Source organism: Streptomyces sp. NPDC033177, assembly GCF_055577715.1.
Map to the genome: position 1 here is coordinate 207,613 of NZ_JBVIPS010000005.1, position 56,993 is coordinate 264,605.

Consider the following 56,993-nt stretch of genomic DNA (forward strand, 5'->3'; position numbering starts at 1 on the left):
GGCGGTCACCTCGCGGAGGGAGTCCGCGCGCACCCCGACCTCTTCGAGCTGACGGACGGTGGGCGTGGCCCGGCCTCTCAGGAGGCGTCCATCGAGGCGCATGTCCGCTGCCTCACCCGAATCCGCTCCCTCGCCGGCGAGGCGGCTCGCGGTGAGCGCGCCCCATTTCCACCGGGTGTCGGAGTCGGCGAGCACGGTGATCCGTGTCGTCCCGCTGTTGCTTACTGGCACAGCCAAGACGCTAGGAAGGCATTCCGATTGGCGGCCCAACTCAGGTGCAACAAACGGTTAACAGCACGCCGACGAATGGCGAATCGGCCCGGGGAAACGCCGGTCGGCAGGCGGGTTAACCATTCCGCCATGCGTCGTTCACCTGGCATCTCACCTTCGGCCAAGACGAATGCCGGGCCGACACCTAACGTCACCCACGTGGTTAAGCTCTCCGTCATCGTGCCGTTCTACAACGTGCAGCAATACGCGCCCGACACCTTGAGGAGTCTGCGGGCGAACGCACGCGAAGACTTCGAATTCATTCTCGTCGACGACTGTTCGAAGGACGAGACTCCAGAGATCCTGGAGCGTGCCGCGCGCGAGCTGCCCGGTGCCGTCCATCTCCGACATGAGAAGAACGGCGGTCTGGCGACCGCCCGCAACACGGGCCTTGACGCGGCGCGCGGCGAGTACCTCACCTTCCTCGACGGTGACGACTGGCTCGCCCCCGGTTATTACGCGCAACTCGTCGGCGCCATCGAGCAGTTGGGCTGCGACTTCGTGCGTACCGACCATGTGCAGTGCACCGCTCGGGCCCGCAGCATCCACCGTGTCCCGCACGGCAGACGCGGTGTCGTCATGCCGCCGCGGGACGTCATCCTGCCCGCCGACCGGTCGACGTCCGTCGACTACGCGTACGCCTGGGCGGGCATCTACCACCGGCGCCTGGCCGACCAGGGCCTGCTGCACTTCACGGACGGTCTGCGCACCGCGGAGGACCGGCCGTGGATCTGGCGGCTGCACCGCGAGGCGGAATCCTTCGCCGCGGTGGGGCTGCTCGGCGTCTTCTACCGGCGCGGGGTCGCCTCGTCACTGACACAGATCGGCGACGTACGGCAGCTCGATTTCATTCGGGCATTCGACCAGGTGGTCCGTGAAACAGCGGCGGACCGGGACGCGGACAAACTCCTGCCGAAGGCAGTCCGTACTTACTGCGCGATCATTTCCCACCATCTGGGATCCATCGAAAGGTTCGAGCCACAAGTGGCGCGGAAATTGAAGTCACTGAGTGCGGCCGCCCTGAAGCGGATGCCGCAGGGCGTTCTCGACGACGCCCTCGACTCCATGGACATACAGCGGGCGACCCGCCTTCGCCGTCTTCGTCGGCGCCCGGTGTCGGCGGAGGTGGCCGCGTAATGGCGACGACGCAGATCTTCCTGGCGTCCACGCTGTACGGCACCGCCACGCTGGCCGCCGCGATCGACGCCGACCGCTTCGGTCCCGCCGACCGGCGGCTGCTGCTGATCAGCAACAACGCGGCGACGCCGGAGACCACGGTCGCCGTGGACGAGATGCCGGGCTTTGAACGGCTGCGGGACCGGTTCGACGACGTACGGTCGTGGAACGAGGCCATCTCGCCCTTCCACCCGGGCGGTTGGGCCCCCCGGGCGGACGACATCCCGATGTGGGAGCGTTACATCCGGCTCCTGTGGGACCTCGGTGACGACGACATCGAGCTGGCCGTCGAGTCCATCCAGGTCAACCCGGCCCTGGCCCTGACGCAGATCTTCACGGGCGCCCCCGTGGACGTCTACGCGGACGGCCTGATGAGCTACGGCCCGACCCGCAACAAGATCGACCCGTTGGTCGGCACGCGCGTCCGCCGTCTGCTGCACCTGGACCTGGTGCCCGGCCTGACCCCGCTGCTCCTGACCGAGTTCGACGTCGAGCCGGAGATCGTGCCGACCGAGGCGTTCGTGAAGGTGCTCGACCGCCTCGCCGACTCCGACGCGGGTGCCGCGGATGTCCCGGACATCGCCGAGCCCGCCCTGCTCCTGGGCCAGTACCTCTCCGCCCTCGGCATCCTGACCGCCGAGGAAGAGGAGGAGCTGCACGTACGCATGGTGCGCGGCGCCGCCGAACTCGGCCACTCACGCGTGGTGTTCAAGCCGCATCCGACGGCCCCGGCCCGCTGGTCGCGCATGCTGGAGAAGGAGGCGGAGGCGATCGGCGTGGAGCTGACCGTCCTCGACTCGCCGGTCCTCGCCGAGGTCCTGTACCAGCGGATGCGTCCCGCGCTCGTCATCGGCTGCTTCTCGACCGCGCTGCTCACCGCGTCCGCGCTCTACGGCCTGCCGGTCGCCCGCACCGGCACGGAGACCCTTCTGGAGCGGCTCGCGCCCTACCAGAACAGCAACCGCGTACCGGTCACCATCGTCGACGCGCTGATCCCGGACCTCACCGACAAGGGCGCGGTCACCGGGCGACAGCCCGGCATGCCGGTCGCCGACCTGGGCGAGCTGCTCGTGGCCGTCGGCTTCGCCATGCAGCCGCAGATCTACCCGCGACGGCGCGAGGAAGCCGAGCGGTACCTCTCGACGCACCTGACCCCGCACACCTGGCGCTACTTCAAGCGGCGCCGCCTCACGGCCCTCGCCCTGCCCGGAGCGCTGCCCACGCAGCTCTCGTTCATCCCGCGCAACGCGGCCGTACGCCGGGTCGCGCGCCGCGCCCGCTCGGTCCAGCGCTCCATCAAGCGGACCGCACTCGGATGACCTCTCCCGCAACGACGCTCCCGAAGGAATCCTCGGGGGCGGACGCTCTCGCGCTCAGGATCACGACCCCCGCCGTCCGGCGCGCCCGTCCCCGCCTCCGCGCCCTGGACGGGCTGCGGCTCATCGCGGCCCTGATGGTCGCCGCCTACCACTACGGCGGACGTGACGGCGAGATCAGCGAGGCCTGGGGAAGCTCACCGCAGCTCCAGTTCCCCACGGCGCACAGCTGGTTCGCGTACGGCTGCCTCGGCGTGCAGATCTTCTTCGTGATCAGCGGCTTCGTGATCTGCATGAGCGGCTGGGGGCGTCCGCTGCGCGCGTTCTTCGCCTCCCGCGCCTCGCGGCTGCTGCCCTCGTACTGGGCCGCGATCATCCTGGTGACGGCGGTGTTCGCGCTGCCGGTCGTGACGTACAAGGCGGTCTCGCCGAGCGACGCCCTGGTGAACCTGACCATGCTGCAGCAACCGCTCGGCGTGGACCGGGTGCTCGGGGTCTGCTGGACCCTCTGGGCCGAGCTGCGCTTCTACGCCCTCTTCGCGCTCTTCGGCGTGATGCCGGGCGCCAACCGGGCCCGCGTGATCCTGTTCTGCGCGGTGTGGACCCTGGCCGCGGTCATCGCGGAGGGTGCGAACGAGCCGCTGCTCGACCTCGTCCTCATGCCCGAGTACGCCCCGTTCTTCATCGGCGGCATCGGCATCTACCTCGTCCACCGGGACCGCAAGGACCTGACGGCGTGGGGCATCGTGGGGGTGAGCTGGCTGATCGGCCAGCACTACGCGGTGGACCGCCTCTGGCACGCGCCGGACCCGGAGTTCTTCTCCTACCGCACCTCCTTCGGCATCATCGCCGTCGTGACGGCGGGCTTCGCCGCGGTCCTGCTCATCGCGCTCGGCGCGCTGCACCGGGCCGACTGGAAGTGGCTGACGGTGGCGGGCGCCCTGACGTACCCGTTCTACCTGGTGCACGAGCACCTGGGCTGGGTCACGGTGGGCGCACTGCACCGGGGGCTCGGACTTCCCTCGTACGCGACGCTCGGTCTGACCATCGCGGCGATGCTGCTGCTCGCATGGCTGCTGAACCGTTTCGTCGAAGAGCGGCTCACGCCGCTGATCCGGGGCGGGCTCATGGCCCGGAAGTGACTCCGTCCGCGGCGGTGTCGGCGGAGCCGTCCGCCGACACCGCGCGGGCCACGTCGATGGCCTCGTCCATGACGGCCCCGGCCTCCCCGATGGCGTCCACCAGCTCCTGGACAAGGCGGTCCAAGGTCTCACCCGGGTCTTCGTTCATGGGCCAAGCCTACGTTTCCAGCATCGTGGCCCCGATCCCGGCGACCACCGCGGCCAGGCCCTTCTCGAACCCCGCGTCGTAGTCCCGGAACATCTCGTGGCCGGCCGCCGCCGCGAGCGGATACGCGGCGAGACGCTCGGCCCGCGCCTCCAGGTCGTATCCGCCCTCCGCCTTCGCGGGGTCGGGGCCCATGGACTGCTCCTCGATCACGTGCCCGATGGTGTAGCTGTACGCGGTGAGCCAGGCGCGGGCCGCCCCGCCCGGCGTGAAGCCCCCGTCGGTGAGCATGCGCAGATGGGCCTCCATGGGGGCGGCGTACGACAGGTCCGTGAAGCGCGTACCGCTGTAGACCTTCGCTCCGTCGCGGTACATCAGCAGGTGCCGCCGCAGGCCCCGCATCGCGGCGGCGAGCGCGTCCGGCCACTCGGCGCCCGGCACCGCGCCCGCCGCGAGCTCCTCGCTCATGCGACGCAGCATCTCCGTCGCCATCTCGTCGAGCAGCGCCTGCTTGTCCTTGAAATGCCAGTACAGAGCGGGCGCCTTGACGTCCAGCTCCTTGGCGATGGCCCGCAGGGTGAGCCCTTCGAGACCCGTCTCGTTCAGAAGCTTGAGGGCGGTGCGCGCCACGCGGGTGCGGTCCAGGGGTGTCGTAGCCACCTTGACAATTTAACACCGTTAAGCGCAGGCTCTGGAGCATGGAACTTAACAGCGTTAAGGAAACGCCAGCCCTCGTGACCGACGTACTCGTCGTGGGCGCCGGACCCACCGGCCTGACCCTCGCCTGCGACCTCGCCCGGCGCGGTGTGCGCGCCCTGGTCGTCGAGCGGGCCGGCGCGCTCTTCCCCGGGTCCCGCGGCAAGGGCATCCAGCCCCGCGCCCAGGAGGTCTTCGACGACCTCGGGGTGATCGAGGCGGCCGAGGCAGCCGGCGGCACCTATCCGGTCGGCATGATCTGGCGGGACGGCGAGCGGCAGGGCGAGCACCGGATGTTCGACGAGAGGGAGCCGACGGAGGACTCCCCGTACGACCGGCCGCTGATGCTCCCACAGTGGCGCACGCAGGAGATCCTGTACGCCCGCCTGCTCGAACTCGGCGGCGGGGAGATCGAGTTCGGCGCCGCACTGACGGACCTCACGCAGGACGAGGAGGGCGTCACCGCCCGGCTCGCGAACAGCAGGACCGTTCGCGCCGCGTACGCGGTGGCGGCCGACGGCGGCCGCTCGACCGTGCGCGCGGCGCTCGGCATCGGCATGACGGGCGAGACGGTCGACCCGCACCCGGTCCTGGTGGCCGACGTCCGCATCCCCGCCCTGGACCGCGACAACTGGCACATGTTCCCGCCCGCCGAGGACGGCGGAGGCTTCCTGGCGATCTGCCCGCTGGCGGGCACACCGGACTTCCAGCTGACGGCGCAGTTCACCGACGGGACCGACCCGGACACCTCGCTCGAAGGCGTACGCAAGGTCGTCGCCGCCCGTACGCACCTCACCGCCGACGCGGTGACGGAGGTGCGCTGGGCCTCCGACTTCCGGCCGCGCGCGGCGATGGCGGACCGGTTCCGCGCGGGCCGCGTGTTCCTCGCGGGGGACGCGGCGCACGTGCACTCACCGGCGGGCGGGCAGGGCCTGAACACCAGCGTGCAGGACGCCTACAACCTGGGCTGGAAGCTGGGCGCGGTCCTGCGGGACGGCGCGCCCGCGGAACTCCTCGACACGTACGAGGCCGAGCGCCTGCCCGTCGCCGCGCAGATGCTGGGCCTCTCCACCCGCATCCACCGGGGCGAGGAGCGGCGCGGGGAGGCCACCCGCCAACTCGGCCTCGGCTACCGCGGCAGTTCGCTGGCGGTGGAGACCCGTGCGGGCCTCGCGGAGGAGGCGTTGCGGGCGGGCGACCGCGCGCCGGACGGGCCGTGCGGCGACGCGGGGCGGATCTTCGACGCGTTCAGGGGGCCGCACTTCACGCTGCTCGCGGTCGGCACGGATGCGGAACTGCCCCCACTGGGCGAGGAGTTGGTGCACGTACACCGCATCGACGCCTACGCGCCCTACGGCAAGGGACTCTTCCTGGTGCGGCCTGACGGGTACGTCGGGTGGGCGGGCGAGGACGCGACGGGCCTGAGGGAGTACTTGGAGAAAGTCGGCCGCGACAGTTGACCTCAATAAAGCTTGAGGTTCTACGTTCTGGGCATGGACACTTTCACGTACTCACACAGCGACGAAGAGCTCATCAACCAGCCCATCGGTTACTGGGCATCGGCCGCGGGCGACGCCGTCGTCCACCACATCCGCACCATGCTCGCCGAGTTCGGCCTCACCCAGCCCCAGTGGTGGATCCTGAACCAGATCGTCGCCGATGACGGCCGTGACAAGGACGCCGTGGTGGGCACCCTGCGCGGCTACCTGAACGTGGGCGACGGCTCCCTGCACCACGACATCAGCGCACTGCACGACCGCGCCCTGCTCACCGAGGGCGCCGACGGCCGCCTCCGCCTCACCGAAGAGGGCCGCAGGCTCCGGGAGAACGCCGCCGCGTACCAGCAGAAGACCCGTGCGGAGATCCACGAGGGCATCCCGGACGAGGACTACGTCCGCACTCTCAAGGTCCTCCAGCGCATGATCCACAACGTGGGCGGCACGGCCTGGCACCACTGAGGCCGGACGTCGGCCTCAGCAGTCACCCACTGGCGAGCGACAGCTTCGCCGCGAATCCGAGGAACAGCGCGCCCGCCGCCGAAGTGGCTCCAGCCGAGAGCCGCTTGCGGCGGCGGAAGGCGGCCGACAGCTTGGTGCCGCTGAATATCAGGGCCGTGAGATAGAGGAAGCTCGCCACCTGCGCGAAGGCCCCCAGCACCAGGAAGGAGAGCGCCGGGTAGGCGTAGCCCGGATCGACGAACTGAACGAAGAAGGCGATGAAGAAGAGGATGGCCTTCGGGTTCAGCAGGCTGATCACCAGGGCCCTGCGGAACGGCCGCTCGGCGGCACCTTCTTGGGCCTGCGCGCCCGCCTCGGACACCGGCTGCCGCCGCTCCCGCCACAGCGCCCAGGCCGCGCGCATCATCCCGATCGCGAGCCAGGTCAGATAGCCGGCACCGGCGTACTTCACGATCCCGAAGAGCACGGCGTTGGCCTGAAGGAGCGAGGCCACACCCGCCGCGGACAGCGTCATCAGGACGGCGTCACCGCACCAGACGCCCGCGGCGGCGGTATAGCCGGTGCGTACGCCGCGGCGCGCGGCGACGGAGAGCACGTACAGCGAGTTCGGCCCCGGCAGCAGAATGATCAGGGCGAGGCCCGCGAGATAGGTCGGAAGATTGGTGACACCCAGCATGGGGCGGAGTGTCGCATGGGCGTACGACATGAGGGATCAGGTGTCCGCACATCGGACACCGCGACCTCTCGTGACGTGGGTCGTGCGCCAGAAGACCGTCGAGCGTCAGTCGTACGTCAGAAGACGTCCGACGGCTCGTACGCCCCCCACACCTCCCGCAGCGCGTCGCACACCTCGCCCACTGTCGCCCGCGCCCGCAGCGCGTCCTTCATCGGGTGGAGGACGTTGGCCTCGCCCTTCGCCGCCTCCTGGAGCGAGGAGAGCGCCGCGTCCACCGCCGCCTGGTCCCGCTCCGCCCGCAGCTTCGCGAGGCGGGCCGCCTGCTGGGCCTCGATGGCGGGGTCGACGCGGAGTGGCTCGTAGGGCTCCTCCGCGTCCAGCTGGAAGCGGTTGACGCCGACCACGACGCGCTCGCCGGAGTCGGTCTCCTGCGCGACGCGGTAGGCGCTGCGCTCGATCTCGCCCTTCTGGAAGCCGTTCTCGATGGCGGCCACCGCGCCGCCCATGTCCTCGACGCGCTCCATGAGTTCGAGGGCCGCGGCCTCCACGTCGTCCGTCATCTTCTCGACGACGTACGACCCGGCGAACGGGTCGACCGTGGCGGTCACGTCCGTCTCGTACGCCAGGACCTGCTGGGTGCGCAGGGCCAGGCGCGCGCTCTTGTCGGTCGGAAGGGCGATCGCCTCGTCGAAGGAGTTCGTGTGCAGGGACTGGGTGCCGCCGAGGACCGCGCCAAGGCCCTGGACCGCGACCCGGACGAGGTTCACCTCGGGCTGCTGGGCGGTGAGCTGGACCCCGGCGGTCTGGGTGTGGAAGCGCAGCATCAGGGATTTCGGGTTCTTCGCACCGAATTCCTCGCGCATCACGCGGGCCCAGATGCGGCGTGCGGCGCGGAACTTGGCGACTTCCTCCAGGAGCGTCGTACGCGCCACGAAGAAGAAGGACAGGCGGGGCGCGAAGTCGTCCACGTCCATGCCCGCGGCGACCGCCGTACGGACGTACTCGATCCCGTCGGCGAGGGTGAAGGCGATCTCCTGCGCGGGCGTCGCGCCCGCCTCGGCCATGTGATAGCCGGAGATGGAGATGGTGTTCCAGCGCGGGATCTCGGCCCGGCAGTACTTGAAGATGTCCGCGACCAGGCGCAGCGACGGCTTGGGCGGGAAGATGTACGTGCCGCGGGCGATGTACTCCTTCAGGATGTCGTTCTGGATCGTGCCCGTCAGAGCACCCGGGTCAACTCCCTGCTCCTCGGCGATAAGTTGGTACATCAGGAGCAGCAGCGCGGCCGGGGCGTTGATCGTCATCGATGTCGACACCTTGTCCAGCGGGATGCCGCCGAACAGGATCCGCATGTCGTCGATCGAGTCGATCGCGACCCCCACCTTGCCGACCTCGCCCGAGGCGATCGCGGCGTCCGAGTCGTGGCCCATCTGCGTCGGCAGGTCGAAGGCGACCGACAGGCCCGTCGTGCCGTTCTCGATGAGCTGCTTGTAGCGGGCGTTCGACTCGACGGCCGTACCGAAGCCGGCGTACTGGCGCATCGTCCAGGGGCGGCCGGTGTACATCGACGGGTAGACGCCGCGCGTGTACGGATACGCGCCGGGGGCGCCCAGCTGCGTCGCGGGATCCCAGCCGTCGAGGGCCTCGGGGCCGTACACGGGCTCGAACGGCAGTCCGGACTCCGACTCACGCGCCATCGCTGTGTGCCTCCTGCCAGAGATCCTTCGTTACTTCTCCGGTATAGCGGTCATCCACCAGCATGCGGCAACGTTCAGGAGTGGTCACTCGCTGGGAACACTCTCGGTGAGTCTGTCGATCGGTAGAGCGATGACGGGGGTCATTGTGCGCAAAGGTGCGATAGCCGTGGGGGCCGTGGTGACGGTCGCTCTGGTGACCGGCTGCAAGGCGCAGGCCGTCGACTCGGACGGCAAGGCGCAGCCGGTCCGGATCTCTCCCACGAAGACGGACGCGGGCGGCGGCCAGAACGGGCCGTCCGAGAAACCGGGACCGGAGCGGGCCTCGACCCCGAAACCGCCCCCGAAGGCCCCGCCGAAGACCCTGATGGCCCCGGGACAGCGCGGTGACCAGGTGCGGGAGCTGCAGGCCAGACTCCGCGCGGTCGAGTGGCTCTACGAGGACCCGACGGGCACGTACGGCTCCGCCACGACCACCGCGATCAGGGGATTCCAGGAGAAGCGCGGGCTGCCCGTCACGGGCACGACCGACACGGTCACCTGGCAGAGGCTGCTCGCCATGACGCACAAGCCCACGAAGTACGAGCTCTACTCCGGCGGCGGCATCCCGGCGTCGAAGCCCGTCAAGGCCTGTCTGACCGGTCGCGTCCTGTGCATCAGCAAGGAGAGCCGCACGCTGACCTGGATGATCGACGGCAGGACCGTCTCGACGATGGACGTCCGCTTCGGCTCGCAGGGCACGCCCACCCGCGAGGGGACGTTCACCGTCTACTGGAAGTCCCGCCACCACGTCTCGACGCTGTACGACTCGTCCATGCCGTACGCGTTGTTCTTCAGCGGCGGCCAGGCCGTGCACTACTCGACGGACTTCGCGGCGACCGGCTACAACGGCGCTTCGCACGGCTGTGTGAACGTACGGGACGAACGGAAGATCGCGAGCCTGTACGCGCAGGTGAGGAAGGGCGACAAGGTCGTCGTCTACAAGTGATTGATCAGCCTCTTCAGGCGATTGATCAGGAGGTGATTAATCAGCGTGGGCGGGATCGGGGGAACGTCTCCCGCCCACGCTGGTGGCACTGAGCCAAAGGTACGGGGGGAACCCCTGGCTCGTGCGCGGGCCGATGACCAGTCGGCTCACTTCTTACTGCGTCACTGCCTCAAAAAACGTCACACCCGCGCTGACCGGGGTCTTTGAGAGGTCAGAAGCAGGTAAGAGGCAGGTGCGCGCGAGGCAGGTCAGTGGCCGGGCAGTACGGGCTGTGCGCTGTAGGAGGCGGTGGGGGTCGGCGTCGGCCGCGGGAACGGGGGCGCGGCGACCGGCGGGACGGGCTTGCTGCCGCCGTTGCCCCAGTGATAGTTGCCGCCGCCGGATGATCCGGCGCCGTCGCTGTTGTCGCCGTCGCCGCCCTTGTCGCCGTCCCCGCCCTTTTCACCGTCGTCGTCACCGCCGCCGCTGCCCCCGTTGCCACCGCCGTTGTGCTCGCGGTCGCTGCCCGATCCGTCCAGGACACGGCCGCAGAACTCGGTCACCCGCTGGGAGCCCTTGGCCGCCTCCTCAAGGCGGCGCCTCTTCTCGCCCTGGAGTTCTCCGCTGCGGTAGTCGCGGCAGGCGGAGACCACCTTGCGGTACCAGCCCTTCGCCTCGTCCTTGCGCTGGGGATCACCGGAGCCGGGCTGCGTGGTGTCCGCGGGGCCCTCGGACGCGCCCGCGGAGTCCTCGGTCTCCCGCGGCGGGGCGCTGCTGCCGGGCTGGCGCGTCGGGTCCTCGGGGGTGGTGGTCACGTCGTCGGGCTCGATGTCCGGGGTGTTGCTCGCCCCTTCGGACGGGGACGCGAGCGGCTCGGGCGAGGTGACGGAGGACGCGGAGGCCGCGGGGCCCGGCTGGTCCCGGTCGCCGAACGGCGAGGGCAGCACGCCCGAACCGGCCGCGACGGCGACCCCGCCGATCATGCAGCCGGCGAGCACGGCGGCCAGGCCGTAGCGCAGCGGGCGGGCCCAGCGTGCGGGGGGCGGCGTGGCCGAGCGCCCGATACGTACGGTTTCGCCCGCTCCCACGCGCGTAGAAGCCGCCCGGGGGCCGCGGGCCTCCCGGAACGCGGCGAGCGCGGCGGCCTCACCGGGGAGTTCGGCGGAGATGTCGGCGGGTACGACGGATCCCGCGCGATCGTCCGCCGCGAGGGCGGCCAGGGCCTTGGCCAGCCGTGCGGCCTGTTCCTGGGTGTGAGGGTCGGTGCCGTCGATGGACTCACCGCTCAGCAAACGCTCCGCCGCGTCGCGGTCCAGCCACCTGTAGTCCTCGTCGGCCATCACATGTCCTTCTGCGCCCGCGAACGCGAATGCGTCACACCGGCGGGTGTCACCGCGTGCCCGCGCCGCTCCCTCTGCGGCGGTACGGCATCCAGCGCGCCCTCGCTCGGCGGGCCCTCCGCGCCGAGCAGTTCGGCGAGCCGCTTCAGGCCGCGGTGGGCGGCGGTGCGGACCGCCCCGGGGCGCTTGCCGAGGGTCTGGGCGGCGCTCTTGGCGTCGAGGCCGACGACGACCCGGAGCACGACCGCTTCCGCCTGGTCCTGCGGGAGCTGGGCTATCAGGGCGAGGGCGTCGCCGGTGGCGAGGGACTCCATCGCCTCGCCTGCGGTGTCCGCCTCGCCGGGCTTTCCGGTCAGCTCGGTCTCGTCGCCGCCTATCGCCGGGCGGCGGCCCCGCATGCGTATGTGGTCGAGGGCACGGTTGCGCGCTATGCGTGCGGCCCAGCCGCGGAACCGGTCCGCGTCGCCGCTGAACCGGTCGATGTCACGGGCTATCTGCAGCCAGGCCTCGGACGCGACGTCCTCGGCGTCCGGATCTCCGACCAGCGTCCGTACGTAGCCGAGCAGCCGCGGGTGCACGGCGCGGTACACAGTCCGGAACGCGGTCTCGTCCCCGTCCTGCGCCGCAAGCACCGCGGCGGTCAGTTCCGCGTCGTCCCCCAGCACAACTTCTCCCTATGCGCCTACACCGGTTGCGGTCCTGCCCCCGCAGCCTGGCGCGAAGCAGCACGCTACGGGCTGAAGTGGGCTCACGTCCATGTTTGGTACAACGTGCAACTAGCGCGTGACAGTACGCGGTGTGACAGAAAACGCACGCGCGGCGCTGAAGGGAGTACGGGCCGCGTGCGGTCCGTCCGCGTGACGGCCGGGGTCTCTCCTGTGGGGGGTGGCGACCCCGGCCGCTCACCTTGGCCGGGGCCTACCGGTGTCTCACTCCGCGGCTCCGCCACTCCTGGCCTTGATCCCGGCCCCCATCAAGCTGAACGTCGCGCAGTTCCCCGCGCCCCCCAAAGGGGCGCGCCCCGTCAGGGGCGCGGGGAACTGCGCGCTCAGCCACGAGGCACGTGCAGACAAAAGGCGACGGGCACGTGCCCCGTCTAGGGGCGCGGGGAACTGCGCGACAAGCCCCCCACGCACGTGCAGACAAACACGGCGGGCGCGCGGGCACTTCAGGGGCGCGGGGAACTGCGCGACAAGCCCCCACGCACGTGCAGGCGAAAAGACCACGCGAGCCCCCCCCCTCCCCCGCCCCCCTCAACCGCGCCAATCATCGCCGGGCCGCGTAGGCGGGGGAGACCCGGCAGCCTCGCGGGCCAAGCGAAACGCGGCGAGCGCCCGGCGCTGAGCGTCCACGTCAACACGCTCCGCACGAATGGCCTCCGCCAGGAGCATGGCGAGGCGGGGACCCCCCGCGGCCACCCCAGGCCGCCGGATCACCGAGAGCCCCCCAACTGACGGGCAAGCCGCCGAAGCCCCCGATACGCGGCAGTCCGTACCGCCCCGGGCCGCTTCCCAAGCACCCGCGCCGCCGCCCCCGCGTCAAGCCCGACCACGACCCGCAGCAGCACCGCCTCCGCCTGGTCCCGCGGCAGCCCGGCGATCAGCGCGAGCGCCTCCCCCGTGGAGATCGACTCCAGCGCCTGCTCCGAGGTGCTGAGCGGTCCGGGGAGATCGAGCATGTCCTGGTCGAGGGCGGACGGACGCGGCCTGACCTTCTGGCGCCGCAGAAAATCAAGGGCCCGGTGGCGCGCGATGGTCGCCGTCCAGCCGCGAAAGCCCGCGCCGTCACCGCGGAACCGCCCCAGATCACGGGCGATCTCCAGCCAGGCCTCGGCCGCGATGTCCTCCGCGGTCTCCCCGTCGTGACCGACCAGACCCCGCAGATAGCCGACGAGCCCCGGCTGCACCAGGCGGTACGCGACCGCGAAGGCCGCCTCGTCACCCTCCTGCGCCCGCGCGACCGCGGCGCCGAGCTCCTCGTCCCGCGCCCGTGCGCGACGGGGTTCCCCTCCTCGACCCACGCTTTCCCATCCGTACCGACGCGACACAGCTCACCGTGTCCGTGCCCCCACGCTGAGCTGCGCCAGAGCGGACAGAAATGTCACAGGTGATGGTCACGGATGCGGACGGCGTCTCAGACCTCGAACAGCGAGCCGCCGCCCGTGCCCATGCCGAGCGCTTCCATGTCGAGGACCAGGGAGGGGTCGGGGGTCTGCGCGGCAACGGGCTTGTCGTAGTCGGACATCCGCATCTCCATCAGCTCTTCGCCACGCTCCTGCGTCATGCCGACGAAGTACGGCTTGTCGCCCGTCGCCAGATAGGCCGTCATGTCGTCCCCGCCGTCCGTCGCGGTGAGCGGGGTGACCTTCTCGCCGTGCCACTGCCTGTCCGGCAGCGCGCGGGCGCCCTCCATGTCGGCGTTCGACCCCGAGCCGCCGAGCTGGCCGAGCATCTTGTCGAGGTCGCACATCTTCGTCGGCGACCCCGCGCCCGCGGTCGCGCCCTTCTTCGGCAGCTTCATGTACTTGCCGCGGGCGAGGTCCGTCCGCTCCCTGGCCGTGGCCGCGATCCGCGGGCCCCGCTCCACCGCGGCGTCACGGATCGCGTCGAGCGATGCGTCCGAGAACCGTACGTACGCCTCGCCACCGCCGATCATGACCAACTCGCCCTGCTGCATGGGCCCCGAGTCGAAGGTGCCCGTGCAGTTGTTCCGGCGGTCCATGTGCACGGAGACCTCTTGGCGGCCCTTGGGGGTGGTCATCTCGACCCCGATGCGCACGGAGTCGGCGTTCTTGAGCAGCCCCACGGCCTCGCGTGCGAGCCGCCCGCCCCGCACCTCGTCGGCGGGGGCCGACGGCTCCGAAGGCGTCCGCTCGACCAGCCCCTCGTACACCTTCCCCTCCGCACCGCAGGCCGCGAGCGCCCCCATCGCAAGACAGCAGGCAACTCCCCGCACCCACCGGCGTCTCATCCCCACCCCTGAAACCACGGCCCCCACCCACGCTTCTCGTTCATACCTGTCAGGTGACTCAGCGCAATGATCCATCCCCTTGTCACACCCCTGAGGTGCGGGATACGTCACGTCACATTTCACCCGCTCCCGTACAACCGTTTGACCTTGCTGCCAGTCGTACGCACTCGCTTTGGTCAACCGGGACAGCCGGCAATTTCGTTGAGGGGTGGGGCATTTGAGCCCGCGCAAACCGCGCGAAGCAGCGCGAAGCACGCACGCGTACCGACCACTGAGTCTCAAGCGCAGGGCGTGGCTGACGATCGGGGGCGTCGTCCTTGGCGGCGCGGGGGCCGTCACGTACGCGATGGCGGACCCCTCGGACGAGGCCCGGCCCGGCGATGTCTCTCGCGACAAGCGCCCGGTGAGCGTGCACGACATCGCGCTGAAGGCGGACGGCGCCAAGGAGAGGGAGCTGCCGCGCACGTCGACGGAGCAGTTCTCGCTGCTCGGCGTCTCGTGGACGGGCGTGACGAAGGAGCTGGAGGGCACGGCGCAGGTCCGTACCCGCTCCATCGAGAGCGACAAGTGGACCGGTTGGCAGCACCTGGACCTGGAGCTGCACCTGCCCGAGAAGGCCGAGGCGGGCATGCGTGCCGCGTCCGAGCCGCTTTGGGTCGGCCCCTCGGACGGCGTCGAGGTGCGCGTTGTCGCGGCGGACGGCACCGCGAGTGCCGCGCTGCCCAAGGGACTTGAGGTCAACCTCGTGGACCCGGGCGTGACGTCCAAGGAGGCGAACAACCCGGCGCTCGACGGTTCGGCGATGGCACCGGTGGCGTTCGCGGCGCCCGTGGCCGACGAGACGACGGTGCCGCCCGACCCGGGCACGGGCGGCGGTTCCGGTTCGCCCGAACCGACGGAGGCCCCCACGGACGCCCCGACGTCACCGGCCCCCACCGCTTCGGATCCGGGCACCGAGCCGCCCGCGTCACCGACCCCTTCGGGCTCGGCGTCCCCCGACCCGGAGCCCGAGCCCACGGTGCCGCCGGCCCCGGCCTCCACGGTCACCAAGCCGCCCATGATCAGCAGGGCGGGATGGGGCGCGGACGAGTCGCAGGTCGAGGACCCGCCGGAGTACATCGAGAAGGTCAAGGCGGTCTTCGTCCACCACACGGTCGGCACGAACGACTACAGCTGCGCCCAGTCGGCGTCCCTGGTCCGCGGCCTCATGGCGTACCACGTGGAGACCGAGGGCTGGAACGACCTCGGCTACAACTTCCTCGTGGACAAGTGCGGCCAGGTCTTCGAGGGCCGCGGCGGCGGCACCGATCTGCCGGTGCGCGGCGCGCACACCTTCGGCTTCAACGGTGAGTCCGCAGGTATCGCAGTCCTCGGTGACTTCGAGGGCAACGAGAATCCGGCCCCGGGCGAGACGTACAAGAAGGCGGGCAAGCCGACCCGCGCCGCCCTTGAGTCTGTCTCCCGCGTCGCGGCCTGGAAGCTCGGCCAGTACGGAGGCAACCCGTCCGCCAAGGTCACGCTGACGGCGGCCGACGACACGGGCGTGTGGAAGAAGGGCGACACCCCCTCGCTCAACACGGTCTCGGGCCACCGGGACGGCTTCGCGACTCTCTGCCCCGGCAAGAACCTGTACTCCAAGCTCGGCGAGATCCGCCGTCACGCGGCGAGCGCAGGCCGAAACTCGGCGATCCCCACCTCCGACTTCAACAGGGACGGCATCACGGACCTGGTGGCGGGCACGCCCAAGGCATCGGGCGGCGTGGGCAGCCTGACGATCGTCCCGGGCGGCCTCGACGGCCCGGTGGCCGGCTCCAAGAAGACCCTCACTCAGTCGAGCCCCGGCGTCCCCGGCGCCTCCGAGGCGGGCGACAACTGGGCCGCGGCCACGGCGTGGGGCGACATCAACGGCGACGGCCACGCGGACCTGGCGATCGGCGCCCCCGGCGAGGACGACACCACGAACAAGGACCGTGGCGCGGTCACGATCCTCTACGGCCCCGCCTTCGACACCGGCACGGACATGCAGCTGGCGGACGACTTCCACTACCCGGGTGCCAAGTTCGGCTCGGCCGTGGCGGTCGGCGACTTCAATGCCGACGGCAAGGCGGACGTCTTCTCGGCGTCCACCGGCACGGGCGGCACGTGGGCGGCCCGCTTCAAGGCGGGCAGCGAGGTGGGCGGCACCCTCACCTCGGGCGACACGGCCATCGCGTACGCCGACGCCGCGTCCGGCGACTTCAACCGTGACGGACACGCGGACGTGGCTCTGACTTACCGCGACCAGGCCGGCATCGGCAAGGTCCAGTGGTTCAAGGGCACGAAGTCGGGCCTGAGCAGGGTCGGTTCACTCTCGGTCAAGGGCGGCCGCTCCCTCGCCGTAGGCGACGTGAACGGCAACGGTTACGACGACTTGGTGATCGGCCAGCCGTACACGGCGGAGTCCGGCGCCCACGCGGGCGGCCAGGTGACGGTGGTCCCCGGCACATCAACAGGCTTCACGACCACGGGCCTCAAGACGATCCACCAGGGCACGGCGGGCGTCCCCGGAGCGGCGGAGTCGGGCGACGCGATGGGCTGGTCGGTCTCGGCGGGCGACTTCAACCTGGACGGTTACGCGGACGTCCTGACGGGCGCGCCGAACGAGGACATCACGCGGTCCGGCTCGGCGAAGAAGGACGCAGGCACATCCCTCCTCCTGAAGGGCACGTCATCGGGCCTGACGGGCACGGGTGCGCAGGCGTTCTCCCAGGACACGGAGGGCATCACGGGCTCCACGGAGTCGGCGGACCGCCTGGGCTCGTCGGTGGTCCTGACCGACCTCTCGGGCTACGGCCGCGCCGACCTCGCCATCGGCGTGGACGGCGAGGACGAGGGCAACGGCACGCTCCTCCAACTGGACACGGGCGCGTCAGGCGTCTCGACATCGAGCGGGCTGTACTACGGCCGCACCCAACTGGGCACTCCGACGGGGGCACACCTGGGCCAGGTGCTGACGCCGTAACCGCGTCCCGCCGCCCTACGCGCCGTGCCGCTCTCCGAGGTCGAGGGGAGCGGCACGGCGCTCGGCGTATACCGGCCCAGGAACGACGCGCCGCCGCAGGGCAGCAGGGCAGCAGGGCAGCAGGGCAGCACAAAAGTCCCATGCCGCCCCGCATCGGAGCAGTTCACCGGGCCTGTTGACGGGATTTTCCTGCAATCCGCTACTTACACCACGGGGATGATGCACGCCTCCAGGGGCGCAGACGGCAGTCCTGCACCGGGCGCCGAAGCCGAGACGGTGCTTGCGACCCTCCTCAGCGCCCCCCTCAGCACACCGCTCGTCTCTCCCGCCGCACGGCATACCCGCTCCCAAGGGGACGCCGCCGCGAAGGAGGACACATGGGCTCCGCCTCGTCGGCCAACTGCCGTGCCACCCCTCGCAATCCGCGATAGGTCGCGGCACGCACGGCCCCGGGCCGCTTGCCGAGTACCCGCGCGGCTGCGGTCCCATCGAGCCCCACCACAACCCGCAACAGCACCGCCTCACCCTGGTCCGGCGGAAGTTCGGCCACAAGTCCCAATACGCGCGCGGTGGCCATCGACTCGAGGACCTCTCCGGCGGTGTCATCGGCGGCCGGCAGCGCGAACGCTTCCCATTCCAGGAGGGAGGCGCGCGGTCTGCTCTTCTGACGACGGAGATGGTCAATGGCACGATGCCGCGCGACGGTTGTGGTCCAGCGACGGAAGTCAGCACCGCCCCCGCGAAACCGCCCCAGATCCCGGACGATCTGCAACCACGCCTCAGAAGCCACGTCCTCGGCGTCTTCGCGAACGAGCCCCCGCAGATACCCGAGAAGTCCGGGCTGAACGCACCGATAGACGACCCCGAAGTCCGCCTCGTCCCCGCCCCTGGCACCCCCCAGAGCCCGCGTCAACTCCTCATCGCTGGCCGCCGCGCGGCGATGTTCCCCACCCTGCCCCACGCTCTCCTCTTAACCCCGCTGACACTGTTCACCGTGCCCATGCCCCCCGAGAATGCTCTCCGCGCAAGCGGCGATCTATGCCGCGCGCCGAGAGCGCCCCGGAAGGGTGAGATAGAAGGTCTGCAATGACCGCTCCGCAGAATCAGCCGCAGCGTCAAAGCAATTGACGACCTTCCCCAAGGGATTCCACACCCTCCCGTCCGGCATCCGTACACCCACAGAATGTCCAAAGTAGAGGCGCTGGCTCTCGTCGAAATCGACCCAGACGGCACCGGCGCGGCGCACCAACACCTCCCCGACATAGGCGCCGAGACCGAAGAGTGCACCGGCAACCTCATCTCGTCCGCGCCCGCCCTTGCGCAGCCCTTCGATGAGGAAGTCGACGACGCGGAGGCTCGCGACGGAGTAATCGAGCGGCAGCCGATTCCGCACGGTCACCCGCGCCACGAACTCCCGGGCCTGCCCCCGCATCTCCCCCACTCTCGGCAGCGGTCTTCCTTCACCGTCCATGACTCCCACCCCTTCGACTCGGCGATCGAGAGAGCACGTGACGCACCCTCCCCTCACCAAGCGAAAATCCCCGCACAACTGTGACGGCTCCGAGCGTGCCCCTTCTCACAGAATCACTGCCGGGTTCCGTACAACCATCAACCCGAGCCAGGCGTCTAGCACTTCTCATGGGCGCCTGAAACAGCGAGGGCGGAGACACAGGTCTCCGCCCTCGCTCCCGAGGTGGCTAGTCCCCGGGGTCATTGCTCCGGGGAATCATTCATCCCAGGGATCGATGTCCTCCGCCCACAGTCTCTGCAATTCGTCCTCGGGAATGATCCTGGCGATCTGCTTCCCGGCAATCGACTTCGCACCCGGAGGGCACGGATCGACAAGCCCCTCGATCAGGTCGGCCAAGAACTGGACCATGCCGCATGCGAATCTGGTCCACTGCCCATCATCGTTGTTCCAGACGACGACCGGCCATTCGTCGGGTGTGCCCGACGCCGCGTCCCAGCACAGGATGTCCGCACTGTCGGATACCCCCCAGGCGACGAGCATGGGCTCCGCCGCGGGCGCGAAAAGCCTCTTGGGTTCCTTGCCCCAGGTGAGGCGGGCCGTCCTCGACTCCGATGACATGCCATCACCCGGTCTCTCGTCCCAGGCCTCGGGCCCCATGAGGGACAGGCAGTCCTCGATCGTCCCTGGCCCATAGAGGTCCATGAAGCCGACGTAATCGGCGGGGAATCGGCTGCCCCACGACTCGGCGACGCCATCCCATGCCACGCGTGAAGGAGCGTCGGGCGGCGGCAGTAGAGAGGTAAGTCTTCTCAGCTCGGTCAGCATCCGTTCTCCTCGCATCGGCGGCATATGCCTGCGTCGAGCAACCTAGGCGGCGACATGCGGGCCGTCAACGCATTCCTCCTATCGGCACGGGCTGCGCGGACTTGGGATCTTGAAAAGTCCCAAGGTTCCTGCCGTTGGTGAACTCGTTCCTGACAAACTCATTGATCCGCAGCCCCGGACTCCCGTCGGCGTATGTCCCGATGGCGGTGATCCGGAATCCCGTCGCCACTGTGCGATTTCCCTTGTAGCGCGGAGTGACCTGATAGTAGACCGACTGATCGGATTCCACTGCGCTCTTGACCTGCGTCTCGTAGTTCCGCATGTTGTTCTCACCCTGCGTGGAGCCATCCTGATAGGTGTTGGCCCCTCTGGAACAGGTGGCAAGATTCCTCAAATCGCTGCCGCTGCCGCCCAGTTCGTTGGCGAGCAAATGACAGGCATTGACGTTTCTGGACGGGTTGAGGCCAAAGAATCTCGCTGTCCGGCCAGCCCACCTGTATCCGGGCGGTGCGACCTTCTTGGTATCGGTCGACGAGCCTTCGTTGCTGTCCAAGTAATCCTGTGTCAGGCAGGCCTCCATCCCCGTCGCCCGATTGCCGTTGGCGGGGTCAGTGGCACCGAAGTTGTCCCAGCCAGCCCCCGCGCCACAGTCACCAGATCCCCTCCGGGACTTCTTGCCGCCCCCCTTGCCGCCTCTTGTGGCGGCCTCGACCGCCTTCTCGATGGCCTTGTCCAGGGGATTGTCGAATCCGAAGAGCCAACTGGCTCCCTGAATCGCACCGCCCACCGGGTTCCGTTTCGCAACGGTCTTCGCGCCCCCGGTCAGGACACCCTTCATGTGACTCTGTATGCCACTGAGAAACCGGCTGACGCCCGGAATGGGGATATGCCCATCCAGCTCGACGTTCCCGATGGGATTTCCCCCACCGAAGGCATACCGGTTCCCAGTCATCGGGTCGCTTCCGAGCCCCATGTCCGAGAGAGCCCCGTTGTACATATCCCGAGTCGTGAACCGATTGAGCCCCGGACTGTAATCCCGGAACCCCATGTCATACGTCGCCGAAGCCGCGTCCCACCGCTTCGAGTTGAAGCGGTACGGGTTGTACGCGTCCTTCGTGGGGTTGCCCGCCTCCGGCTTGTCGATGCCCGTGAAGTCCGCGGAATCGTCCGACCCGTACGCTGAATACCCGTATGTCGCCTTCGTGTTGCCGTCCTTGTCGGTCAGCGTCTCGACGTCCGTGTGGCTGTTGTAGCCGTAGTACGAGGACTCCCCCGCCGAACCGTCCGCCGCGTGCTTCATCTGCGAGAGGCGGTCGCCCCACGGCCCGTACTGGTACGACTTCGTCAGCTTTCCTGCGACCTCCTCGCCGAGGACCTCGCCCGACATGCCGAGGTAGGTGTAGTCCGTCGACTTGCCGCCCGCGTCCGTCCGTGAGGACGTGCGGTCCAGCGGGTCGTACGCGTACTTCGTCGTCTTCAAGGCGCCCGTCGACGCGTCCGCCTTCTCGTGCTGCTTCACGCGGTCGAAGCCGTCGTACGCGTTGCGCTCGATGACCTTGCCACCCGCCGTCACCGCGTCCTGGCGGCCAAAGGCGTCGTACGTGTGCGAGGCCGACACGCCGCCCGTCGTCGTCTTCAGGAGACGGTTGCGGTCGTAGCCGAACGTCGTCGTCTTGCCCTTGACCGTCTGCGAGATGACGTTCGCGTTGTCGTCGTGGACGTACGTCTCGGTGCCTGCCCCGTTGCCCGTACGCGTCGACTTCGCGAGGCGGTCCGCCGGATCGTAGGTGTAGGCCGTCGTCGACGACAGATACTTCGCGTGGTCGTCGGCGTTCATCTTCTTCGCCACGTCCTGCGCCTTGTTGCCGTTGGCGTCATAGGCGTAGGTGTGCGAGGAGACGAGCGTCGTGCCGTCCGGCTTCTTCTCCGTCTGGGACTTGAGCGCACCGTCCAGGTAGTAGACGTAGTCGACCTTGTTCTTGTTGGCCTTGGTCTCCGTCTTCCGCTCGCCCCGGTAGGTGTAGTCGTACGACGTCACCTTCGGGGAGGCATCCGACGCGGACTTGCCCACCGTCGCCGTCTTGACCAGTTCGCGCAGGTCATAGGTGTACTTGGCGTACTGATCCGGGTGCTTGAGGGTCTCCGGCTGGCCGTTCGCGTCGTACGTGTAGGAGGTGGTCTTCTTCTCCTGGCCGGCCAGGGCCTCCGCCACCTTCTCGACCTGGTTCAGGCCGGTGTACGACATCGTGTAGGCGTCGACCTTCGTGCCGGTCGACGTGTCGTCGATCGACGTGAGGTTGCCGTTGACGTCGTACGCGTACGCGAAGCGCTTGCGCTCCGTGTCCGCTGCCTTCTCCGCCGAGTTGTCGCGGACCAGCTTCACCGTGTCCGCGGCCGCCTTCAGGTCGGCGTTCTCGCCCTTCTTGTAGGTGGTGGCGGTGCCGAGCTTCGTCCACTTCCCCAACTGCTCGGACTGCTCGTACGCCGTGTACTTGCCCGCCTTCCCGACGTTCAGCTTCCAGGTGTGCGGGGATGCCTTCGTTCCCTTGCCCGCGCGGGCTTGGGACTCGTACGCCACCAACTCGTTGGCGCCCACCGGAATGCCGTCGTCATCGCGCGACTTGAGCTTCCCGTCCGGGTAGTGGCCCCACCGCATGGTCCGGCTCGTCGAGCCGCCCGCCGACGTCAGCTGACGCGCCGACTGCTGGCCCAGGGCGTTGTAGTCGTACGTCGTGCGGATGTCCCACACGTCCTGCGACGTCTTCACCCAGCCGTTGTCGTAGTAGCCGTACGTGGTGTCGTTGCGCGTCGTCTCGCCCTCCGAGGGCGGCATCGACGTCTTCTGCACCCGGCCCACGGCGTCGTACGTCGTCTCCGACCAGACCTTCTTGTTGTAGCGCGGGTCCTTCGGGTCGTACGGCTGGATCTGCCGCGAGGGACGGTTCAAGGGGTCGTACGTCGTCTCGGCGACGAAATCGTCGGGCTGGTCCTCCGTTGCCACGCCTCTCGGCGTGAAGACCTTGATCTGGTTGCCGACCTCGTCGTAGCCGAACTTCGTCGTACGGACCGTCGCGCCCTCGTGCGGAGCCTCCAGCACCGCGAGCTTGCCGCGCTCGTCGTAGTGGTTCTTGGTGGTGTTCTCCTCGGCGTCCGTCGTCGAGACGACCAGGGAGTCCTTGTCGTACGACTGCTTGACCGTGCGGCCCGCGGCGTCCGCGACGGCCACGACACGGTGGTTCATGTCGTAGTCGGTCTTGGTCGTGTAGTCGTCCGGGTCGGCCGTCGCGTTCTTCTTGGGGTCGATGACGCGAACCGGGTTGCCGACTCCGTCGTAGAGGTAACTGACCTTGTCCTTCTTGGCGTTCACCACCGACGTGAGCTGGTAGATCTCGTCGTAGTTGTTCGTCGTGACGTAGTCGTCGGGGGTGGAAGGTGTTGCAGTGCCCTTCGGCTCCGTCATCGTCTTCAGGTTGCCTACGCTGTCGTACGTGTACGCCGTCTTCCGCTCACCGGACGTGTCCGTGTCCTTCGGCGCGGTGGCCGTCAGGACCTGGTCCGCGTCGTCGTAACTCGCCGTGGACACTGCTCCGTTCGGCGCCGTTGACTTGGTTACGTTGTCGTTGGTGTCGTAGTCCGGCGCCGGAGTCGTGATGAACACGCCCGCCGCCTGGTCCTTCGGTGTCTTCGACACCAGCGGGCGGCCGAACGCGTCGTACGTCTGGGTCGTCTTCTTGCCCAGCGCGTCGACGACCTCGGTCACCTGGCCGCGAGCGTCGTACTCCGTCGTCGAGATCTTCGCCAGTGCGTCCGTCGTGGTGCGCGGGTAGCCCGCCGCGACGAAGTCCTTGTACGCCGTCGGGTTGCCGTTGGCATCCGTCGCCCGTGTCAACTGGCCGTAGGCGTCGTACTCGTACGACGTCGTGTAGTCGTCCTCATCGGATGAGGCGACACCCTTCGGGTCCGTGACCGTTTTCAGGTTGCCCCTCGCGTCATGGCCGAACTGCCAGACACGGTTCTCCGCCGAGGTCTTTTTGATCAGATCGACCGAGTAGCCGTCCGCGCGGGTCTTGTACTCGTAGCGGACCGAGTGGGTCGGCGACTTGTCCGGCGCGCAGTCGGCCGCCGGGGGGACGCCGCCCTTGTTCTCCTCCGCCGAGCGTTCCCAGAGCGGGTAGCCGGTTTTTTCGTCGTAGCAGTACGCCGTCTTCGCGCCGTTGTTCTCTTCCAGGAGCGTTACGTTGTGGTCGGCGTCCCACGTCATCTTGGTCTTCTCGGACTTGGCGTTGGTGACCTGGACCGGGCGGTCCTGCGCGTCCGTCGTGTACGTGGTCGTGTGCTTCTCGGCGTCGGTGACAGTGGTCTCGGTGCCGTTGTCCGCCGTCGACTTGTACCCGAAGCCGGTCGTCGCGCGCATCCGGTCCGTGATCGTCTTGGTCGACGACATCGAATCGGGGCCCTCGGCGTACTCGACGCCCGTCCCGTGACCACGGGGGTCCGTGACCTTGGTCAGCTTGGTGTTCTTGTTGCCCTGCGTGGTGTCGTACGAGAAGGAGAAGACCTTGGGCTGCGCCGCGCCCTCGCCGTCCGTGAGGCGGCCGAGGTGGCCCTTCTCCGTGTAGAGGAAGGAGAGCTTGCGCCCCGAGATGTCCGTCAGGGACTTCACGTGGTCGTAGATCTTCGGATTCCACAGGTCGGTGCCGGTGGCCTTCTCGCCCTTGTCGTCGATGTAGTCGTACGTCGCGTCGCCGGCCCCGTAGTAGTCGAGCTTCAGGGAGCTGCGGCCCGCCGGGTCCTTGATCTCCTTGAGGAACTTCACCCAGCGGTTGCCGGAGTCGCGCAGCTCGTAGACGTACGTCTGTGTGTTGCCGTTCTTGTCGATGACGGCGGTGAGGTAGCCGTCGCAGCCGATCACGAAACGGGTGCCGTCGGGTCGTGTCAGCGTCCAGGCGTCGGGGATCTCGGGGCTGCTGCCCGTCTGGCACACCTTGGCGACATCGGGCTTGGCGCTGAGCCGGTAGCGGTAGCCCTCCGACGGCTTCCAGCTGCCGTCCCCCTGCTTGCGGAACAGGTGCTGCGTGCCGTCGCCGTCGATGACGTACGCCTCGCCCGGGTCCGCGTCCGGGTGGAAGTCAAGCATCGAGCCGAGCCGCAGGGGCCCTGCCGCCTGCGCCGACCAGCCGTGGCCGAGTTGGCTGTCGGAGGTGTCCTGCGCGTTGTAGGTGAAGCGCGCGAAGGTGTTGATGCCGCGGCCGGGGTTGGTGAAGGCGTTGTACGACCATGTCGCGTTGCCCGAGCCGAGGTCGTTCATCAGGGTCGAACCCGCGCCGGTGTTCTTGCCCGTGTACGCGTGGTGCTTCTCCATGCCCACGCGGTCGGCCGTCGGGTCCTCGACGGCGGTGGTCTGCTCAAGGCCGCCGATGCCCGGCTTCTGGGAGAGCCAGCTGCCGTCGGTCTTGTTGCGGATGTCCCAGGTGAGCGTGTAGCCGGAGCGGCGGTTGCCGTCGGCCGTGTACGGGGACTTGACCGTCGCCTTGACGGTGTCGGTGGCGCCGGGGGCGAGGGCCGGGATGTCGGCCTTCAGCTGGTTGTCCGCCGAGGTGGCGTCCGTGCCGTCCGGCAGGGACCACTTGTACGACAGCTCGCGCTCGCCCGCCGGCCATGCCGTCGTCGTGGTGTTGGTGACCGTGACGTCCACCGGATAGGTGTTGTTCTCGGACATGCGGGTGGGCGTGTCCGGTGCGTAGTACGTGTCCCAGGGGGTGGGTTCGGCGGTGATGACGCTGAGTCGGGGACGCTGCGCCGCGTGGGGTGCCTCGCTCGACGGGAAGCGCGTGGGGTTGTGCCGCTGGGGCGCCGTCTCCATCGACGGGGCCGGCTCGTCGGCGGCGCTCAGCAGGACGCCCTTGTTGCTGCTCGGGCGCTTCGCCCACTGACGGGCGAGCGAGGTGACGTCCCAGGCGTACGCCCCGTCCTGGCCGGCAGCGTCGGAGACAGCCGCCGACGCGTCACCGCCGTCCACGCGCCACGGGGTCTTGGCTCCCGCCTTCTTCCAGGTGGCGGACTTCTCGGTGAACTCGCGTTTCAGCGGGCTGAGTTCGATGAGGGACCCCTTGGCCACGCTGCCTGCCGCCCGCAGACGCAGCTCGGCCTGGAGAACGGTCGCCTTCTTGGGTATCCGGGAGGTCGGAAATCTCAGGGCCGCGCGGGTGGTGCCGTACGTGCTGTCGCCTGCTCCGACGCTCAGCCACTTCTGGTCCAGGTTCGCCCCCGGCTCGGCGGAGGACAGCGTGGTGTCCGACTGTCCGGCCCGCAGGATCCGTAAGGTGTGCCCGGCTTTGGGCACGGCGACGCGGCGCACCGGCGAGGCGAGCAGGCGCCCGTCCCTGGTCTCCGCCAGGAGGCGGTAGGAGTAGCGGCGCGCGGTCTCCGTCGCGCTGTCCGCGCGGGTGGGCTCGGCGGTGGTGTCCCGGTAGGAGGTCGCGCCCTTGCCGAGCGGAGCCACGAGGGTGGCGCCGGTCGCCTTGAAGTCGGTGCGGGTGGATCGGTGCAGTTGGTAGCCGACCAGGTCGCCGCCCGCGCCCTTGCCCGGGGTGTACTTCGGCCAGGACAGCTCGGGTCCGGTGCCATGCACCACAGTGGGGGTGTTGAGGGTGGTGCCGTCCGCGCCGTAGGTGATCTTGGGGTCACGGGAGTTGGTGGGGTACTTCCGGGGTGGGGTCCTCGGGATCTTGGGGCCCTTCGACGGGCCCTCGCCCTCGTCCGCCGCGGGCGCGCGCACGGGCGCCGGTCTCTCCTCCGCCTCCGCGAAGGCGGCTTGGGGCAGTCCAGCGCCCACCACCGTCGATGCGACGAGGCCGACCAGCAGCCTTCGATAACTGTTTCTCACCGTGTCGACTACCCTTCCGGAGCCTTCCTTCGTAAATTCGCGCAGCTCACGCGCACGAACAGAAAGAGGGCAGGATCGAGTACCGCTCCAGGAATTCCAGGAGCGGCGCAGAAGCATGGTTCAAGTAGCAGGCGAGAGTTCTACGCAGTTGTTCGACATCGCGTCAACCACTTTGGCATTACGGACAAGTCCGTAATCTGCCAGTGCTGGTGAACGCCCACGAACGTGTTGTATAACCGACCGGATTTAAAGGGCTTCCACTGGCTCGAATCACCTATGGGGTGGGGAAATGAACAGTGAATACGCGACCGTCGGCGAAATATCGAACCGGCGCGTGGTCGTCGTGGGCGTGGCACTGCTCGGCATCTTCTGCACGGCATTCGTAGCGTGGGGCTTCATCGGCGACGAGCCGGAGGAACGCCCGGCCCCCACCGCCTCGGTGACCTACGACATCACCGGCACGGGCGTCGCCGACGTCTCGTATCTGGCACGGAGCACGGAGGGCGAAGCCACAGTCGAGAGGAGTGTCGAACTCCCGTGGCGAAAAACGGTGCGTGTACCGCTCGGCAAGAACCCCGCCGTCAGTATCCAGCTCGGAAAGAAGGGCGGCGAGGCAAGCTGCGCTCTGGCGATCCGGGGCGAACACAGGCAGCGGGCCACCGCGTTCGGCTCTTACGGGCGTGCCACCTGCACCGCCGATTCCTCCGAGTAGGCGCCGAGAAAGTCCTGAACATCGTGAGAAAGCCGGCCTGAAGGAGTCTGAAGAAGCCTGCAGCCTGGAGAGGAAGGCGGGGAGCCCCTCGTGAACCCCTCGCAAGCCCTTCCGCTCAGACCCGGCTCCCCCGCTCCCGCCGTGACACCACGGCCCGCAGGACCCGGCGGCCCTCCGTTGACACGTCCAGCGCCTGCCGCAGGCCACCCGCGCCCGCGCCCCGGTTCGCCAGCAGTTCCAAGATCCGGACCTGGCGCCTCAACTCGGCGGCCACCAGCGGCGACATGCCCTCCGTGCGTCCCGCGCGGCGCGCGCTCAGGGCCGACGAGCGGGCGCCCCCGTCCGGCCCTGTGTCGAGCAACCGGTGGATCTGCAGTGCGGCCACGGAGCAGGCGTCGGCCCACTCGCGGAGTTCGGCCGCGGAACGCCGGGAGGGCATCGCGCCGAGCATGCGGTAGGCGAGGGTGCTCGCCTCGTCGGCTGAGGGGTCCTCCAGGACGTCCGCGCCGCCCAGCGTCACGCGTGCATCGGCGAGCGCCGCGTCCCAGGCGCCGCCTTCCGCGAGGCTCCCCCACAGCGGGCGCAGCACCTCGTCACCGCCACCGAGCAGCGGTACACACCGGTCGAGGCAGGCGAGCCCGCTCGCCGCCAAGCCTCTGTCGTCGGCTTCGGCAATCAGCTCGACCAGACTCGCGCCGCCCATGTCGTACGCCTCCCGTCGGGGACTATGCATGTCCCCTACTGCGTGCGCGCCGTCGGTTACGTCACTGCGGCACCACGCCGAGGCGGTCCAGGAAGCGGAAGAAGAGCTCTTCGGCCGACGGTTCCGCGGCGGCGTTCAGCACGTCGAGCAGCGTGGAGGGTGCCACCGTCCTGCCCGACTCCGCCGCCCAGGTCACCGCACGGTCCGCGGCGTCGCGCGGCTCCAGGAAGTAGTCGTCGAGGCTCAGGCCGTCGTCGCCGAGGTATCCGGCCATCGCCTCGCGGGCCAGGCACGTCGTCCATACGCCGCTCTCCGGGGCCGCCGCCTCGACGACCACGCAGTCGCTGTCCATGACGTATCCGAAGAGGGCGGGCGAACCCGTCTCCAGGGCCAGGGTGTTCATGTTGCCGACGTCGCGCGTGCCGTCGCCGCCGGGCACTTCCCACACCTGCCAGCCGTCGTCCCGCTGGACGAGGAGGCTGAGCTCGTCCCGCACCCCGGCCACCGCCGAGAGCTCCACGAGCGGCCGCTCGCTTCTGCCCACGACGTAATAACCCCAGTAGCCCATGCCCGCGTCTCCCCGTGTACTCGACGTGTACTCGAACCTGCTCACTTGCGCTCGCCGACCGCACTCGCCGGGCTGCGCTCGCCTTTGGGCCGAATACACCACAGACGTAGGCAAGTTCGCCACCAGAAAGCCGAAATGGATCTCGCGGACCCGCGCACCGAGGAAACCCCTCAGGCCGAAGCGTGCCCGCTCATCAGCGGGCCCGACCTCGCCTTCGCGTCCTGCATCCGCGTCAGGCGGCGTACGAACAGGATCGCCATCACGGCGGCGGCGATGTCCAGGACGTCCGCCAGCATCAACCGGGAGACCGCCGCGTCGATCTCGTCGGCCTCCTCCGCACCCCAGTACGCCGTCGACGCCCACCGCCCGACGAGGAGGCTCGCCACCCACAGCGTCCACCAGCCGTTGATCAGCGGGTGCGTGGCGCGGGTCGTGGGGTCGCCGAGAGTCATCGTCCGGTCAAGGGCCGCGGAGCGTTCGCCGCTCGCGTCCCAGATGTCCAGCGCGATCCGCCGGGGGAACCACAGGTTCACGACCGGCACGAACCAGCTGCCCACCGTCCAGCCGCGCGTCTTGCTGTGGATGTGCGGCTCGAACACCTCGGCGTTCACGCGGACGCGATGGAACCAGCAGAGGAAGACGACGCAGGTGGCGACGAGCGCGGCCGTCTGGAGCCAGCCGGAGACGGCGTACAGGGTGTCGGCCCGCTCTGCCTCACGCACCAGATCCGGTCCGTAGCCCGCCATGTACCGCGCACTGAGCAGATCGTCCATCACCCCCTGGACGACCGTGCCCGCCCACAGCGAGTACAGATCCGCTGCGATGACGACGCCCAGAAGCGCGATGGCCGCACGCGCGAGTCCGACCGGCGAGCGGAGGTACGCGGGGCGCCCGTCGGCCATGTACCCGGGGCGAGGCGCCGATTGCACCTGCGCGGCGGCCGTGGAGCAGATGTTGCAGAGCCCGTCCGGCGTCGTCGCCGCATTGAACCGACATTCCGTACACAGCATGGCTGAGCGACCCCCCACGGGTGCATCCGGGCGACAGAGGCCGCCCGCGTCCCTCCCCAGGGCGCCGACGGCCTCCGGAACCTACCCCACCCGGTCGGCCAGCTTCACGAATTCCGCCCAGGGCATGCTCGGTTCGCGTGCGTCCCACAGCTTCTGGACCGTTGCCTTCAGCGGCATGCGGATGCCCTGTGCCACCTGCTCCTGCGTCTGCGAATTCGCCAGGTCACACCAGACCGCGAAGGAACCGCCGAGGATCTGGTCGTCGTACTTCGCGTCCACCGGCTTCGTCCCGCGGATCACCAGCGGGGTCCACTGCTCGTAGATCCGCTGCCCGGTCGGATAACGGAAGGCGTTGGGCTGGCCGAGGACGTAGTAGAGGTACTCGTCGTTGTAGTTGATGACCTTCCGGCCCTCCTCCAGATACTCGGCCGGCTCCCTCGACCCGATCTCCTTGCCCGTCCAGTACGCGACGTCGATGTCGTCGTCGGCCTTCTCGACCCCGCCGCGGAAGAACCCGTCGTTCCATGCCCGGAGCCCGCGCTCGTAGGGGCGCATGGTCTCTGCCCGGTCGTTGAGCCAGCCGGTCGCGAGGTCCTGGACGCGGGCGTCGGGCCCGTACTTGTCGCGGGCCGCGGCCGCCAGCTGCGGGTAGCTGGCCTCGGGGTTGCTGACCGTCAGGGCCTGGTACTCGTCGGCGCCGAGGTGCCAGTAGCGCCCCGGGAAGAGGTCCGCGTACTCCTCGAGGAGGTCGTCGACGATCTCCGCGGCCAGCGGCTTGGAGATGTCGACCGCGCCGCGCGCCGGGACGCCACGGGTGTCGCGGAGCTGGAGGGAGGGGTGCGCCTTGATGACCGTGCCGAGGTGGCCCGGTGAGTCGATCTCGGGCACGACGGTGATGTGCCGGCTCGCCGCCAGCTTGAGGATGCCGCGGACCTGCGCCTTGCTGAGGTGGTCGCCCGAGACGATCTCGGGGTGCGACTCGGACTCGATGCGGAAGGCCTGGTCGTCGGAGAAGTGCAGGCCGAGCTGGTTGTACTTGAGGTCGCCGAGCTCCCGGATGCGGTCCTCGATCCACTTCGCGTCGAAGTGCTTGCGCGCGATGTCGATCATGAAGCCGCGTTGGGGCTTGGCGGGCTTGTCGCGTACGACGCCTTCGGGCGCGGTCCCGCCGCCGCGCACCTCCTGCTTCAGGGTGCGGGTCCCGTAGAAGACGCCCGCTTCCTCGGGCGCGGAGATCTTCACCCGCTGCCCCTTCACGGAGAGGGTGTACGACTCGTCCCTGCCGTCGGAGGCGTCGGCGTCGTCCGGGGTGAGCGCGAGCTCCACGTCTCCCTTGCGGGGCTTGGCGTCACCCGCGTACGAGAGCTTCAGCTCGCCTGCGAGCAGCTTGCCCTCGTCGGCGAGATCTTCGTCACCGATAACGACGCGCCCGCCGCCCTCCGGTTTCCATCCCGGCCCGCGGGCCGCGCTGTGCTCGCGTACGGCGGGGATGGTGGCGGGGGCCTTGGAGAGGGGGTACGACTTCGTGGGCGTGGGGGTCGGGGATGCGGGGGCCTTGCTGTCGGACGGCGAAGCCGCGGGCGCGCCTCCGCCCCCGCCACCGGGCCAGACGGCCACGGCAAGCACGACGGCCCCGGCGACGAGCCCCGCGGAGGCGAATGCGAAACGCCGCTGCTGCTTCATCGGTGGCCGCCTGCGGCTGCCGGACAAGCGGCCGGTCGGACAGGCGCAGACGGCCGCGCACCGGCGGCAGGGGAACCAGCCGCCGGGCAAACGGGTGGGTGGGCGGGAAGCATCCGCCGCGCAGCAGCGGCAGGGGAACCAGCCGCCGGGTGAACAGGTGGCTGGGCGGGAAGCATCCGCCGCGCAGCGGCGGCCCGCAGAACCCCCCACCGGCCGGCGGGGACAAGACGAGCAGCGGAAGCAAAGCAAGCGACGGGGACAAGACGAACAGCAGCGCAGGCGGCAGTCATCCGGCCACGGTAAAACGACCCCCGCACCGGTACCGTCCACCACGCGAAGCGAAACTCTCCCATCCGGGTGAAATTCACGCATCCGTCAGACAGCCCCCACCAACCCTCGCTAGCGTGACGACAAATCCCCCACGCCTCCCTCGCCGATGCCCCCTGCCCAGGAGCCCCCGCTGTCCCCGCACCGTTCACCGAGTCCCCCGGCGGAGCCGACACGCGCCCCGGAGCAACTGAACACAGCCGAGCCCGACGCCGCCGAAACCGCGCTGCTCACCTGCTGCGGCAGCCACCTCTGGGCCCGCCGACTGGTCGACCACCGGCCGTATCCCGACCTGGAAGCGCTGCTCGCCGCGTCCGACGAAGCGGCGTACGACCTGCCGCCCGCGGCCCTCGCCGAGGCTCTGGCCTGCGAACCTCTGCGTCCCGTCCTCCCCCGGCAGGGGACGTACACCGCGGCCCACACCGCCCTGCGGGCCGCGCACGCCGCGTACGAAAGCCGGTTCGGGCACGTGTTCGTCATCTGCCTGGACGACGTCCCGCCGACCCAGGCCCTCGACCATCTGCTCGCCGGAATCCGCGCCCGCCTCACCAACGACCCGGAGGAGGAGCGGGTCATCGCGGCCGAGGAAATGCGGAAGCTGGCCCGCGGCCGACTCACCCGGCTCGCGCACGACCTGAATAGCCCGTACGTGCCTGTTTGATTGCCTGTTTGATCACACCTGGCTACCCCGCGCGAGCGAACCGACAACTCGTCGATACGATGACGAGCGGCCGGTGGACCGTACCCGGCCGGGCCCGTCCGACCACCCAAGCCGGCTGGCCCCAATCCCCGCTCCCGGAGGGTTCTGCCGTGCCGGCTGGAACGCTGTACCGCGGCCGGGAAGGAATGTGGTCCTGGGTGGCTCACCGAGTCACCGGCGTCCTCATCTTCTTCTTCCTGTTCGTGCATGTGCTGGACACCGCTCTCGTCCGCGTCTCCCCGGAGGCGTACGACGATGTCGTCAGCACCTACAAGACCCCCCTCGTCGCACTCCTTGAGTACGGCCTGGTCGCCGCCATCCTCTTCCACGCGCTGAACGGCCTGCGTGTCATCGCCGTCGACTTCTGGTCGAAGGGCCCGCGCTTCCAGAAGCAGATGCTCTGGACCGTCATGGGTATCTGGATCGTCCTGATGGTGGGGGCGCTCTACCCGGTCCTCGGCCACGCCGTCCGCGAAGTCTTCGGGAGCTGACGCCAGACATGTCCGACACCACGCTCGAGAAGTCCGGCGGGTCCGGAGTGGGCCCCGTCGAAGGCGCCTCGCTCTACGACGCCGACAACCCGGCGCCCCTCATCGAGGCACCGCGCAAGCGCACCTCCAAGACCCCGCGCTCGACCCGCGGCAACTTCGAGATGGCCGCATGGCTCTTCATGCGCCTGTCCGGCGTCGTCCTCGTCGTCCTGGTCCTCGGCCACCTGCTGATCCAGCTGGTGCTCGACGGCGGCGTCAGCAAGATCGGCTTCGCGTTCGTCGCCGGTCGCTGGGCCTCGCCGTTCTGGCAGGTCTGGGATCTGCTGATGCTGTGGCTCGCGATGCTGCACGGGGCCAACGGCCTGCGCACGGTCATCAACGACTACGCGGAGCGCGCCAACACGCGCCTGTGGCTCAAGGGCCTGCTGTACACCGCCACGGTGTTCACCATCCTTCTGGGCACGCTGGTGATCTTCACCTTCGACCCGAACATCCGCTAAAGCCGAGGCGAACCCAGTGAAGATTCACAAGTACGACACTGTCATCGTCGGCGCCGGCGGCGCGGGCATGCGCGCGGCCATCGAGTCGACGAAGCGCAGCCGCACCGCGGTCCTGACGAAGCTCTACCCCACCCGCTCCCACACGGGCGCGGCGCAGGGCGGCATGGCCGCCGCGCTCGCCAACGTGGAGGAGGACAACTGGGAGTGGCACACCTTCGACACGATCAAGGGCGGCGACTACCTGGTCGACCAGGACGCCGCCGAGATCCTGGCGAAGGAGGCCATCGACGCGGTCCTCGACCTGGAGAAGATGGGCCTGCCGTTCGGCCGTACGCCCAAGGGTGAGATCGACCAGCGCCGTTTCGGCGGTCACTCCCGCAACCACGGCGAGGCTCCTGTCCGCCGTGCCTGCTACTCGGGCGACCGCACCGGCCACATGATCCTCCAGACGCTGTACCAGAACTGCATCAAGGAGGGTGTGGAGTTCTTCAACGAGTTCTACGTCCTCGACCAGCTCCTGGTGGAGATCGACGGCGTCAAGAAGAGCGCGGGCGTGGTCGCCTACGAGCTGGCCACCGGCGAGATCCACATCTTCCAGGCGAAGGCCGTGGTCTACGCGTCGGGCGGCACCGGCAAGTTCTTCAAGGTGACGTCGAACGCGCACACGCTGACGGGCGACGGCCAGGCGGCCTGCTACCGCCGCGGTCTGCCGCTGGAGGACATGGAGTTCTTCCAGTTCCACCCGACCGGCATCTGGCGTATGGGCATCCTTCTTACGGAAGGCGCCCGTGGTGAGGGCGGCATCCTCCGCAACAAGGACGGCGAGCGCTTCATGGAGAAGTACGCGCCGGTGATGAAGGACCTCGCGTCGCGAGACGTGGTGTCCCGGTCGATCTACACGGAGATCCGAGAGGGTCGCGGCTGCGGCCCCGAGGGCGACCACGTCTACCTCGACCTCACGCACCTCCCGCCGGAGCAGCTGGACGCGAAGCTTCCGGACATCACGGAGTTCGCGCGTACGTACCTCGGCATCGAGCCCTACACGGACCCGATCCCGATCCAGCCGACCGCGCACTACGCCATGGGCGGCATCCCGACGAACGTCGAGGGTGAGGTCCTGGCGGACAACACCACGGTCGTCCCGGGCCTGTACGCGGCGGGCGAGGTCGCCTGCGTGTCGGTGCACGGCGCCAACCGCCTCGGCACCAACTCGCTCCTGGACATCAACGTCTTCGGCAAGCGCGCGGGCGTCGCCGCCGCGGAGTACTCGGCGAAGAACGACTTCGTCGAGCTCCCGGAGAACGCCGAGGAGCTCGTCGTCGCCCAGGTCGAGCGCCTGCGTGACGCCACGGGCAACGAGCGGGTCGCCGAGCTCCGCAAGGAGCTGCAGGAGACCATGGACGCCAACGTCATGGTGTTCCGCACGGAGCAGACGATCAAGACGGCGGTGGAGAAGATCGCGGAGCTCCGCGAGCGCTACCTCAACGTCTCGATCCAGGACAAGGGCAAGCGTTTCAACACCGACCTCCTGGAGGCCATCGAGCTGGGCAACCTGCTCGACCTGGCCGAGGTCATGGCGCAGTCGGCCCTGGCCCGCAAGGAGTCGCGCGGCGGTCACTACCGCGAGGACTTCCCGAACCGCGACGACGTCAACTTCATGCGCCACACCATGGCGTACCGCGAGGTAGGCGACGACGGCGCCGAGTCGATCCGACTCGACTACAAGCCGGTCGTGCAGACCCGCTACCAGCCGATGGAGCGTAAGTACTGATGGCAACCCCGACCCTCGACAAGGAAGACGCCAAGCCCGAGGCCGGCTTCGCCGACTCCCCGTACATCACGGTCACCTTCCGCATCCGCCGCTTCAACCCCGAGGTCTCGGCGGACGCGACGTGGGAAGACTTCGAGATCGAGATCGACCCGAAGGAGCGTGTCCTCGACGCCCTTCACAAGATCAAGTGGGACATGGACGGGTCGCTGACCTTCCGTCGCTCCTGCGCCCACGGCATCTGCGGCTCCGACGCCATGCGCATCAACGGCCGCAACCGCCTCGCCTGCAAGACCCTGATCAAGGACATCAACCCGTCCAAGCCGATCACGGTCGAGGCGATCAAGGGTCTGACGGTCCTGAAGGACCTGGTCGTCGACATGGACCCGTTCTTCCAGGCGTACCGCGACGTCATGCCGTTCCTGGTCACAACCGGCAACGAGCCGACGCGCGAGCGCCTGCAGTCGCCGGAGGACCGCGAGCGCTTCGACGACACCACGAAGTGCATCCTGTGCGCGGCGTGCACGTCGTCGTGCCCGGTCTTCTGGAACGACGGCCAGTACTTCGGCCCGGCGGCGATCGTCAACGCGCACCGCTTCATCTTCGACTCGCGTGACGAGGCGGGCGAGCAGCGCCTGGAGATCCTCAACGACAAGGACGGCGTGTGGCGTTGCCGCACGACGTTCAACTGCACGGACGCGTGCCCGCGAGGCATCGAGGTCACGAAGGCGATCCAGGAAGTGAAGCGGGCGCTGATCACTCGGCGCTTCTGATCTTCTTGCGTTCGTCTGTACGTCGACGTGGGCCCCGCTCCTGGTTTCGCACCGGGGGCGGGGCCTTCGCCTTTACGGCCGCGGCAGTCCGGGGCGGCGGTTCATGGCGGTCAGGTCGATCTCGACGTCGAAGGGTGAGGAGACCTTGAGCCGGTCGTGGAAGATGCCGATCAGTCCGTAGGACCGCGTGGCCGGGTCGAGTTCGAAGACGTAGGCGACCGGGAGGCCCTTCTCCTCGTCCTGCTCGACACGCCAGAAGTGCGGGACGCCTGCCTCCGCGTACTTGCGGGGCTTGACCTCGCGGTCGCGCTCGCGGGAGTCGGGGGAGACCACTTCGATGGCGAGGACAACGTCCTCGGGCTCGTACCAGGTCTGCTGGGGACCGGTGTTCGCCTCGACCGCAAAAACGAAGACATCCGGCTCCGGCCGGTTTTTCGAGTCCAGCTTGACGGCCATCTCCCGCATCACATCCAGGTGGGGCGGCGCTTGCTCCAACAGGTTGTTCTCCAGCAGACGCATACAGCGTCCGTGGAAGGCGGTCTGCGGACTCATGAAGACGAGACTCCCGTCGATCAACTCCGTGTGCGGCGGGAGGCCCGGAATCCGGTCGAGGTCGTCAGCGGTCCAGCCCTCGGCGGGCGGAATCGGCCAGCGGTACGCCGGCTCGTCCTCGAGCCCGTTCCCGGATGCGGCGCTCATGATTGCTCCCATGCGACGGAGTCTCGCCTTGCGCCTCAGAGTACCGAGCGGAAATCCCGGAGCCTCATTCATTCGAGTACGGGGCGTGCCCACTCCGCCCAGACCTCCCTGCCTCCGGTGGCACGGAGCCCATTGACGGGCGCGTAGGCCGAGGCGCTGAGCTGCGGAGACTACGCGAGCGAGCTGGCATCAACTCCCGTGAATTCGCCCCGAGATTGGGCGTCAACCCAGCACGCATCAGCAATATCGAAGCCGGGAGAGTGGGACGACTACCGCGACATCCTCCCGCCGGTCTTGCCCGACCTGTCGGAGATGGAAAGACACGCGAAGGCACTGCACACGGTCCAGTTCACGCAGCACCCCGGCCTGCTCCAGGTCCCGGACTACGCCCGGGTGGTCGTCCAGCAGAACGTCCCGGCGCTCCCGCTCCCGCGCCCGCCGCCGACCGTCGAGCACCGCGTCTCCCACCGCACCAAGCGTCAGGCAGTCATCTACGCCGAGACCCCGACCCCGTACGCCGTGATCCCACGGGTGCAGCGCGTCGAACTCGCCGCCCTGCCGGACGATTCGACCCGCCTGCGCGAATCCGACGAACCAGCGATCAACCTCACGCTGCGGACCGCTGCCCTCGCCTCTCTCCTGGGGGTGCTACGCGAAGGGGCCCTCGGAGGCCGCGAGGTGTGGTCAACGGGGCGGAGGCCACCACACGGTCTGAGCGAAGCCTGCGACGGCAAACAACGCCGGGCGCCGACCGCTCGGGCGTCGCGGAATCAGTCGCCACCGGTCACTCCACGCACTGGGATGTAGCCGAGCATTGAGGCTGTACCGGAACAATTCCGCTGCCCGTCCACAGAATCCCGCCTGGCAATCTCACCAACCCCAAAGATAGCGTTGGTTCGCTTGCGTTACCCCCCACCTCAACGGGAGTCCAGAGTGAACCGCCACACCCGTCTAGTGACGACCGCGCTTGTCGCGTCCTCCGCCCTGCTGCTGACCGCGTGCGGTTCGGATGGGAGCGACGACAACGCCTCCGACAAGATCAAGGGGGCAGGTGACGGGGACAAGAAGGCGTCAGCCTCCGCCGATGCAACACCTCAGCAGGAGGGGTCCGAGCGGCCCGAGATCAAGCTGCCGAAGTCGTTCCAGGTGCGGTTCGATGGTTGGACGAACAGTGATCCAAAACTGCAGGCCATCATGGACGACGGAGCTCAACAACTCCTCAGCTCCTACGCGGCGGTCATCGCGAGTGATCCCGAAGCCCAGCCCATGGCGTTCTACAACACCGGAGAGGCCCTGTTCACGGGCAAAAAGTGGATCAACGGCTTCGTTGACAAGGACTTGACTCTGGTCGGCAAGACACGGGCGTACAAACCGCAGGCCCGGATCAGCCAGGACGGTTCGGGCACGCTCTTCTACTGTGTGGACGAGAGTAAGGCGTCCACACAGAACCGCAAGACGAAGAAGGTTACGACAACCCCGGCCGACAAGGCGCAAGCCTTGTATCGGACCAAGCTGGCCAAGAACAAGGGTGTCTGGCAGACCACGTCGTCGACGACGACTCAAGGAGGCTGCCAGTGATGCCGCAGCCCCGTATCCGAATGGTTGTGAGTGCGACTGCCGTGACGCTGGCGCTGAGCCTGGCCACCGCGCACTCTGCCCATGCGATCGGTGAGGACGACGGTCGGAACCCTTCCAAGCCTGGCGGCACAGAGGGGGGCGCCTCCGGGCAGGAGCTGTACTCCCAAGTGGGACGGTCCAACATCGTGGTCAAACAATCCGGTGGCGGTGTAGCAAAGCCCGCAACCGGCTCACTCGACTCCGTCGATCCCAACTGGAAGCCCCCCGCGTGCTGGTACGAACCGGTAGCGACTTCCAAGCAGCTCAAGGCCGCGGTGGAAGAGATGGAAGGGACGGAGAAGCTTCTCCCGGTCAACTCGCAGCGCCGCTGGTCCGAGGAGCTCCTCGTCGAGACATATGACAAAGGCGAGCCGACCTACTCGTCCGAGGGCACCAAGAACTACAACCTGGGCAAGAAGGGCATGTTCTGGCGCGACGTGGTACGTCAGGGGGGCGAGGACGACATCGCCGCGGCGGACTGCTCGCGGACCATGTTCTGGCAGGCCGCCAACACTGTCCCCGACGACCCATACGCGCCCACCCCTGAAGTGCTGGCGGCCTACGCCTACAACAAGATCCGCGTCCCCGACACCGAGGTGGAGCTGAAACCCGCGGCTAAGTCCACGGTGAACATGCCCACTTGGGTGTGGTTGGACAAGGCCGTCTTCAAGGACGTCACAGTGCGCGCCGAGCTCCCGAACACGCCGCTGTACGCGGTGACGACGGCGAAGCCGGTTGCCCTGCACCTGGAGCCGGGAACCCAGGACGCGAAGACCTTCCCCGCTTCCGGCGACTGCCCGGTCAACGAGGACGGCTCCATCGGCACCCCTTACGCCAAGGGTGCCTCCGAGCAGGATCCTTCGTGCGGCATCGCCTACCTCCGCGCCACGAACGGCAAGCCATACAAGCTCAAGGCCTCCATCACCTGGGAGATCTCCTGGGAAGGCACAGGCGGAGCCAAGGGTGACCTGCCCGACGGAACCTTCGAGACCACGCAGGACATGAACGTCCAGGAAATCCAGTCCATCAACCGCTAGACGACGACACACGCAGGACGGGGGAGCGAAATGGGGGGCAATCGTCCGGCGGATTGGCATGTCCTGGACTTGGACAAGGACCCGACACCCGGTGATCCGGACCGGGTCCGGAACCTGGCGAAGAACCTGCACGACTTCGCCGACGATGTGTCGAAGGTGCTGCGGGACATCAAGGGAATGGCGGGCGAGGACGCGATCCTCACCTGGGCGGGCAAGACGGCCGAGTCGTTCACGCGAGAGTTCGAGGACGCGCCGGGCAAGCTGAAGAAGCTCAAGAAGAGCTACGAGATGGCGGGCGACGCCCTGTCCGCCTATTGGCCGGAACTGGAACGCTCCCAGGCCCTGGCCGACAAGGCCCTGGTCAAGGGCCGCGAGGCGCAAGGGGACTTGAGCTCAGCCCAGTCCCGCCTGACCTCGGCCGACTCCTGGATGGACCGCGCGGGCAAGGAAGCCGACAAGTACAAGGACGACGACGGCGGTACCAAGGCCGGCAAGGATGTCCCGAAACCCGACCCGGACAAGGTCAAGGCCGCCACCCGCAACGCCGACTCCGCCGAGAAGGCGCAGAGCGCCGCGAAGTCGGACGTCAGCGCCGCCCAGGGCAACCTCGACGCCGCCAAGAAGATGGCGGAAGACGCGCGCAAGATGCGCGAGAACGCGGCGGTCACGGCGAAGAAGAAGCTCGAAGAGGCCTCCGACGCGGGCATCCAGAACCGCAAGTGGTGGGAAGAAGTCGGCGACTGGGTCACCGACAATTGGGACACCATCGTCGCCGTCTGCAAGGTCGTCGTCGCCGTCCTCGGCGTCATCGCCATGATCATCGGCGGCCCGATCCTCGGCGCCATCGTCCTCATCGCGGCGCTTGTCGTCCTGGCCGACACCCTCAACAAATACGCCAACGGAGAAGCGGGCCTACTCGACGTCGCCTTCGCCGCCCTGGACTGCATCCCCGGCATGAAGGGACTCACCAGCCTCCGCGGCCTCGCCAAGGGCATGAAGGGCCTCAAGAGCGGGCTGAAGGGACTGAAGGCCGGACTCAAGGGGCTTGGCAAGAACGCGCCGGATGCTCTCGCCGACGGCGCCAAGGGCGCTGACAATCGAGCCGCGGACGCGGTGAGCAGCAAGGGGTCCGACCCGATTGACATGGCCACCGGCTTCATGTTCCTGCCGGAGACCGATGTCGCCCTGCCCGGCTCACTGCCGCTGGCCTTCACCCGCCGAGTCTCCTCCGGCTACCGCACCGGCTGGTGGTTCGGCCCCACCTGGGCCTCGACCATCGATCAGCGCCTTGAGACCCACACCAACGGGGTGGTGTATGTCACCGAGGACGGACTGCTCCTGGGCTACCCCCACCCCGAGAGCACACTGGAGCCAGCCCTTCCCGAGGCCGGCCCCCGTCGTCCCCTGACCCGTCTCGACGACGGCAGCTACCGCGTTGACGACCCACTCACCGGGCATAGCCGCCACTTCGGTGTACCGGTCGACGGCATCGCCCTGCTGGAGCGAATATCCGACCGCAACGGCGACACCGTGGACTTTGACTACGCTCTGGACGGCACTCCTCTCGCTATCCGGCACAGCGGCGGCTACCACCTCGAGCTGACGGTCACCGATGGGCGCGTCACCGCGCTGCACCTGGCAGGCGGGGGCGAAGACGGATCGGACGTCGCGCTGCGGAGGTACGAATACTCCGACGACTGCCTCACCGGTGTCGTCAACGCCAACGGCCATACTGCGAGGTTCACTTACGACGACCGGTCCCGCGTCACTTCCTGGACCGATCGCAACGGCCGCAGCTACAGCTACGTGTACGACTCCGAGGACCGCTGTGTAGCGGAGGGCGGTGAGGCCGGGCATATCGCCCTCACCTTGGACTACGAAGGCACCGATCCGGCCTGGCCCCGCGCCCGGGTCACCTCCCTCACCACCGCCGAGGGCGCCGTCACAAAGTTCGTGGTCAACGACAACTGCCAGGTCGTCGCCGAGATCGACCCGCTCGGCGGTACGACCCGCACCACCTGGGACGAGCACCACCACCTGAGGTCTTGGACGGATCAGCTCGGTCACACCACGAGCAAGGCGTACGACGGCCTCGGCAGGCTCCTGGACGTCACTCGCCCGGACGGTGCGACGGTACATCTCGCATACGACGCCCAGGGCAGCCCGGTCGCCATCACCGGCCCGGACGGGCAAGTCACACGCCGGGAGTACGACGCCCGCGGCAACTGCCTCACCATCGTCAAGCCCGGTGGCGCCACGATCCGTTACACCTACGACAGCGCCGGTCACCTGTCCTCGGTCACCGACCCGACGGGCCACCTCACCCGCGTGCGGTGCGACGCGGCCGGTCTGGCCGAGCACGTCACCGATCCTCCGGGCGGTGTCACGCGATACGCCCATGACGCCTTCGGCCGAGTGGCGACCGTCACCGACCCCCTCGGCAACACGACCCGCATGGAATGGGGCACGGACGGCGAACTCCTGCGCCGGGTCGGGGCAGACGGGCAGGCAGAGGTCTGGACGTACGACCCCGAGGGCAACCGGTCGAGCCACACCGATGCCATGGGCGCGGTGACACGGTTCGAGTACACCCACTTCAACCTGCTCGCGGCGCGCACCGGACCCGACCGTGTCCGCCACACCTTTGATTACGACCCCTCGCTGCGCCTTCTCGGTGTCAACCGACCGGACGGGCGGCGCTGGAGCTACGCGTACGACATCGCGGGGCGGCTTCTCTCCGAGACGGACTTCGACGGTCGCACACAGACGTACGGCCACGACGCCAAGGGCCAGGTCATCCTGCGGACCAACGCCGTCGGGCACACCGTCGGCATGACTCGTGATGTGTTCGGGCGCATGGTCACCAAGGACGCGGACGGCGCCGTCAGCACGTACACCTACGACCTGTCCGACCGGCTCTGCGCAGCCGAGGGCCCCGACGCGAGCGTGACGCTGCACCGGGACGCACAGGGGCGCCTCGTCTCCGAGACCGTCAACGGACGAACGCTCACGTTCGCCCACGACGCCGCGGGCCGGACCCTGAACCGCACCACTCCAACCGGCGCGACCAGCACCTGGGGGTACGACGGTCGGGGTGACCGCACTCGAGTGAGCACCGCGGGCCGGACCCTGGATTTCGGCTACGACGCCGCGGGGCGACTACTCTCGCTCGACGTCGACGACGCCCTGTCACTGACCCAGGCCTACGACGGGCCCGGCAGAATCACTGCCCAGTCGATCGCCACCGGAGGCGGGCGCACGATTCGCGACCGCTCCTACCGCTACCGCGCCGACGGACACCTCACCGGTATCGACGGCCAGGGCAGTCTGAGCCGGACCTACGAGCGTGATGCGGCCGGCCGCGTCACCGCCGTCCGAGCAGAAGGCTGGAGCGAGTCGTACGCCTACGACGACGACGGCACGCAAGCGACCGCCGACTGGCCGAGCAGGCACCCCGGACAGACCGCAGCGGGGCAACGCCACTCCGAGGGCACCCGGTTGCTCCGGGCCGGCGGCACCCGCTATGGCTACGACGACCAGGGGCGAGTGGTGCGCCGCCACCGACGCCGCCTCTCCCGCAAGCCGGAGGCCTGGACGTACACCTGGGACGCGGAGGACCGGCTCACCTCGGTCCGCACCCCGGACGGCACACTGTGGAGGTACCGCTACGACCCGATGGGGCGCCGGATCTCCAAGCAGCGGCTCGGCGCGGACGGCACGACCGTTGTGGAACAGACCGACTTCACCTGGGACGGCACGACCCTCTGCGAGCAGCTCACCACCGATCACTCGCGCCCGCACGTCGTAGCGGTGACCTGGGAGCACGACGGTCTGCGCCCCATCGCACAGACCGAACGGATCCTCACTGCCACCAGCGAGGAAATCGACGCACGGTTCTTCGCCATCGCCACCGATCTCGCGGGCGCTCCCACCGAACTTATCGACGAGGACGGCCATATCGCCTGGCACGGCCGGTGCACCCTGTGGGGTATCACCGCCTGGCGGGACGGAAACAGCGCTTACACACCGCTGCGCTTCCCCGGACAGTACTTCGACCCCGAGACGGGTCTGCACTACAACGTCCACCGTTATTACGACCCGGAGACGGGTCGCTACGCCACCCCCGACCCGCTCGGCCTGGGGCCTGCCCCCAACCCCTTCCGTTACGTCGTCGATCCTCTGCTCCGTTGCGACCCGCTCGGTCTCTACGAGATAGGCAAACCGGACCCCGCGAGCCAACAGGGCAACCTGCCAGTTCTCGCCGACAAGATCGCCGCACACGGAGACATCAACAAGCGAGGGATTCCAGGAGTCGACGACCTGGATGTAGCGGAGCATTTGGAGAACCTGATGACCAGTGCTCCTGGGCTCCGCATGCGCAGCACCACATCGGGGAACCCCCGTTTCGCCTGGTGGGACGATGCGAGCGGGACGATGCTGATCCGCGAAGGGGACAATGGAACGTTCATGCAGCCCAGCGGCGGTTACGAGTATTTCCTGAAGCAACTGAAGGAGTGAGTGGGTTGGAGAGCGTGTTCTGGGCGGCACCCGAAAGCAGGTCTGCATGGGCCGAGCTGTCAGGTGGGGTGCTGGATGCCATCGCACGTTACGACGTGGAGCGACTGGAGGCGGAACGGTCAGGACTCGCGCCGAAGGCACAGGAATCCATGACCGAGCCTGTCTACTCGGTGGCCCATCTGTTCGCCTCCTGGGAACGTGTGGTGCGCCGTATGGAACCGGGTTGGTCGAGCGAGGATTTCTATCCCGTCAGCGCCTACAGCAACGACCTGGACTCACGTGACTCCCTTGAGGATGTGATGAGGAGTTCCTTGCCGGCCGAGGCGCGCGAGGGCCCGTTGGGTCGGCTCCTTGCGCGGCTGGACTCGCGTTTCCGTGCCGAGACCGTCCCGGACCCGGAACTCTCCTTGCGCCCCTGGGTGCGTCCCACGAAGGAGAAGCCCGAGGCCGAACTCGGGGAATGGTGGAAACGCAAGCCGGTGCGCGAGCCCTGGGATTGAGTGAAGCGAGTGCCCCGGCGACGGGTCCGTCAACTGCTGGGCCGGGCGGGTGAGAACGAGGTCCACGCATCCATCAAACTGTGACGGTACGACTGGATTCGGACATACCAACCTATACTGACAGAATGTCAGACAACCAGTCGGTCGGCCTGTCCGTTGAGCAGCCCGTTCGTCAATCCGTTGACCAGTCGACCGAACTGCTCGGCTTCGACAACGTCCTGTTTCCCGTCGGCGACCTCGGTGAGGCCGTCGCCTTCTATGAGCGTGCCGGGTTTCCCGTGACGCATCGGATCGACGAGATCGGGCTCGCGATCCTGAAGGTGGGCAAGGAGACGCCCGGGATCTTGTTGCGGGTGGAGGAGGGGGTCGAGCATCGGCCCACCGCGTGGGCCATGCCGCGGGTGTGGCTCGAGGTGGGGGACGCGCGCGCTGCCGGGCGGGCGCTGGAAGCCGCCGGGATCAAGGCGCTGGCGCCGCCCGCCTCCGTGGCCACGGGGTGGACCGTCGAGGTCGCCGATCCGTGGGGCAACGTCATCGGGTTCACCGACTACCGCAAGCGGCCCGAGCTGGCGCGGAGTTGAGCTAGCCAGAAGGGCCCCTAGGGGCGCGTCTACTTCCAGTGCGCCCCGCCGTCCGCCTCCGCCACCACCATGATGCGGCGCAGCATGCTGGAAAGCTGCGCCCGTTCCTCCTTGGAGAGCTGCCCGAGGAGGCGGTACTCCTCGTGGCCCAGTACGTCCATCGCGCCCAGCCAGATCGACCTGCCCGCGTCGGTCAGTTCCACGTCCACCCTGCGGCGGTCCGTCTTCGACGGGGTGCGGTGGAGCAGGCCGCGCTTCTCCAGGCCGTCCAGGCGGCCCGTCACGGAGGCCGGGGCCAGGTCCAGGTCCGCGGCCAGTTCCGAAGGGGTCGCCCGGCCGCCTCGGCCCGCCAGTTTGTGCAGGGTGTCGAACTCGTGGCGCTCCAGGTCGAAGTCGACCAGGGACTGCTCGCGGACCCTGCGCAGATGGACGGTGAGCTTCTTCATGCGGGTGACCGCGCCCTCGATGTCCGGGTCGAGGGCGGGGAGCACCGGTAGCCAGCGCGCCACATGGTCGTCCGTCCAGTCGCGGGCCGGGCCGCTCTCTCTCGGCTCCCCCTCCTGGTGATTCTCACGCTCGCGCCTCTTCGCCATACGCAGCAGCCTACTTCGGGGTCGTTCGGTCTCTGATATTTCGTTGCCGAATACTTCGGCAACGAAATATCCTCCCCTCCATGCTGTCGCTGCCGTCGCACCCCCTGCTGCGCAACCGTTCCTTCCGGCTGTTCTTCCTCGGCCGCTCCCTCTCCCTCATCGGCGACGCCGTCATCCCCGCCGCCCTCGCCCTCGCCGTACTCCGCGTCACCGGATCCACTTCCGCGCTCGCGCTCGTACTCGGCTGCGCGATGGGGACGAAGTTGGTGTTGCTGCCGCTCGGGGGCGTCGTGGGCGACCGGTTCGACGCCCGTACCGTCGCTCTCGCCGCCGATCTGGTGCGGTGCGCGACCCAGCTCTTCGTGGGCGTACAACTGCTCGGCGGCGACCCGCAGTTGTGGCACATCGCCCTCGCCGAAGCGATCGGTGGCGCCGCTTCCGCCTTCGCCATGCCGACCCTGTCGCCGCTCATCGCCACCACGGTCGCCCCGAGGGACCGGCACGCGGCCAACGCCGCCCTGGGCGTGGTCAACAGCGGCGCCCGCGTCGGCGGCCCGGCGCTCGCCGGGCTGCTGATCCTGGTCGCGGGGCCCGGCTGGGCCTTCATCCTCGACGCCGCTTCGTTCGCGGTCAGCGCGTGCCTCCTCGCGGCGGTCCGCACCCACCGCACGGCCGAGAAGCCCACCGGCCCGCCCCGTTCCCTCCGCAAGGATCTCGTCGAGGGCTGGCACGAGGTCCGCAGCCGCGACTGGTACTGGACCAGCCTCGTCGCGCACTCCGCGTGGAACGGCGCCGCCGCCGTCCTCATGACGCTCGGGCCCCTCATCGCCATCCAGGAGCTGGGCGGCGAAGGCGCCTGGATCGCCATCCTCCAGGCGGGCGCCGTCGGCCTCCTCGCCGGCTCCCTGCTCGCCGGACGCGCCAGGCCGAAGCGCCCCATCCTCGTGGCCAACCTCGGCCTCGCGACGTACGCCCTGCCGCTGGCCCTGCTCGCCGCCGAGGCCCCCGCACCCGCCGTGATCGCCGCCTACGGAGTCGCACAGGCGGGGCTCGGCTTCCTCAGCCCCGTATGGCAGACCTCGGTCCAGGCGGCGATACCCCCCGGCGCGCTGGCCCGCGTCACCTCGTACGACTGGCTGCTGTCCTTGGCCGCGATGCCCCTGGCCTACGTTCTCGCGCCGCTCGCGGCGGACGCGTGGGGCACGGCGGCCCCGCTGTGGATCGCGGCGGCGGTGGTGGGGGTCGCGTGCGCCGGAACGGCTGCCGTGCCGGGAGTGCGTCGCTTCAGGGCGCACGCCACCACCCCTCAGGCCGCTCCGGGCGACACCGCCCCTCAGCCCACTCCCCGCGACACCCTGGGCGACACCGGCCGCTCGAAGAACGTCTCCAGCGACACCGTCGCCTGAGTCCCGCTCACCCCGTCGATCGCGTACAGCCGCCGCAGCACGTCCTGGAGTTGCTCCGTCGTCCCCGTGCGGACCTTCACCAGGACGCTGGCCGCGCCCGCGATGACGTGCGCCTCCTGGATCTCGGGGATCGCGGCGAAGTCCGCCGCCCGGTCCCCCATCCACGCCGTCGAGTCGACCATGACGAAGGCGAGCACGCCCTGGTCCACGGCCGCCGGGTCCACGTCGACCGTCGTGCGGCGGATCACTCCGCGCTCGCGCAGTTTGCGTACCCGCTCGTGGGTCGCGCCCGCCGAGAGCCCCACCGCCTTGCCCAGGGTCGCGTAGGGCTGGGCGGCGTCCTCCTGCAGGAGTGCCAGCAGTTCTCGGTCGGTGTCGTCCATCGGCTTCGCTCCCACCCTGCGTTCAATCATCCTTGACGTACACCATACTTCGTACTGCATTATCGTCGTGTTGCCGAATGAAATTTACTCATTCCGTCAGACAGGGGTCGTCATGTCTTCCCAGAAAGTCCCGACGTCGTACGAGGTTCTGGACGAGCGCTTCCGGACGGGGCGGTGCACCAACGGGGACGCCAAACTGGAGGTGCTGTACGACGACTGCCGGTGGGCGGAGGGGCCGCTCTATCTGCCCGCCTGGCGCCAGCTCATCTGGAGCGACATTCCCAACGACCGGCTCATGCGCTGGGATGAGGCGACCGGCGCCGTCGGGGTCTTCCGGTCGTCCGCCGGGTACGTGAACGGCAATACCCTCGACCGCGAGGGCCGGTTGATCTGCTGCGAGCAGGGCAACCGGCGCGTGACCCGCACCGAGCACGACGGCCGTGTCACGGTTCTCGCCGACCGCTTCGAGGGCAAGCGGTTCAACAGCCCGAACGACGCCGTGGTCCGCTCGGACGGATCGATCTGGTTCTCCGACCCCGACTTCGGGATCACCAGCGACTACGAAGGCCATCGCGCGCCCGCCGAGATCGGTGGCTGTCACGTCTACCGGATCGACCCCGCGACGGGTGACGTGCGCATCGTCGCCGACGGCTTCGAGGGGCCGAACGGACTCGTCTTCTCGCCCGACGAGCGGCAGTTGTACGTGTCCGACTCGCGCGCGTCCAGGATCCGCGTCCTCGACGTGAGCGAGGACGGGACGGCCCTCACCGACGGCGCCGTGTTCGCCGAGTCGAAAGCCGGCTTCGACAACATCCGCTTCGACGACGCAGGCCGGCTGTGGGCGGCCGCCTTCCACGACGGGGTGCACTGCTACGACCCCGACGGCACCCTCATCGGCCGGATCACGGTCCCGGAGGCCGTCGCCAACATCGCCTTCGGCGGCCCGAAGAACAACCGGCTCTTCATCGCGGCGACGACCTCGCTCTACTCCCTGGTGATGTCCGTGACGGGGCTGCCGAGGGTCCGGGTCAACTGACCGACCGGGCCCCGCCGGCTAGTTCACCGTGTCCATCTCCCCCACCGCCAGCTCCACGTCGTACACCAGCGGCTCGTCCGCGACCATGAGATGCCGCGCGCGGGACGCGTACCCGGGGGCCGTCACGGCCAGCAGGTACGCGCCCGCCGACGGGGCCGCGACGATGTACGAGCCGTCCGCGAGGGACGTCACGCGGTCCAGCTGACTGCCGCCCTTGGAGAGGAGGGTCAGCGTCGCGCCCTCCACCGGGCCGCCCTCCGCGGTACGGATGAAACCGTGCACTACGGAGGCGCCGCCTTCGCCTTCGGACTCCCCCACGCGCGCGTGGGGGATGGGCACCGGCACCTCGTCCGGCGCCTCCCGCGGCTCCACCGCCAGGTGCGGGAGGCGCTTCTCCAGTCCCGCGGGAAGCCACCAGTTGGAGCGGCCGAGCAGGTGCATGGCGGCCGGGACGAGGGCCGTGCGCAGGATGAACGCGTCCAGGGCGACCGCCGCTGCCAGGCCGATGCCCGCCATCGCGCCCTCCATGTCGCCGCTCAGGACGAACGCGGAGAAGACGCAGATCATGATCAGGGCCGCGCAGTTGATGACCCTGCTCGTCTCGGCGAGGCCCACCCGTACGGCACGGGCGTTGTCCTTGGTGTGCACCCATTCCTCGTGCATGCGGCTCACCAGGAACACCTGGTAGTCCATCGAGAGCCCGAAGAGCAGCGACAGCATGATGACGGGCAGGAAGGCGGTGATCGGGCCCTCCTTGCCGATGCCGAGGATCTCCGTGCCCCAGCCCCACTGGAAGACCGCCACCAGCACACCGAAGGATGCCGCCGCGGCGATCAGGTTCATCAGGGCCGCCGTCAGGGGCACCACCAGCGAGCGGAACGCGACCAGCAGCAGGAGGAAGCCGAGCGTGATGATCGCTCCTACGAAGTAGGGCAGTCGATCGCCGGTCACCGCAGCGAAGTCCTTGAAGACGGCGGTGACGCCGCCTACATGGGCGTCGACTCCGGCCTGCGGAATCACGTCTCCCCGTAGCCGGTCGATGAGCTGGTCCGTCTCCTCCGACTGGGGGGAGGTCGTCGGGACCACGCTGATGACGGACACGCCGTTCGCCGGCGGGGCGGCCGCCACCCTCGCGACGCCCTCCGTCTCGCGGATGGTCGCCACCAGGTTTCCGGTGTCGGCTTCATCGGCCACTACTTGGAGGGGGCCGTTGAATCCCGGACCGAATCCCTCGGCCAGCAGGTCGTACGCCTGCCGGGTCGTCGTCGACTCCTGATGGTTGCCCTGGTCGGTCGCACCGAGCCGCAAGGAGAGCAACGGCAGAGCGAGGAAGGCCATCACCACGAGGGCGAGCGCCGCGATCGAACGAGGGCGCTTCTGGACGTACGAGGACCAGCGCGCCGCGAGGCCGCTCGCCTCGGCGGGCTCCGGTCCCGTGGCGGCGAGGTGGCGCCGCTGCCTTCGGCTGAGCACCCGGGGGCCCAGCAGCCCGAGGAGCGAGGGCAGCAGGGTGATGGCCGCGAGGACGCTCAGGACCACCGTCAGGGAGGCCGCGATGACCACGCCGTCCAGGAAGCGCATGTTCATCACCAGCATCCCGGCGAGCGCGATGCACACCGTGCCGCCCGCGAAGAGCACCGCGCGGCCCGAGGTGTTCAGGGCCTGCACCGCGGCCTCCTCGGGCTCCATGCCGCGCAGGATGCCGCGCCGGTGCCGGGTGACGATGAAGAGCGCGTAGTCGATGCCGACGCCGAGGCCGATCAGTGAGCCGAGCAGCGGGGCCACTTCGGGGATGTCGGTGACGTGGCTGAGCAGCATCGTCGAGAGCATGCCGAGGCCCACTCCGAAGACCGCGACGACGATGGGCAGGGCCATCGCGAAGAGCGAACCGAAGGCCAGGAAGAGCACGACGGCCGCGGACGCGATGCCGACCATCTCGGCGATGCCGGTGGGCGGCTCCTGGATGCGGGTGATCGCCTGGCCGCCCAGTTCGACCTGCAGACCGGCGCGTTCCGCGCCCTGCGCCGTGTCCACGACTTCCTGCACGAGTTCCTTGGGGACCGAGTTCGCCTCCTCGGCGAAGGTCACCTGGGCGTAGGCGATGCGCCTGTCCGCGCTGATCTGGGCCGCGCCCGCCTGCCGCGAGGCGTACGGGCTCGCGACCTCGCCGACGCCCTTCATGCCGGCGATCTCCCTGAGCGCGGGCTCGACACGGGAACGTACGTCCGCGTCACGGGCCGAGGCTCCCTCGTCGACGCGCCAGACGACCGTGTCGGTGTCTCCGGCGCTCTCCGGGAAGGCCTTCGTCATCAGGTCGTACGCGCGCTTGGAATCGGTGTCCGGCAGGGAGAACACATTCGAGTAGTTCGTTCCCGCCGAGGCCCCCGCGGCCCCCAGGCCGAACAGAGCCCCCACCCACAGCACAAGGACCACCAGACGGTGCCGATAGCACCACCGCGCCAATGCCGCCACGATCCACTCCTCCTTCGCGTCGTCAGGTCCCCCGGGTCCGTGCTTCAGGAGCCTCAGCATCGGCGCCGCCGCGCCGCCAGAGCGCCGCGCGGCCATGATTCTCAAGTAACTCCAAGGCACGGACCGGGTCTTCGTACAACGCCCGCGCCGATACTGAGGTCATGAGCCACGCCGAAGGCCAGCAGGGAACTGATGTCGGAGTGCCAACCGGCCCGAAGGGTCGGAACGGTCCGGCCGGCCGTAACGGTGCGGCCGCTCGGACCAGTTCGGCCGGTCCGGGCGCCGGGGCCACCGTCCTCGTCGTCGAGGACGAGCCGAGCATCGCCGACGTGCTCGCCATCGCCCTGCGCTACCACCGCTTCGACGTGATGGTGGCGGGCACCGTGCGCGAGGCCCTCGTGCTCGCCGGGCGCACCCGGCCCGACGTGGCGCTGCTCGACGTGATGCTGCCGGACGGCGACGGCCGCGCCCTGGCCGGGGAACTGCGGGACAGGTGCCCCGACGCTGCCCTGCTCTTCGTGACGGCGCGGGACGCGCCCGCGGAGGTCGTGGGCGCCCTCGGGCTCGGCGACGACTACATCACCAAGCCGTTCAACATCGACGAGGTCATCGCCCGTATCGGCGCGGTCCTGCGCCGCACCAGGGCGGGCGACGTGCTCCCCCAGCGGCCCCCGCTGCGCTACGGCGACCTGGAGCTGGACGAGACGGCCTACGTGGTGCGCCGCGCGGGCCGCTCGGCCCAACTCACGCCCACGGAGTACGCCCTGTTGCGCTTCCTTGTGCGCAACGGCGGCTGTGTGGTGCCCAAGGAGCAACTCCTGCGCCACGTCTGGCAGTACGAGCATCCCGCCGAGTCGACCGTCGTGGAGACGTACATCAGCTATCTGCGGCGCAAGCTGGACGCGCTCGGCCCACCGGTGATCACGACCCGGCGGGGTGTGGGATACGGCCTCGCATGAGGCGTGCGCACCGTGGCATGAGCTCGCTGCGCGCCAAGCTCACGTGGGTGAACGTGGCACTCCTCGCTCTCGGCATCGTCGTGGCGACCGGCGTAAGCGTCATGGGCATGCGCCACTACCTGCTGGACAACGTGGACGCCGAGCTGACGCAGTCGCGCTCCTCGCTGCTGAGCACCGGCCTCACCATGAAGGAGATCGAACGGCTCAGCGAACTGGGCATCGCGCTCGACAAGCTCTCCCCCGGCGGCAAGGAACAGGCGAGCGCACTGCCGCGCGGGAACACGGTGTTCGTGGCGGTGGACGAGCGCGGTGAGGCCGTGGCCATCGGCACACTCGCCCCGACCGCGCGCCAGCGTGCCTTGGCCGCCGCCGTCGACGACGCCGAGGCGGTCGCCGGCCGGTCCGAGCCGCAGGACATCACCCTGGGCGGTGACGCCCACCGCATGGTGGGCGCGAAGCTCGCCGACGGCACGACGGTCCTGATGGCCGCGGACACGCAGGACGTGGAATCGGGCATCAGGAAGGCACTCAAGCTCGACGCGGCCTTCGGAGTGGTCCTGTTGGGGCTGCTCGCCGTCCTGACGATGATCTCGGCGCATCACCGGCTGCGGCCTCTGGAGGACATGGTCGAGACCGCGTCCGCCATCGCCGAGGGCGACCTCACACGGCGCGTCCCGTCGAGCCGCGCCCCGGTGACGGAGACCGAACAACTGCGCCTGGCCCTCAACTCCATGCTCCATCAGGTGGAGTCCGCCTTCGAGACCCGCGAGCGCAGCTCGGCCCAGCTGCGCCGCTTCGTCGCCGACGCCTCGCACGAGCTGCGTACGCCCTTGTCGGCGATCCGCGGCTACTTGCAGCTGTACGACAAGGGGATGCTCCGTGACCCGGCGGAACGCACGCGCGCGTGGAGCCGCGTCATCGCCGAGACCGACCGGATGGGACACCTCGTCGACGAGCTGCTCACTCTGGCCCGCCTCGACCAGCAGCCGGAACTTCGGTTCAGGAACGTCGACTTGAGCCGTCTCGTACGGGACGCCGCCGACGACCTGCGGGTGCAGGAGCCGGAGCGCCCGCTCACGGTCTGCGCCGAAGGGGCGGTGCTGATCCGCGCGGACGAGTCGGGGATGCGCCAGGTGCTCGGCAATCTCCTCGCCAACGTACGTGTCCACACGCCCGTCGACGCGCCGGTCACGCTGGGCGTGCAGCGGCAGGACGGGGAGGTGCGGCTGCGTGTGGCCGACCGGGGGCCGGGCCTCACGGAGGCGGACGCGGCACGCGTCTTCGACCGGTTCTTTCGCGCGGGCGGGGGTGCGGGCAGCGGGCTGGGGATGGCGATCGTGCAGGGGGTCGTCGCGGCGCACGGCGGCGAGGTGGGGGTGGAGACGGCGCCGGGGGCGGGGCTCACGGTGACGGTCACGCTGCCTGCGCGGGCGGGCGGTTGAGGTGGGTGGGCCAGGTGGAGGCGCGGCTCAGAGAGGGGCGTAAGGCCGCTCAGGGGCGTCTCAGGCCCGTACGAGCGCCCACACCGTCTTCCCGTGCCGTCCCCGCTGCCAGACGCCCCACGCCTCGGCCAGGGCGTCGAGCAGGCGCAGGCCGCGGCCGCCTTCTTCCAGGGGCCCCGCTTCCCGGAGCTCCGGTCTCGTCGGGCTCTCGTCGGACACTTCTATGAAGCAGTCCCCGTCGGCGAGCACCGTGACCGCGACCTCGAACTCCCGGTCAAGGACCAGGCCGTGGCACACCGCGTTCGTCACGAGCTCCGACACGAGGAGCACGGCGTCGTGCAGCGCCGCGCTCTCCTCCTTGTGGCCCCAGGCCGCCAGATGATCATGGACGCGGAGGCGGGCGAGCGATACGGATGCCGGATGCGGAGGCAGCCGGAAAGCCTGTCGTCGCAACAACGTTCCCCCTATGGCACACCAAAGCGCCAAGAACTGCACACACTTCCGACACGTAATGCTGCGCAGAGGTAGTGCCCGGTGTCACACCGTCACCTCATGGCCCGGCTGTATCCGGCCAGGTTCGTCCCACATCGAACCAACACGCGATCACGCCTGGCGGGAGGCCAGTTCGACGACCGTGATGTCGGACGGCGCCCCCACCCGCACCGGCGGCCCCCACGCGCCCGCGCCACGCGTGACGTACAACTGCGTGTCGCCGTACCGCTCCAGGCCCGCGAGGGTCGGATTGGCCAGGTCGGCGATGAAATTGCCTGGCCAGAGCTGTCCACCGTGGGTGTGCCCGGAGATCTGGAGGTCGACGCCGTGCTTGACGGCGTCGTGGATGACGACCGGCTGATGGGCGAGGAGCACGGAGGCCCGCGAGCGGTCCCTGTCGCCCAGCGCCTTGGCGAAGTCGGGCCCGTGCCCCTCGCTCTCGCCCGCGATGTCGTCCACGCCCGCGAGGTCGAAGCCGGGCAGTTCGGTACGGGCGTTCTCCAGGGGCCGCAGGCCGAGTTCGCGTACGTGGTCGACCCACTGCCCGGCTCCCGAGAAGTACTCGTGGTTGCCGGTCACGAAGTACGCCCCGTGCCGCGCCCGCAGCTGCGCGAGCGGCGCGGCGGCGGGACCGAGGTCCTCGACGCTGCCGTCCACCAGGTCGCCGACGACCGCGATGAGGTCGGGCTGTGTGCCGTTGATCGTGTCCACCACGCGCTGCGTGAAGCCGCGTCCGAGAATCGGCCCCAGGTGGATGTCGCTGACCACCGCGATCCGGAACCCGTGCGCCGCGCGCGGCAGCTTGGCCAGCGGCACGGTGACGCGCTTCACGCGGGGGCCGCTCAGGACACCGTAGGTGCCGTACCCGACCGTTCCGACGGCGACGGCCGCGGCGGTCCCGCCCACGATGCGGGAGACGAAGAGGCGGCGGGAAGGTGCGGTCGGTTCCGCTCGCACCGGAGTGGGGGCGGGAGCATGAGCTGGAGCGGGGTCATCCTCCGGCTGGGCGGTGTCCTCCGTGGAGGAACCCGCGCTCTCCGTAGAGGAACCAGCGTTCTCCGTAGGGGTCGACTTCGTACGCCGCCGCAAGAAGAAGGGCCGTACGAGCTCACCGACAAGAAGCGCGAGCACCAGGTAGATCGACAGCGCCATCCACATGAAGCCGGGCCAGGCCAGCACCTTCTGCAGCCAGAACGGCGCCCCGGCCCGCTCACTCGCGACCGCCGCGAACATCAGCAGCGGCCCCGCCACGAAGACCACGGCGCCAGCGCGCCGGGCGATCCCCGGCCCTGACGTGGTGTCCCGCACCAGGCGCCGCCAGGCGTACCACTGCATCGCGGCGAGGGCCGCGAGCACGGCGATGCCGACCAGCACGAACAGGATGACCACGGTGGTACGCCCCTCAGCAGTGCCCGAAGTGACCGATCAGCTGTAGCGATCAGCTGTACCGAAAGCTATGACGTACGGCGCAGAGCACGGACTCCGCGCAACCCGATGGCCCCTACCACCGTCCCCAAGACAAAGGAGGCGACGGCGAGCGTCAGGTGGACCCAGAAGTATGCGGTCGGGTCGCCTGCGTCATCGAAGGCAAGCCCGCTGCCGTCGTTCCACAGGTTCTTGACGAAAGTGATCCAGATGAACCAGCTCCACACACCGAAGGCGAGCAGGAACCAGGAGACCGGGCGGCTGAGCTTCATGCGTTCAGTATCGCGAGCCTCCCTTCCGCACCGCCGCCGGGGTGGGGAGTCCGGACCGCCCCGGCCGCTCGTGACGCAGCCCACCTCGGCGGAGACGCCCACAGCGGCGCCCTGTACGTTCTCGTCCGTGCCTGCCGTAAAAAAGACCGCCTTGTTGGTCACTTCCGCCGCATTGCTCACCATGTCGACCACGGCTCCCGCGTGGGCGGACGACAAGCCGGGAGGCGAGAAGAAGCCCAAGCCGCCGGCTTCCATGTCGACGGTCGGCGGCGCCAAGCTCGGCGAGCCGGGCACCCAGGTGAGCCTGAAGGCGGGCGCCCCCGTCCTCCCCAAGGATCTGTCGGCGCGCTCCTGGATGGTGTCGGACGCCGAGACGGGCGAGGTCCTCGCCTCGCACAACTCGCACTGGCGGCTGCCCCCGGCGAGCACCCTGAAGATGCTCTTCGCGGACACAGTCCTGCCGAAGTTCCCCAAGACACAGAAGCACAAGGTCGCGCTCTCGGACCTGGCGGGCATCGGTGCGGGCAGCAGCATGGTCGGCGTCAAGGAGAACGAGACGTACACGGTCCACGACCTGTGGCTCGGCGTCTTCCTGCGGTCGGGCAACGACGCGGTGCACGTCCTGTCGGCGATGAACGGCGGCGTCCCCGCGACCGTCAAGGACATGCAGTCGCACGCCGAGGAGCTGCAGGCCCTCGACACGCACGTGGTCAGCCCGGACGGCTACGACGAGAAGGGGCAGGTCTCCTCCGCGTACGACCTGACGCTGTTCGCCCGCTCCGGGCTGCAGAAGAAGGACTTCCGCGAGTACTGCTCGACGGCCACCGCCAAGTTCCCCGGTGAGACCAAGAAGGTCAAGAAGGGCAAGGACAAGGGCAAGAAGAAGCGCGAGGCCTTCGAGATCCAGAACACCAACCGGCTCCTTACGGGGGACTACGGTCTCGACCCCTACAAGGGCATCGCGGGCGTCAAGAACGGCAGCACCACGAACGCGGGCAACACCTTTACCGGGGTCGCCGAGCGCGACGGCAAGGTGCTGCTCGTGACCGTCATGAACCCCGACTCCGGTGAGCAGCACGCGGTCTACAAGGAGACCGAGCGGCTCCTCGACTGGGGCTTCAAGGCGTCCGGGAAGGTCGAGCCGGTGGGCGAACTGGTCGCTCCGAAGAGTGCCGGTACGGGCAGCGGCAAGGGCGCTCCCGGCGCGGGCAAGGGCGACTCGGACTCGTCCAAGAACGTGGCGCACGCCTCCGACAAGGAGTCGGGCGGCGGTGCCGGCGTCGCGCTCGGGATCGCGGCCGGTGTCCTCGCACTGATCGCCGCCGGGTGGTTCGTGATCAGCCGCCGGCTGCCGCTGCCGAAGAGCCGCCGCTGACCTCGCCGGGCTGCTCCTGTTCTTCTTCTGTACTTCCCTGCTTCCGCGTCGCCGTCCAGGCGGCGCAGAACAGCAGGAGTTTCGCGGTGAAGTTGATCCACAGGAGCAGCGCGACGGGCACTCCGAAGGCGCCGTACATGCTCTTCGCGGCGACGCCCTTGATGTAGCCGCCGATCAGCAGCTTGAGCAGCTCGAATCCGGCAGCGCCGATCAGACCCGCGGTGATCAGGTGGCGCCGGGGCGGCTGGACGCCCGGCAGCAGCGTCAGGACGTAGAGCAGCAGCAGGAAGTCCGCGAGGACGGCGATGGCGAACGCGATCACCTGCAGCAGCAGCCCGCCCCAGCCGTCCTTGGAGATCCCGATGAGGTCGGCGCTCCAGCCGACGGCGGTCGACGCGAGGGTCGAGGCGACGACGGA

At 69.0% G+C, this 56,993-nt stretch carries 49 protein-coding genes and 1 pseudogene (2 of these 50 only partly in view); 25 read left to right on the top strand and 25 right to left on the bottom strand.

Translation table 11 applies throughout. The features are described from left to right. Positions 1-231 carry the beginning of a DUF6716 putative glycosyltransferase gene (locus ACZ5U5_RS19010; protein WP_469022913.1) on the bottom strand. 1,107 nt of this gene lie to the left of the window's left edge, so the window shows 231 of its 1,338 coding nt (coding positions 1-231); its start codon is at positions 229-231; the stop codon falls past the left edge of the window. A gap of 198 nt (positions 232-429) precedes the next feature. Between ACZ5U5_RS19010 and ACZ5U5_RS19015 the strand changes: the two genes are divergently transcribed. The 3 genes from ACZ5U5_RS19015 to ACZ5U5_RS19025 are packed head-to-tail and all read left to right on the top strand — an operon-like array spanning position 430 to position 3,904. After that, positions 430-1,407, top strand: coding sequence for a glycosyltransferase family 2 protein (locus ACZ5U5_RS19015; protein ID WP_469022918.1), 978 nt, complete (start codon positions 430-432; stop codon positions 1,405-1,407). Further along, entirely contained in the window at positions 1,407-2,765 is a 1,359-nt protein-coding gene (locus tag ACZ5U5_RS19020) for an alpha-2,8-polysialyltransferase family protein (protein WP_469022921.1), read from the top strand. Before ACZ5U5_RS19015 ends, ACZ5U5_RS19020 begins: the two co-directional genes overlap by 1 nt. Next, positions 2,762-3,904 (top strand): acyltransferase family protein, encoded by a 1,143-nt coding sequence (locus ACZ5U5_RS19025; protein ID WP_469022924.1) that lies wholly within the window; start codon positions 2,762-2,764, stop codon positions 3,902-3,904. Before ACZ5U5_RS19020 ends, ACZ5U5_RS19025 begins: the two co-directional genes overlap by 4 nt. On the opposite strand, the gene ACZ5U5_RS19030 is transcribed toward ACZ5U5_RS19025, so the two are convergent. Together ACZ5U5_RS19030 and ACZ5U5_RS19035 are read right to left on the bottom strand one after the other, a co-directional pair. After that, on the bottom strand, positions 3,888-4,052 hold the full coding sequence (locus tag ACZ5U5_RS19030) for a hypothetical protein (protein WP_469022926.1): 165 nt from the start codon (positions 4,050-4,052) through the stop codon (positions 3,888-3,890). The genes ACZ5U5_RS19025 and ACZ5U5_RS19030 overlap by 17 nt on opposite strands. A gap of 9 nt (positions 4,053-4,061) precedes the next feature. Continuing rightward, positions 4,062-4,718: a TetR/AcrR family transcriptional regulator C-terminal domain-containing protein gene (locus ACZ5U5_RS19035; RefSeq protein WP_469023735.1), complete on the bottom strand. Its 657-nt coding sequence runs from the start codon at positions 4,716-4,718 to the stop codon at positions 4,062-4,064. A 29-nt stretch (positions 4,719-4,747) separates the two neighbouring features. Between ACZ5U5_RS19035 and ACZ5U5_RS19040 the strand changes: the two genes are divergently transcribed. Both ACZ5U5_RS19040 and ACZ5U5_RS19045 read left to right on the top strand, forming a co-directional pair. Beyond that, complete coding sequence (locus ACZ5U5_RS19040; protein ID WP_469022928.1) at positions 4,748-6,205, top strand: FAD-dependent oxidoreductase; 1,458 nt, start codon at positions 4,748-4,750, stop codon at positions 6,203-6,205. Between the two features lie 33 nt (positions 6,206-6,238). Further along, positions 6,239-6,703 carry a MarR family winged helix-turn-helix transcriptional regulator gene (locus ACZ5U5_RS19045; RefSeq protein WP_469022931.1) on the top strand — a complete coding sequence of 155 codons (465 nt, stop codon included), beginning with the start codon at positions 6,239-6,241 and terminating at the stop codon, positions 6,701-6,703. 22 nt (positions 6,704-6,725) lie between these two features. Here ACZ5U5_RS19045 and leuE read toward each other — a convergent pair whose 3' ends face one another. Continuing rightward, complete coding sequence (leuE, locus tag ACZ5U5_RS19050; protein ID WP_469022933.1) at positions 6,726-7,379, bottom strand: leucine efflux protein LeuE; 654 nt, start codon at positions 7,377-7,379, stop codon at positions 6,726-6,728. Between the two features lie 116 nt (positions 7,380-7,495). Further along, positions 7,496-9,076, bottom strand: a complete 1,581-nt coding sequence (locus tag ACZ5U5_RS19055; protein ID WP_469022935.1) for an acyl-CoA mutase large subunit family protein — start codon at positions 9,074-9,076, stop codon at positions 7,496-7,498. A gap of 130 nt (positions 9,077-9,206) precedes the next feature. On the opposite strand from ACZ5U5_RS19055, the gene ACZ5U5_RS19060 reads away from it, so the two are divergent. Beyond that, the gene (locus ACZ5U5_RS19060; RefSeq protein ID WP_469022938.1) at positions 9,207-10,061 is read left to right on the top strand and encodes a L,D-transpeptidase family protein; all 855 of its coding nucleotides are present in this window, start codon (positions 9,207-9,209) and stop codon (positions 10,059-10,061) included. A gap of 248 nt (positions 10,062-10,309) precedes the next feature. Here the strand turns inward: ACZ5U5_RS19060 and ACZ5U5_RS19065 are convergent, their stop codons facing one another. The 4 genes from ACZ5U5_RS19065 to ACZ5U5_RS19080 all read right to left on the bottom strand — a co-directional run bounded on the left by ACZ5U5_RS19065 (position 10,310) and on the right by ACZ5U5_RS19080 (position 14,308). Beyond that, positions 10,310-11,380: a hypothetical protein gene (locus ACZ5U5_RS19065; RefSeq protein WP_469022940.1), complete on the bottom strand. Its 1,071-nt coding sequence runs from the start codon at positions 11,378-11,380 to the stop codon at positions 10,310-10,312. Next, on the bottom strand, positions 11,380-12,045 hold the full coding sequence (locus ACZ5U5_RS19070; RefSeq protein ID WP_469022942.1) for an RNA polymerase sigma factor: 666 nt from the start codon (positions 12,043-12,045) through the stop codon (positions 11,380-11,382). The genes ACZ5U5_RS19065 and ACZ5U5_RS19070 overlap by 1 nt, the downstream gene beginning before the upstream one ends. 767 nt (positions 12,046-12,812) lie before the next feature. After that, entirely contained in the window at positions 12,813-13,400 is a 588-nt protein-coding gene (locus ACZ5U5_RS19075) for an RNA polymerase sigma factor (protein ID WP_469022945.1), read from the bottom strand. A 113-nt stretch (positions 13,401-13,513) separates the two neighbouring features. Further along, the gene (locus tag ACZ5U5_RS19080) at positions 13,514-14,308 is read right to left on the bottom strand and encodes a hypothetical protein (RefSeq protein WP_469022947.1); all 795 of its coding nucleotides are present in this window, start codon (positions 14,306-14,308) and stop codon (positions 13,514-13,516) included. A gap of 250 nt (positions 14,309-14,558) precedes the next feature. On the opposite strand from ACZ5U5_RS19080, the gene ACZ5U5_RS19085 reads away from it, so the two are divergent. After that, the gene (locus ACZ5U5_RS19085) at positions 14,559-17,351 is read left to right on the top strand and encodes an FG-GAP-like repeat-containing protein (protein ID WP_469022949.1); all 2,793 of its coding nucleotides are present in this window, start codon (positions 14,559-14,561) and stop codon (positions 17,349-17,351) included. A gap of 304 nt (positions 17,352-17,655) precedes the next feature. On the opposite strand, the gene ACZ5U5_RS19090 is transcribed toward ACZ5U5_RS19085, so the two are convergent. From ACZ5U5_RS19090 to ACZ5U5_RS19105, 4 genes are all read right to left on the bottom strand, one after another. Then, positions 17,656-18,312 carry an RNA polymerase sigma factor gene (locus tag ACZ5U5_RS19090; RefSeq protein WP_469022952.1) on the bottom strand — a complete coding sequence of 219 codons (657 nt, stop codon included), beginning with the start codon at positions 18,310-18,312 and terminating at the stop codon, positions 17,656-17,658. A gap of 75 nt (positions 18,313-18,387) precedes the next feature. After that, positions 18,388-18,822 (bottom strand): hypothetical protein, encoded by a 435-nt coding sequence (locus tag ACZ5U5_RS19095; RefSeq protein WP_469022954.1) that lies wholly within the window; start codon positions 18,820-18,822, stop codon positions 18,388-18,390. A 255-nt stretch (positions 18,823-19,077) separates the two neighbouring features. Then, positions 19,078-19,647, bottom strand: a complete 570-nt coding sequence (locus ACZ5U5_RS19100; RefSeq protein ID WP_469022956.1) for an SMI1/KNR4 family protein — start codon at positions 19,645-19,647, stop codon at positions 19,078-19,080. Positions 19,648-19,711: 64 nt separating this feature from the next. Then, entirely contained in the window at positions 19,712-26,533 is a 6,822-nt protein-coding gene (locus tag ACZ5U5_RS19105; protein ID WP_469022959.1) for a DNRLRE domain-containing protein, read from the bottom strand. A gap of 289 nt (positions 26,534-26,822) precedes the next feature. Between ACZ5U5_RS19105 and ACZ5U5_RS19110 the strand changes: the two genes are divergently transcribed. Next, the gene (locus ACZ5U5_RS19110; RefSeq protein WP_469022961.1) at positions 26,823-27,245 is read left to right on the top strand and encodes a hypothetical protein; all 423 of its coding nucleotides are present in this window, start codon (positions 26,823-26,825) and stop codon (positions 27,243-27,245) included. A 115-nt stretch (positions 27,246-27,360) separates the two neighbouring features. On the opposite strand, the gene ACZ5U5_RS19115 is transcribed toward ACZ5U5_RS19110, so the two are convergent. From ACZ5U5_RS19115 to ACZ5U5_RS19130, 4 genes are all read right to left on the bottom strand, one after another. Then, entirely contained in the window at positions 27,361-27,978 is a 618-nt protein-coding gene (locus ACZ5U5_RS19115; protein WP_469022964.1) for a hypothetical protein, read from the bottom strand. Between the two features lie 31 nt (positions 27,979-28,009). Beyond that, complete coding sequence (locus ACZ5U5_RS19120; RefSeq protein WP_469023737.1) at positions 28,010-28,516, bottom strand: hypothetical protein; 507 nt, start codon at positions 28,514-28,516, stop codon at positions 28,010-28,012. 170 nt (positions 28,517-28,686) lie between these two features. Further along, complete coding sequence (locus ACZ5U5_RS19125; protein WP_469022966.1) at positions 28,687-29,418, bottom strand: DUF4328 domain-containing protein; 732 nt, start codon at positions 29,416-29,418, stop codon at positions 28,687-28,689. A gap of 189 nt (positions 29,419-29,607) precedes the next feature. After that, a complete protein-coding gene (locus ACZ5U5_RS19130; RefSeq protein ID WP_469022969.1) occupies positions 29,608-31,209 on the bottom strand; it encodes a beta-N-acetylhexosaminidase in 1,602 nt (533 codons plus the stop codon). Positions 31,210-31,645: 436 nt separating this feature from the next. Here ACZ5U5_RS19130 and ACZ5U5_RS19135 point away from each other — a divergent pair, with 436 nt between their 5' ends. The 5 genes from ACZ5U5_RS19135 to ACZ5U5_RS19155 all read left to right on the top strand — a co-directional run bounded on the left by ACZ5U5_RS19135 (position 31,646) and on the right by ACZ5U5_RS19155 (position 35,768). Further along, positions 31,646-32,197, top strand: coding sequence for a 2-oxo-4-hydroxy-4-carboxy-5-ureidoimidazoline decarboxylase (locus tag ACZ5U5_RS19135; RefSeq protein ID WP_469022971.1), 552 nt, complete (start codon positions 31,646-31,648; stop codon positions 32,195-32,197). 149 nt (positions 32,198-32,346) lie between these two features. Then, a complete protein-coding gene (sdhC, locus tag ACZ5U5_RS19140) occupies positions 32,347-32,727 on the top strand; it encodes a succinate dehydrogenase, cytochrome b556 subunit (protein WP_160506796.1) in 381 nt (126 codons plus the stop codon). Positions 32,728-32,735: 8 nt separating this feature from the next. After that, positions 32,736-33,227, top strand: a complete 492-nt coding sequence (locus ACZ5U5_RS19145) for a succinate dehydrogenase hydrophobic membrane anchor subunit (RefSeq protein ID WP_363208840.1) — start codon at positions 32,736-32,738, stop codon at positions 33,225-33,227. 16 nt (positions 33,228-33,243) lie between these two features. Then, positions 33,244-34,998 (top strand): succinate dehydrogenase flavoprotein subunit, encoded by a 1,755-nt coding sequence (gene sdhA / locus ACZ5U5_RS19150; RefSeq protein ID WP_469022974.1) that lies wholly within the window; start codon positions 33,244-33,246, stop codon positions 34,996-34,998. Beyond that, a complete protein-coding gene (locus ACZ5U5_RS19155) occupies positions 34,998-35,768 on the top strand; it encodes a succinate dehydrogenase iron-sulfur subunit (protein ID WP_361837562.1) in 771 nt (256 codons plus the stop codon). The genes sdhA and ACZ5U5_RS19155 overlap by 1 nt, the downstream gene beginning before the upstream one ends. Positions 35,769-35,840: 72 nt before the next feature. Here ACZ5U5_RS19155 and ACZ5U5_RS19160 read toward each other — a convergent pair whose 3' ends face one another. Then, on the bottom strand, positions 35,841-36,467 hold the full coding sequence (locus ACZ5U5_RS19160) for a Uma2 family endonuclease (protein ID WP_469022976.1): 627 nt from the start codon (positions 36,465-36,467) through the stop codon (positions 35,841-35,843). Between the two features lie 2 nt (positions 36,468-36,469). On the opposite strand from ACZ5U5_RS19160, the pseudogene ACZ5U5_RS19165 reads away from it, so the two are divergent. The 7 genes and pseudogenes from ACZ5U5_RS19165 to ACZ5U5_RS19195 all read left to right on the top strand — a co-directional run. Continuing rightward, positions 36,470-36,685: pseudogene (locus ACZ5U5_RS19165) on the top strand (hypothetical protein); the annotation flags it as partial. 94 nt (positions 36,686-36,779) lie between these two features. Continuing rightward, a complete protein-coding gene (locus ACZ5U5_RS19170; RefSeq protein ID WP_469022977.1) occupies positions 36,780-37,274 on the top strand; it encodes a Scr1 family TA system antitoxin-like transcriptional regulator in 495 nt (164 codons plus the stop codon). A 126-nt stretch (positions 37,275-37,400) separates the two neighbouring features. Further along, positions 37,401-38,045: a hypothetical protein gene (locus ACZ5U5_RS19175; protein ID WP_469022980.1), complete on the top strand. Its 645-nt coding sequence runs from the start codon at positions 37,401-37,403 to the stop codon at positions 38,043-38,045. A gap of 20 nt (positions 38,046-38,065) precedes the next feature. Beyond that, complete coding sequence (locus ACZ5U5_RS19180) at positions 38,066-39,121, top strand: hypothetical protein (protein ID WP_469023740.1); 1,056 nt, start codon at positions 38,066-38,068, stop codon at positions 39,119-39,121. Between the two features lie 30 nt (positions 39,122-39,151). Then, entirely contained in the window at positions 39,152-43,639 is a 4,488-nt protein-coding gene (locus tag ACZ5U5_RS19185; RefSeq protein WP_469022982.1) for an RHS repeat-associated core domain-containing protein, read from the top strand. Positions 43,640-43,644: 5 nt separating this feature from the next. Further along, positions 43,645-44,139, top strand: a complete 495-nt coding sequence (locus ACZ5U5_RS19190) for a hypothetical protein (protein WP_469022985.1) — start codon at positions 43,645-43,647, stop codon at positions 44,137-44,139. A gap of 125 nt (positions 44,140-44,264) precedes the next feature. Next, entirely contained in the window at positions 44,265-44,720 is a 456-nt protein-coding gene (locus tag ACZ5U5_RS19195; RefSeq protein WP_469022987.1) for a VOC family protein, read from the top strand. Between the two features lie 29 nt (positions 44,721-44,749). Here the strand turns inward: ACZ5U5_RS19195 and ACZ5U5_RS19200 are convergent, their stop codons facing one another. Then, on the bottom strand, positions 44,750-45,313 hold the full coding sequence (locus ACZ5U5_RS19200; RefSeq protein WP_469022990.1) for a MarR family winged helix-turn-helix transcriptional regulator: 564 nt from the start codon (positions 45,311-45,313) through the stop codon (positions 44,750-44,752). An 80-nt stretch (positions 45,314-45,393) separates the two neighbouring features. Between ACZ5U5_RS19200 and ACZ5U5_RS19205 the strand changes: the two genes are divergently transcribed. Further along, positions 45,394-46,719, top strand: coding sequence for an MFS transporter (locus ACZ5U5_RS19205; RefSeq protein WP_469022993.1), 1,326 nt, complete (start codon positions 45,394-45,396; stop codon positions 46,717-46,719). Here the strand turns inward: ACZ5U5_RS19205 and ACZ5U5_RS19210 are convergent. Further along, entirely contained in the window at positions 46,647-47,102 is a 456-nt protein-coding gene (locus ACZ5U5_RS19210) for an Lrp/AsnC family transcriptional regulator (RefSeq protein ID WP_469022995.1), read from the bottom strand. The two genes, ACZ5U5_RS19205 and ACZ5U5_RS19210, sit on opposite strands and share 73 nt — an antisense overlap. Positions 47,103-47,214: 112 nt before the next feature. Here ACZ5U5_RS19210 and ACZ5U5_RS19215 point away from each other — a divergent pair, with 112 nt between their 5' ends. Continuing rightward, complete coding sequence (locus tag ACZ5U5_RS19215) at positions 47,215-48,138, top strand: SMP-30/gluconolactonase/LRE family protein (protein ID WP_469022997.1); 924 nt, start codon at positions 47,215-47,217, stop codon at positions 48,136-48,138. Positions 48,139-48,156: 18 nt separating this feature from the next. Here ACZ5U5_RS19215 and ACZ5U5_RS19220 read toward each other — a convergent pair whose 3' ends face one another. Then, positions 48,157-50,601, bottom strand: coding sequence for an MMPL family transporter (locus tag ACZ5U5_RS19220; RefSeq protein WP_469023743.1), 2,445 nt, complete (start codon positions 50,599-50,601; stop codon positions 48,157-48,159). Positions 50,602-50,771: 170 nt separating this feature from the next. Here ACZ5U5_RS19220 and ACZ5U5_RS19225 point away from each other — a divergent pair, with 170 nt between their 5' ends. After that, positions 50,772-51,569, top strand: coding sequence for a response regulator transcription factor (locus ACZ5U5_RS19225; RefSeq protein ID WP_469023000.1), 798 nt, complete (start codon positions 50,772-50,774; stop codon positions 51,567-51,569). 17 nt (positions 51,570-51,586) lie between these two features. Further along, positions 51,587-53,011 (top strand): sensor histidine kinase, encoded by a 1,425-nt coding sequence (locus ACZ5U5_RS19230; protein WP_469023002.1) that lies wholly within the window; start codon positions 51,587-51,589, stop codon positions 53,009-53,011. A 60-nt stretch (positions 53,012-53,071) separates the two neighbouring features. On the opposite strand, the gene ACZ5U5_RS19235 is transcribed toward ACZ5U5_RS19230, so the two are convergent. The 3 genes from ACZ5U5_RS19235 to ACZ5U5_RS19245 form a co-directional block, all read right to left on the bottom strand. Next, entirely contained in the window at positions 53,072-53,467 is a 396-nt protein-coding gene (locus ACZ5U5_RS19235; RefSeq protein ID WP_469023005.1) for an ATP-binding protein, read from the bottom strand. A 147-nt stretch (positions 53,468-53,614) separates the two neighbouring features. Next, the gene (locus ACZ5U5_RS19240; RefSeq protein WP_469023008.1) at positions 53,615-54,892 is read right to left on the bottom strand and encodes a metallophosphoesterase; all 1,278 of its coding nucleotides are present in this window, start codon (positions 54,890-54,892) and stop codon (positions 53,615-53,617) included. 65 nt (positions 54,893-54,957) lie between these two features. Further along, positions 54,958-55,200, bottom strand: a complete 243-nt coding sequence (locus ACZ5U5_RS19245) for an SCO4848 family membrane protein (protein WP_469023010.1) — start codon at positions 55,198-55,200, stop codon at positions 54,958-54,960. A 127-nt stretch (positions 55,201-55,327) separates the two neighbouring features. Here ACZ5U5_RS19245 and ACZ5U5_RS19250 point away from each other — a divergent pair, with 127 nt between their 5' ends. Continuing rightward, positions 55,328-56,575, top strand: coding sequence for a D-alanyl-D-alanine carboxypeptidase family protein (locus ACZ5U5_RS19250; protein WP_469023013.1), 1,248 nt, complete (start codon positions 55,328-55,330; stop codon positions 56,573-56,575). Here ACZ5U5_RS19250 and ACZ5U5_RS19255 read toward each other — a convergent pair. Beyond that, on the bottom strand, positions 56,538-56,993 hold the 3' portion of the coding sequence (locus ACZ5U5_RS19255) for a YihY/virulence factor BrkB family protein (protein ID WP_469023015.1). Its footprint extends 465 nt past the window's final position; only the last 456 of its 921 coding nucleotides appear in the window; its start codon lies beyond the right edge, outside the window; the stop codon is at positions 56,538-56,540. The genes ACZ5U5_RS19250 and ACZ5U5_RS19255 overlap by 38 nt on opposite strands.

What these genes read in the sequence shown, in the direction of transcription:
- ACZ5U5_RS19020 (WP_469022921.1), top strand. Translation starts at nt 1,407, where the DNA reads ATGGCGACGACGCAGATCTTCCTGGCGTCCACGCTGTACGGCACCGCC.
- ACZ5U5_RS19025 (WP_469022924.1), top strand. Translation starts at nt 2,762, where the DNA reads ATGACCTCTCCCGCAACGACGCTCCCGAAGGAATCCTCGGGGGCGGAC.
- ACZ5U5_RS19030 (WP_469022926.1), bottom strand. Translation starts at nt 4,052, where the DNA reads ATGAACGAAGACCCGGGTGAGACCTTGGACCGCCTTGTCCAGGAGCTG.
- ACZ5U5_RS19040 (WP_469022928.1), top strand. Translation starts at nt 4,748, where the DNA reads ATGGAACTTAACAGCGTTAAGGAAACGCCAGCCCTCGTGACCGACGTA.
- ACZ5U5_RS19045 (WP_469022931.1), top strand. Translation starts at nt 6,239, where the DNA reads ATGGACACTTTCACGTACTCACACAGCGACGAAGAGCTCATCAACCAG.
- leuE (WP_469022933.1), bottom strand. Translation starts at nt 7,379, where the DNA reads ATGCTGGGTGTCACCAATCTTCCGACCTATCTCGCGGGCCTCGCCCTG.
- ACZ5U5_RS19055 (WP_469022935.1), bottom strand. Translation starts at nt 9,076, where the DNA reads ATGGCGCGTGAGTCGGAGTCCGGACTGCCGTTCGAGCCCGTGTACGGC.
- ACZ5U5_RS19060 (WP_469022938.1), top strand. Translation starts at nt 9,207, where the DNA reads ATGACGGGGGTCATTGTGCGCAAAGGTGCGATAGCCGTGGGGGCCGTG.
- ACZ5U5_RS19065 (WP_469022940.1), bottom strand. Translation starts at nt 11,380, where the DNA reads ATGGCCGACGAGGACTACAGGTGGCTGGACCGCGACGCGGCGGAGCGT.
- ACZ5U5_RS19080 (WP_469022947.1), bottom strand. Translation starts at nt 14,308, where the DNA reads ATGGGGGCGCTCGCGGCCTGCGGTGCGGAGGGGAAGGTGTACGAGGGG.
- ACZ5U5_RS19095 (WP_469022954.1), bottom strand. Translation starts at nt 18,822, where the DNA reads ATGGACGGTGAAGGAAGACCGCTGCCGAGAGTGGGGGAGATGCGGGGG.
- ACZ5U5_RS19100 (WP_469022956.1), bottom strand. Translation starts at nt 19,647, where the DNA reads ATGCTGACCGAGCTGAGAAGACTTACCTCTCTACTGCCGCCGCCCGAC.
- ACZ5U5_RS19110 (WP_469022961.1), top strand. Translation starts at nt 26,823, where the DNA reads ATGAACAGTGAATACGCGACCGTCGGCGAAATATCGAACCGGCGCGTG.
- ACZ5U5_RS19115 (WP_469022964.1), bottom strand. Translation starts at nt 27,978, where the DNA reads ATGCATAGTCCCCGACGGGAGGCGTACGACATGGGCGGCGCGAGTCTG.
- ACZ5U5_RS19120 (WP_469023737.1), bottom strand. Translation starts at nt 28,516, where the DNA reads ATGGGCTACTGGGGTTATTACGTCGTGGGCAGAAGCGAGCGGCCGCTC.
- ACZ5U5_RS19125 (WP_469022966.1), bottom strand. Translation starts at nt 29,418, where the DNA reads ATGGCCGACGGGCGCCCCGCGTACCTCCGCTCGCCGGTCGGACTCGCG.
- ACZ5U5_RS19130 (WP_469022969.1), bottom strand. Translation starts at nt 31,209, where the DNA reads ATGAAGCAGCAGCGGCGTTTCGCATTCGCCTCCGCGGGGCTCGTCGCC.
- ACZ5U5_RS19135 (WP_469022971.1), top strand. Translation starts at nt 31,646, where the DNA reads ATGCCCCCTGCCCAGGAGCCCCCGCTGTCCCCGCACCGTTCACCGAGT.
- ACZ5U5_RS19145 (WP_363208840.1), top strand. Translation starts at nt 32,736, where the DNA reads ATGTCCGACACCACGCTCGAGAAGTCCGGCGGGTCCGGAGTGGGCCCC.
- ACZ5U5_RS19155 (WP_361837562.1), top strand. Translation starts at nt 34,998, where the DNA reads ATGGCAACCCCGACCCTCGACAAGGAAGACGCCAAGCCCGAGGCCGGC.
- ACZ5U5_RS19160 (WP_469022976.1), bottom strand. Translation starts at nt 36,467, where the DNA reads ATGAGCGCCGCATCCGGGAACGGGCTCGAGGACGAGCCGGCGTACCGC.
- ACZ5U5_RS19170 (WP_469022977.1), top strand. Translation starts at nt 36,780, where the DNA reads ATGGAAAGACACGCGAAGGCACTGCACACGGTCCAGTTCACGCAGCAC.
- ACZ5U5_RS19180 (WP_469023740.1), top strand. Translation starts at nt 38,066, where the DNA reads ATGGTTGTGAGTGCGACTGCCGTGACGCTGGCGCTGAGCCTGGCCACC.
- ACZ5U5_RS19185 (WP_469022982.1), top strand. Translation starts at nt 39,152, where the DNA reads ATGGGGGGCAATCGTCCGGCGGATTGGCATGTCCTGGACTTGGACAAG.
- ACZ5U5_RS19195 (WP_469022987.1), top strand. Translation starts at nt 44,265, where the DNA reads ATGTCAGACAACCAGTCGGTCGGCCTGTCCGTTGAGCAGCCCGTTCGT.
- ACZ5U5_RS19200 (WP_469022990.1), bottom strand. Translation starts at nt 45,313, where the DNA reads ATGGCGAAGAGGCGCGAGCGTGAGAATCACCAGGAGGGGGAGCCGAGA.
- ACZ5U5_RS19205 (WP_469022993.1), top strand. Translation starts at nt 45,394, where the DNA reads ATGCTGTCGCTGCCGTCGCACCCCCTGCTGCGCAACCGTTCCTTCCGG.
- ACZ5U5_RS19210 (WP_469022995.1), bottom strand. Translation starts at nt 47,102, where the DNA reads ATGGACGACACCGACCGAGAACTGCTGGCACTCCTGCAGGAGGACGCC.
- ACZ5U5_RS19215 (WP_469022997.1), top strand. Translation starts at nt 47,215, where the DNA reads ATGTCTTCCCAGAAAGTCCCGACGTCGTACGAGGTTCTGGACGAGCGC.
- ACZ5U5_RS19225 (WP_469023000.1), top strand. Translation starts at nt 50,772, where the DNA reads ATGAGCCACGCCGAAGGCCAGCAGGGAACTGATGTCGGAGTGCCAACC.
- ACZ5U5_RS19230 (WP_469023002.1), top strand. Translation starts at nt 51,587, where the DNA reads ATGAGCTCGCTGCGCGCCAAGCTCACGTGGGTGAACGTGGCACTCCTC.
- ACZ5U5_RS19245 (WP_469023010.1), bottom strand. Translation starts at nt 55,200, where the DNA reads ATGAAGCTCAGCCGCCCGGTCTCCTGGTTCCTGCTCGCCTTCGGTGTG.